This is a genomic window from Nocardia transvalensis NBRC 15921 (genome assembly GCF_000308875.1).
Taxonomy (GTDB): Bacteria; Actinomycetota; Actinomycetes; order Mycobacteriales; family Mycobacteriaceae; genus Nocardia; species Nocardia transvalensis.
In genome coordinates this window covers 1-57671 of sequence record NZ_BAGL01000121.1, presented here as the reverse complement: position 1 = coordinate 57671, position 57671 = coordinate 1, and the positions used below count along the sequence as shown (strand labels likewise).

The 57671-nt window shown below is 67.4% G+C and carries 53 protein-coding genes, 1 tRNA gene and 2 pseudogenes (1 of these 56 running past the window's edge); 24 read left to right on the top strand and 32 right to left on the bottom strand.

Translation table 11 applies throughout. The features are described 5' to 3' along the window. Both ON41_RS32220 and ON41_RS32215 read right to left on the bottom strand, forming a co-directional pair. Positions 1-591, bottom strand: the 5' portion of a protein-coding gene (locus tag ON41_RS32220) for a response regulator (protein ID WP_040751938.1). 93 nt of this gene lie to the left of the window's left edge; 591 of the gene's 684 nt are visible here — the first part of the coding sequence; it begins with the start codon at positions 589-591; the stop codon falls past the left edge of the window. Next, positions 588-1538, bottom strand: a complete 951-nt coding sequence (locus tag ON41_RS32215; RefSeq protein ID WP_246460867.1) for a sensor histidine kinase — start codon at positions 1536-1538, stop codon at positions 588-590. Before ON41_RS32215 ends, ON41_RS32220 begins: the two co-directional genes overlap by 4 nt. 185 nt (positions 1539-1723) lie before the next feature. On the opposite strand from ON41_RS32215, the gene ON41_RS43685 reads away from it, so the two are divergent. The 3 genes from ON41_RS43685 (at position 1724) to ON41_RS32205 (ending at position 3903) form a co-directional block, all read left to right on the top strand. Further along, on the top strand, positions 1724-2413 hold the full coding sequence (locus tag ON41_RS43685; protein WP_083905791.1) for a BTAD domain-containing putative transcriptional regulator: 690 nt from the start codon (positions 1724-1726) through the stop codon (positions 2411-2413). 208 nt (positions 2414-2621) lie between these two features. Then, on the top strand, positions 2622-2966 hold the full coding sequence (locus ON41_RS32210) for a hypothetical protein (RefSeq protein ID WP_040751936.1): 345 nt from the start codon (positions 2622-2624) through the stop codon (positions 2964-2966). Between the two features lie 154 nt (positions 2967-3120). Continuing rightward, on the top strand, positions 3121-3903 hold the full coding sequence (locus tag ON41_RS32205) for an AfsR/SARP family transcriptional regulator (RefSeq protein ID WP_051162977.1): 783 nt from the start codon (positions 3121-3123) through the stop codon (positions 3901-3903). Between the two features lie 8 nt (positions 3904-3911). Here ON41_RS32205 and ON41_RS32200 read toward each other — a convergent pair whose 3' ends face one another. Both ON41_RS32200 and ON41_RS32195 read right to left on the bottom strand, forming a co-directional pair. Beyond that, a complete protein-coding gene (locus ON41_RS32200; RefSeq protein WP_040751935.1) occupies positions 3912-4103 on the bottom strand; it encodes a hypothetical protein in 192 nt (63 codons plus the stop codon). After that, positions 4100-4753, bottom strand: a complete 654-nt coding sequence (locus ON41_RS32195; protein WP_051162975.1) for a hypothetical protein — start codon at positions 4751-4753, stop codon at positions 4100-4102. Before ON41_RS32195 ends, ON41_RS32200 begins: the two co-directional genes overlap by 4 nt. Positions 4754-5093: 340 nt before the next feature. Here ON41_RS32195 and ON41_RS32190 point away from each other — a divergent pair, with 340 nt between their 5' ends. Next, positions 5094-5573 carry a hypothetical protein gene (locus tag ON41_RS32190; protein WP_157185702.1) on the top strand — a complete coding sequence of 160 codons (480 nt, stop codon included), beginning with the start codon at positions 5094-5096 and terminating at the stop codon, positions 5571-5573. A gap of 433 nt (positions 5574-6006) precedes the next feature. Here the strand turns inward: ON41_RS32190 and ON41_RS32185 are convergent, their stop codons facing one another. Beyond that, entirely contained in the window at positions 6007-6537 is a 531-nt protein-coding gene (locus ON41_RS32185; RefSeq protein WP_040751933.1) for a restriction endonuclease, read from the bottom strand. Further along, positions 6534-7490: a hypothetical protein gene (locus tag ON41_RS41970; protein ID WP_157185701.1), complete on the bottom strand. Its 957-nt coding sequence runs from the start codon at positions 7488-7490 to the stop codon at positions 6534-6536. The genes ON41_RS32185 and ON41_RS41970 overlap by 4 nt, the downstream gene beginning before the upstream one ends. A gap of 137 nt (positions 7491-7627) precedes the next feature. Here ON41_RS41970 and ON41_RS43535 point away from each other — a divergent pair, with 137 nt between their 5' ends. The 6 genes from ON41_RS43535 to ON41_RS40775 all read left to right on the top strand — a co-directional run bounded on the left by ON41_RS43535 (position 7628) and on the right by ON41_RS40775 (position 14739). Then, entirely contained in the window at positions 7628-7753 is a 126-nt protein-coding gene (locus ON41_RS43535; protein ID WP_276325765.1) for a hypothetical protein, read from the top strand. 167 nt (positions 7754-7920) lie between these two features. Next, a complete protein-coding gene (locus ON41_RS41965; protein ID WP_157185700.1) occupies positions 7921-9189 on the top strand; it encodes a hypothetical protein in 1269 nt (422 codons plus the stop codon). Then, positions 9182-9757: a hypothetical protein gene (locus ON41_RS32170; RefSeq protein ID WP_157185699.1), complete on the top strand. Its 576-nt coding sequence runs from the start codon at positions 9182-9184 to the stop codon at positions 9755-9757. Before ON41_RS41965 ends, ON41_RS32170 begins: the two co-directional genes overlap by 8 nt. Then, positions 9754-10389, top strand: a complete 636-nt coding sequence (locus ON41_RS39830; RefSeq protein WP_063709989.1) for a hypothetical protein — start codon at positions 9754-9756, stop codon at positions 10387-10389. Before ON41_RS32170 ends, ON41_RS39830 begins: the two co-directional genes overlap by 4 nt. After that, entirely contained in the window at positions 10386-13475 is a 3090-nt protein-coding gene (locus ON41_RS32160; RefSeq protein ID WP_051162968.1) for a coiled-coil domain-containing protein, read from the top strand. The genes ON41_RS39830 and ON41_RS32160 overlap by 4 nt, the downstream gene beginning before the upstream one ends. A 166-nt stretch (positions 13476-13641) precedes the next feature. Then, entirely contained in the window at positions 13642-14739 is a 1098-nt protein-coding gene (locus ON41_RS40775) for a DUF2399 domain-containing protein (protein ID WP_083905790.1), read from the top strand. A gap of 105 nt (positions 14740-14844) precedes the next feature. Here ON41_RS40775 and ON41_RS43240 read toward each other — a convergent pair. The 3 genes and pseudogenes from ON41_RS43240 to ON41_RS32130 form a co-directional block, all read right to left on the bottom strand. Then, positions 14845-15627 (bottom strand): annotated as a pseudogene (locus ON41_RS43240) (site-specific integrase). Positions 15628-16222: 595 nt separating this feature from the next. Continuing rightward, positions 16223-16861, bottom strand: a complete 639-nt coding sequence (locus tag ON41_RS40770) for a TRM11 family SAM-dependent methyltransferase (protein ID WP_218003590.1) — start codon at positions 16859-16861, stop codon at positions 16223-16225. Between the two features lie 51 nt (positions 16862-16912). Further along, positions 16913-17245, bottom strand: coding sequence for a hypothetical protein (locus ON41_RS32130; protein ID WP_157185698.1), 333 nt, complete (start codon positions 17243-17245; stop codon positions 16913-16915). Between the two features lie 372 nt (positions 17246-17617). Between ON41_RS32130 and ON41_RS32125 the strand changes: the two genes are divergently transcribed. Continuing rightward, entirely contained in the window at positions 17618-17827 is a 210-nt protein-coding gene (locus ON41_RS32125; RefSeq protein ID WP_157185697.1) for a hypothetical protein, read from the top strand. A 122-nt stretch (positions 17828-17949) separates the two neighbouring features. Then, complete coding sequence (locus ON41_RS32120) at positions 17950-20316, top strand: P-loop domain-containing protein (protein WP_157185696.1); 2367 nt, start codon at positions 17950-17952, stop codon at positions 20314-20316. Positions 20317-20918: 602 nt separating this feature from the next. Here ON41_RS32120 and ON41_RS32115 read toward each other — a convergent pair. Continuing rightward, positions 20919-20992 (bottom strand) — tRNA-Met (locus tag ON41_RS32115). 126 nt (positions 20993-21118) lie between these two features. On the opposite strand from ON41_RS32115, the gene ON41_RS32110 reads away from it, so the two are divergent. From ON41_RS32110 to purU, 3 genes are all read left to right on the top strand, one after another. Further along, complete coding sequence (locus tag ON41_RS32110) at positions 21119-22000, top strand: LLM class flavin-dependent oxidoreductase (protein WP_040751923.1); 882 nt, start codon at positions 21119-21121, stop codon at positions 21998-22000. 169 nt (positions 22001-22169) lie between these two features. Then, the gene (locus tag ON41_RS32105) at positions 22170-24635 is read left to right on the top strand and encodes a GcvT family protein (RefSeq protein WP_040751921.1); all 2466 of its coding nucleotides are present in this window, start codon (positions 22170-22172) and stop codon (positions 24633-24635) included. A 15-nt stretch (positions 24636-24650) separates the two neighbouring features. Continuing rightward, the gene (gene purU, locus ON41_RS32100; RefSeq protein WP_040751920.1) at positions 24651-25499 is read left to right on the top strand and encodes a formyltetrahydrofolate deformylase; all 849 of its coding nucleotides are present in this window, start codon (positions 24651-24653) and stop codon (positions 25497-25499) included. 6 nt (positions 25500-25505) lie between these two features. Here purU and ON41_RS32095 read toward each other — a convergent pair whose 3' ends face one another. Next, on the bottom strand, positions 25506-26177 hold the full coding sequence (locus ON41_RS32095) for a GntR family transcriptional regulator (protein WP_040751919.1): 672 nt from the start codon (positions 26175-26177) through the stop codon (positions 25506-25508). Positions 26178-26291: 114 nt separating this feature from the next. Between ON41_RS32095 and ON41_RS32090 the strand changes: the two genes are divergently transcribed. From ON41_RS32090 to ON41_RS32060, 7 genes are all read left to right on the top strand, one after another. Continuing rightward, positions 26292-27521, top strand: coding sequence for a sarcosine oxidase subunit beta family protein (locus tag ON41_RS32090; RefSeq protein WP_040751918.1), 1230 nt, complete (start codon positions 26292-26294; stop codon positions 27519-27521). A 12-nt stretch (positions 27522-27533) separates the two neighbouring features. Beyond that, positions 27534-27812, top strand: a complete 279-nt coding sequence (locus tag ON41_RS32085) for a sarcosine oxidase subunit delta (RefSeq protein ID WP_040751917.1) — start codon at positions 27534-27536, stop codon at positions 27810-27812. Beyond that, on the top strand, positions 27809-30667 hold the full coding sequence (locus ON41_RS32080; protein WP_040751916.1) for a 2Fe-2S iron-sulfur cluster-binding protein: 2859 nt from the start codon (positions 27809-27811) through the stop codon (positions 30665-30667). The genes ON41_RS32085 and ON41_RS32080 overlap by 4 nt, the downstream gene beginning before the upstream one ends. After that, positions 30660-31250, top strand: coding sequence for a sarcosine oxidase subunit gamma (locus ON41_RS32075; protein ID WP_040751915.1), 591 nt, complete (start codon positions 30660-30662; stop codon positions 31248-31250). The genes ON41_RS32080 and ON41_RS32075 overlap by 8 nt, the downstream gene beginning before the upstream one ends. 25 nt (positions 31251-31275) lie before the next feature. After that, entirely contained in the window at positions 31276-31662 is a 387-nt protein-coding gene (locus ON41_RS32070) for a glycine cleavage system protein H (protein ID WP_040751914.1), read from the top strand. Continuing rightward, the gene (locus tag ON41_RS32065) at positions 31659-33041 is read left to right on the top strand and encodes an L-serine ammonia-lyase (RefSeq protein ID WP_040751913.1); all 1383 of its coding nucleotides are present in this window, start codon (positions 31659-31661) and stop codon (positions 33039-33041) included. Before ON41_RS32070 ends, ON41_RS32065 begins: the two co-directional genes overlap by 4 nt. 91 nt (positions 33042-33132) lie before the next feature. Further along, complete coding sequence (locus ON41_RS32060) at positions 33133-33930, top strand: IclR family transcriptional regulator (RefSeq protein ID WP_040751912.1); 798 nt, start codon at positions 33133-33135, stop codon at positions 33928-33930. Between the two features lie 10 nt (positions 33931-33940). On the opposite strand, the gene ON41_RS32055 is transcribed toward ON41_RS32060, so the two are convergent. From ON41_RS32055 to ON41_RS32045, 3 genes are read right to left on the bottom strand one after another with little or no spacing between them, the layout of a single operon-like run. Next, a complete protein-coding gene (locus ON41_RS32055) occupies positions 33941-35065 on the bottom strand; it encodes an aromatic ring-hydroxylating oxygenase subunit alpha (protein WP_040751911.1) in 1125 nt (374 codons plus the stop codon). Positions 35066-35115: 50 nt separating this feature from the next. Further along, positions 35116-36285, bottom strand: a complete 1170-nt coding sequence (locus ON41_RS32050) for an NAD(P)/FAD-dependent oxidoreductase (RefSeq protein ID WP_040751910.1) — start codon at positions 36283-36285, stop codon at positions 35116-35118. Further along, positions 36282-36644: a bifunctional 3-phenylpropionate/cinnamic acid dioxygenase ferredoxin subunit gene (locus ON41_RS32045; RefSeq protein WP_040751909.1), complete on the bottom strand. Its 363-nt coding sequence runs from the start codon at positions 36642-36644 to the stop codon at positions 36282-36284. Before ON41_RS32045 ends, ON41_RS32050 begins: the two co-directional genes overlap by 4 nt. A 331-nt stretch (positions 36645-36975) precedes the next feature. Here ON41_RS32045 and ON41_RS32040 point away from each other — a divergent pair, with 331 nt between their 5' ends. After that, positions 36976-38394: an MFS transporter gene (locus ON41_RS32040; protein ID WP_040751908.1), complete on the top strand. Its 1419-nt coding sequence runs from the start codon at positions 36976-36978 to the stop codon at positions 38392-38394. Positions 38395-38461: 67 nt separating this feature from the next. Here the strand turns inward: ON41_RS32040 and ON41_RS32035 are convergent, their stop codons facing one another. The 10 genes from ON41_RS32035 to ON41_RS31990 are packed head-to-tail and all read right to left on the bottom strand — an operon-like array spanning position 38462 to position 49011. Next, positions 38462-39076, bottom strand: coding sequence for a TetR/AcrR family transcriptional regulator (locus tag ON41_RS32035; protein ID WP_040751907.1), 615 nt, complete (start codon positions 39074-39076; stop codon positions 38462-38464). A gap of 10 nt (positions 39077-39086) precedes the next feature. Then, positions 39087-40415: a cation:proton antiporter gene (locus ON41_RS32030; RefSeq protein WP_040751960.1), complete on the bottom strand. Its 1329-nt coding sequence runs from the start codon at positions 40413-40415 to the stop codon at positions 39087-39089. 10 nt (positions 40416-40425) lie between these two features. After that, entirely contained in the window at positions 40426-42174 is a 1749-nt protein-coding gene (locus tag ON41_RS32025; RefSeq protein ID WP_040751906.1) for an NAD(P)/FAD-dependent oxidoreductase, read from the bottom strand. After that, positions 42171-43499 carry an NAD(P)/FAD-dependent oxidoreductase gene (locus tag ON41_RS32020; RefSeq protein WP_051162957.1) on the bottom strand — a complete coding sequence of 443 codons (1329 nt, stop codon included), beginning with the start codon at positions 43497-43499 and terminating at the stop codon, positions 42171-42173. The genes ON41_RS32025 and ON41_RS32020 overlap by 4 nt, the downstream gene beginning before the upstream one ends. Further along, positions 43496-43987: a flavin reductase family protein gene (locus ON41_RS32015; protein ID WP_040751905.1), complete on the bottom strand. Its 492-nt coding sequence runs from the start codon at positions 43985-43987 to the stop codon at positions 43496-43498. The genes ON41_RS32020 and ON41_RS32015 overlap by 4 nt, the downstream gene beginning before the upstream one ends. Continuing rightward, complete coding sequence (locus ON41_RS32010) at positions 43984-44448, bottom strand: hypothetical protein (protein WP_040751904.1); 465 nt, start codon at positions 44446-44448, stop codon at positions 43984-43986. The genes ON41_RS32015 and ON41_RS32010 overlap by 4 nt, the downstream gene beginning before the upstream one ends. A 1-nt stretch (position 44449) precedes the next feature. Further along, on the bottom strand, positions 44450-44974 hold the full coding sequence (locus tag ON41_RS32005) for a type II toxin-antitoxin system RatA family toxin (protein ID WP_040751903.1): 525 nt from the start codon (positions 44972-44974) through the stop codon (positions 44450-44452). Between the two features lie 10 nt (positions 44975-44984). Continuing rightward, positions 44985-46247 carry an aspartate aminotransferase family protein gene (locus tag ON41_RS32000; RefSeq protein WP_040751902.1) on the bottom strand — a complete coding sequence of 421 codons (1263 nt, stop codon included), beginning with the start codon at positions 46245-46247 and terminating at the stop codon, positions 44985-44987. A gap of 4 nt (positions 46248-46251) precedes the next feature. Next, complete coding sequence (locus tag ON41_RS31995; protein ID WP_040751901.1) at positions 46252-47385, bottom strand: acyl-CoA dehydrogenase family protein; 1134 nt, start codon at positions 47383-47385, stop codon at positions 46252-46254. A 9-nt stretch (positions 47386-47394) separates the two neighbouring features. Beyond that, positions 47395-49011, bottom strand: a complete 1617-nt coding sequence (locus tag ON41_RS31990) for an aldehyde dehydrogenase family protein (RefSeq protein WP_373281376.1) — start codon at positions 49009-49011, stop codon at positions 47395-47397. Between the two features lie 329 nt (positions 49012-49340). Between ON41_RS31990 and ON41_RS31985 the strand changes: the two genes are divergently transcribed. Then, complete coding sequence (locus ON41_RS31985) at positions 49341-49997, top strand: AfsR/SARP family transcriptional regulator (RefSeq protein WP_169336529.1); 657 nt, start codon at positions 49341-49343, stop codon at positions 49995-49997. Between the two features lie 4 nt (positions 49998-50001). Here the strand turns inward: ON41_RS31985 and ON41_RS31980 are convergent, their stop codons facing one another. The 8 genes and pseudogenes from ON41_RS31980 to ON41_RS31945 all read right to left on the bottom strand — a co-directional run. Then, complete coding sequence (locus ON41_RS31980; RefSeq protein ID WP_246829641.1) at positions 50002-52305, bottom strand: MMPL family transporter; 2304 nt, start codon at positions 52303-52305, stop codon at positions 50002-50004. 60 nt (positions 52306-52365) lie between these two features. Beyond that, the gene (locus tag ON41_RS31975; protein WP_040751898.1) at positions 52366-53121 is read right to left on the bottom strand and encodes an HD domain-containing protein; all 756 of its coding nucleotides are present in this window, start codon (positions 53119-53121) and stop codon (positions 52366-52368) included. Positions 53122-53136: 15 nt separating this feature from the next. Beyond that, complete coding sequence (locus tag ON41_RS31970; RefSeq protein ID WP_051162953.1) at positions 53137-54144, bottom strand: DUF2156 domain-containing protein; 1008 nt, start codon at positions 54142-54144, stop codon at positions 53137-53139. Then, positions 54119-54667, bottom strand: a complete 549-nt coding sequence (locus ON41_RS31965; RefSeq protein WP_157185695.1) for a hypothetical protein — start codon at positions 54665-54667, stop codon at positions 54119-54121. Before ON41_RS31965 ends, ON41_RS31970 begins: the two co-directional genes overlap by 26 nt. Further along, positions 54664-56052 carry a DUF58 domain-containing protein gene (locus ON41_RS39450; RefSeq protein WP_051162951.1) on the bottom strand — a complete coding sequence of 463 codons (1389 nt, stop codon included), beginning with the start codon at positions 56050-56052 and terminating at the stop codon, positions 54664-54666. The genes ON41_RS31965 and ON41_RS39450 overlap by 4 nt, the downstream gene beginning before the upstream one ends. Next, positions 56049-56540 carry a hypothetical protein gene (locus tag ON41_RS41960; protein ID WP_051162949.1) on the bottom strand — a complete coding sequence of 164 codons (492 nt, stop codon included), beginning with the start codon at positions 56538-56540 and terminating at the stop codon, positions 56049-56051. Before ON41_RS41960 ends, ON41_RS39450 begins: the two co-directional genes overlap by 4 nt. Beyond that, positions 56537-57451: a DUF4129 domain-containing protein gene (locus ON41_RS31950; RefSeq protein ID WP_040751896.1), complete on the bottom strand. Its 915-nt coding sequence runs from the start codon at positions 57449-57451 to the stop codon at positions 56537-56539. The genes ON41_RS41960 and ON41_RS31950 overlap by 4 nt, the downstream gene beginning before the upstream one ends. Further along, a pseudogene (locus ON41_RS31945) lies at positions 57441-57671 on the bottom strand (hypothetical protein); the annotation flags it as partial. The pseudogene ON41_RS31945 and the gene ON41_RS31950, both read right to left, overlap by 11 nt.

The window sequence follows — 57671 nt, the reverse complement described above, 5'->3', positions numbered from 1 at the left end:
GACGGCCTCCAGTTTCGTGAAGATGTTGCGCAGGTGGCGTTTCACGGTGGCCTCGGTGACGCCGAGCCGGGTCGCGATCTGACGATTGCTGAGCGCCTCGGCGACCAGGACCAGCACCTCGCGCTCGCGCGACGACAGCGTGCTGGGGTCCTCCTGCTCCTCGGCGCGGGCGCGCAGGCTTTCCGGCGAGACCGACAGCGTGACCGTCTGCGGCCCGTCGCCGACCGACTGCCGGATCGCCGAGACCAGGGTCTGCCGCCCGGCGCCCTTGTGCAGGTAGCCGCGGACGCCGAGCGACAGCAACTGCTGTACGAGCTGCTGGGCGTCGTGCATGCTCAGCACGATGATCCGCAGCGCCGGGTCGTGCGCCAGCAGCAGGCGCACCGTCTCCGGCGGATTGCTCTCGGGCATCTCGAGATCCAGCAGCAGCACGTCGGGGTTGTGCTCGACCGCCAGCCGCAGCGCCGCGGTTCCCGTCCCGGCCTGGCCCACGATCTCGAAATCGGGTTCCGCGCGCAGCAGATCGCAGAGCGCCTCGCGCAGCAGCGTGTGATCGTCGGCCACGAGAATGCGAATCGGGTTCTGACTCATGCGGTGGGGCGCTCCTGAGCGATCGGGATCCAGAGGGTGACCCGGGTGCCGCGGCCGGGGGCGGAGTCGATGTTCACCGTGCCGCCGACGAGGTCGGAGCGCTCCTGCAGGATGAGCAGGCCGTTGCCGTGCCCGGTGGCACGCAGGGCCCGCACGTCGAAACCCTTTCCGTTGTCGATGATCTCGGCGTGGACCTCGTGCGGCGCGATATCGATGTGGACGACCACATTGGCCGCGCCCGCGTGGGTGTAGGCGTTGCGCAGGCACTCCCGCACCATGATGAACAGTTCCTCGGTCACCGAACCGGGGATCCACTGGTCGCTGCCGCGCACCCACATCTGCAGGGGGACGCCCGTCCGGCCCAGCGAGGCGGCGAATCCGCGCAGCGCCGTCTCCAGCGATCCGGTGACGCCGGGGCGGCGCAGCTCGCTGACCAGTTCGCGGCTGCGGGCGATGGTCTCGAGGATCGCCTCCTTCGCCGCGTCGACATGCTTGGACTGCGGGGCCGAATCGCCCGCCGCCTGTTCGCATTCCAGCTCGTAGAGTTCGATCTGGCGCAGCGCCAGGCTGACCGAGTTGCCGATGTGGTCGTGGATCTCACGGGCCAGCCGGCGGCGGCCCTCCTCGTGCGCCTCCCGCACCCGCTGCAGCAGGTAGGCGTCGTAGCCGATGGATCCGGACTCGAGCCGCAGCCCGATGCCCTGCTGCAACGCGCGCAACGCCGCGAAGAGATCCGCCTGCGGCGCGCCGAGCTGATCCGCGCAGTCGGCGAGGGCGGTCATCGCCAGATCGGACAGAATGCTGCCGGCGCGCACGGAATGGGTGAGATGGGCGCCCTGGCGGACCCGTTCGCTGCCCAGATCGAAAACATCGGTGATGTGGACGACCGTGGCGGCGCCGGCCGAGAGGCTGCGGACACAATCATCGAAGATTCGACGGGCCTGCAACTCGCATTGTTCCCACGCCGCGGCATTCGAGACGAGTGGACTACTGATCTCTTCGAGACGAGTGCGATACTGTGCGATCAGTTCCGGTATCCGGGCGGTGAACAGATCCGCAAAATCGGTCGACGAGCCGGTCTCGTTTCTGGAGTTCTGCTCCGATCTGCCTGTCGCACCCCTGCCGACCATAAGTGTCCACCCTCTCTCGCGCTATACGCCCGGAACCCGGCATCCCAGACATCAGCGTCGAGCCCGACCGAATACTACCCCGGCGTAGAGGGGCCTTGCAGAGCTCGAGAGCCTGGAAGGTCCGCCGCCCCAATGCGATCGGTCCCCGCAGGTTACTCGACAGTATCGCCCCACGCGGTCGTCAAGACCGAAAGATTCTTTCCGAAAGGTCGCAAGACGGTTCTTTCGGGGGCGGCCCACCACCGGAATCCTTGGACGCAGTCTCTATTCCATTGGACGCAGAGGCGTTGCCGGGGCCGCGGCGCCGTGTTGCCATCGAGCGGCAAGGTTCTCTCGACCTCCCGGGACTGTCGCATACTCGAAGGTGTTCAGGTGATGGAAGTATCGGAAGCGTTCCCGCGCAACGAATTACGGTTCCACGTACTCGGCCCGCTGTGGGGCGGGCGACCGCCCGGCCATCCGGAGACCACCGTCCGCGTGCACATCTACCACCTGCGCCGCTCGCTCGGCAGGCAGCTGGGCATCCCCGGCGAGGAGATCGTGCGTACCGCTCCGGGCGGCGGCCCGACGCGCTGCTGGCCTGCCACGAGCTGCGCCGCATGCTGGATCGCGAACTCGGGCTGGGGCCCTCCGTGCAGCTACTACAGCTGCAGCGGCAGATTCTGCGCGTGCCCGAGACCGCCGCCGCCTGAACGCATTCCGGGCCGGAGTTCCAGATCCGCTGGGGCTCCGGCCTTTTGCGCCGCGACCCTTCCGGGCGGAACTTACGCGAATGTAACGGCGCTTTTATCGCGCTCGCCGACCATTGATCGCAATGCCCCTTGACCGCCCGCTCCGGACACCGCCGGTGGGTCGAGAAGGCGGTGGGGCACAGGACTATTCGACGATGGGACGACAACGATGCCCGACGACACTCCGGTGTGCGAGGACCTGCCGGACGACGAGGACCGCACCGTCCTGGTCGATCAGGACGGGGTGATCTGCCGGCTGGAGCGGGTCCTGCCCGACTGTCGCGGCTTCCTCCATCTGGAACCGTGCCGATCGATCACCGTGGTCCTCTCCGGCGGGCCGGTCGAGGTGGTGGACGAGCGCGATCACGTACTCGGCCGGACCACGCTGATGACCGGGCAGGTGATCCGCGACGACGGCGGGCTGCCCCCGCCGTTCCGGCTGTGCAATCTCGCCGACCGGGCCCTGGTGCTGGTGGTCATCGAACTACCCGAACCGGTCCCGGCGTCGACGTAATACGCTGCGACATTTGTCGAGCGGGACTACCACTTTCGACGCAGTGCCCTTTCACAAGGTGGGATTGGCCGGTCGCTCGCCGTGGGCTTTGATATTCAGGGGTGGAAGCAACAACGGGCCGTCCGCCTGGCCCGGTTGAGATGGGGTACACAGAATGGTTGAGATCAGAATTCTCGGTCCGCTGGAAATCGACGGCGATGCGGACATGCCGAGACTCGACTCCTACCGGCAGCGGGCGGTGCTGGGGATGCTCGCGCTGAACGCCAACCGCACCACATCGATCGAGAGCCTGACCGACGCGGTGTGGGACGGCGAGCCACCGGCGACCGCGCGATCGCAGATCCAGATCTGCGTCTCGGGCCTGCGCCGGGTCATCACCGACAGTCACTGCCAGGCCGCGATCGAGACCCGGGCGCCCGGCTACCGCTTGGTGATCGACGGCGCCGATCTGGACAGCGCGCGGTTCGACGAGTTGACCGCCCAGGCCCGCGTCCAGGAGAACGACGGCAACCTCACCGGGGCGCTGGTGGCGCTGCGCATGGCGCTGGGCCTGTGGCGCGGGCCGGTGCTCGCCAACGTGCCCGGCGACCGCATCCAGCGCATCGCCTACCCGCTCACCGAACGCCGCGTGGCCGCCGAATTGTCGCGCTTCCGCATCGAACTCGCGCTCGGCCGCGCCTGGGAGATCGTCCCCGACCTGCAAGCACACGTCGACGCCCACCCCCTGTGGGAGGAGGCATACGGCTACCTGATGCTCGCGCTGCACCGCTGCGGGCGCCCGGCGGAGGCCCTGGAGGTCTACCAGCGCGCCCGCGACACCCTGATCCAGCAGGTGGGCCTCGAACCGTCCGAGGACCTGCGCCAACTGGAGCGCGCGATCCTCGACGGCGGGCTGGCGCGGCCCTCGTTGTTCGAGCCCACCCGGCGGGCGGGGTGAGGCATTCACTACTCGCCGATCCCGGAATCTCCTACCAGCGTGAGGATTTCGCACAGGTCGTATTCGGCTCGGCCGGGTTTGCCGTAGCGGGTCAATTTGCCTCGGCTGGCCCATTTCCGGATGGTCTCCTGTTTGACGCCCGCGGCCAGGGCCGCGAGTTCGGTCGGCACCAGGCGCCGATCGGCGGTCCGCGAGCTCATGCCACCGCCTCCCCGCGCCGCGGTGCCTGCCCGGCCCGCCGGTGCAGCGCCAGCCACTGATGCGGCGGCCAGGTGTGGCCCGCCGGGCAGCTCACCATCCGGGGTCCGGCTCCGGGTGACATCTGGGCGTAGACCATGTGATCGCATCCCGGCCTATCGCACCGGCCTAACTCGATCCGCTCGGGTAACGGGTCGATGGCACGCTCGGCCAGCGCGTGCACCTCGGTGAACTCGTCGACGGCATCGGCGATCGCCGGATGCGCGACCAGCCAGTCGCGGTACTCCAGCAGGAACGCGACCAGCGTCCGCACGTCCCGGCGCGGCCGCCGCGGCGGACGGGCCTCGTCGACCACCATCGCCGCCCACGACGTCGCCAGCGACAACATCTCGGTGCGCGCCTCGACCAGCGTGTCCTGCAGAACGATGCCCTGCCGCCGCCCGCCCCGCGCCGGAGACGTCCGCCGCCCGCGCTCCCCCTGCAACAACTCCCCGCATCGCGCATGCAATACCGGTAGTCGCTCCAGGATCTCGAAGAAGCGCGACAGACAGTCGGAGCACACCCGTCCCGCGCCGGCCGTCGACGCGGACCGCGACGAGTCGTTCGCGGCGGCACCGCGGCAGTTCGGATTCTCGCACCATGCCTCTGACATCTGTCTGCTCCTTCGGACGCCGTAGTCTTGGCCCTCCCACTGTCGCAGCACCCCGTATTACGCCGATATCCTCAGCCTTTCGCCCCGCGATAGCGCGACGAAGTCCCATCGTTCCCGAGATCATCTGCGGCTCAACGCTCTACTGTGTTCGCGAGAACAATCGGAGATCGGCGCCGCGGAGGGGGACATAGTCATGGCGGGTAGTGGCACACGCGACTGGCAGAAGATCGGAGGGATCGCCGCGGTCGTCGCGATTCCCGTCTCCATCGTGCTCGGAGTCGCGCAATGCGCAGCAGGCTCGAACGACCCGCCGCCGCCACCGACGACCTCGACTACCGGTGTGGCAGCCGAACCCTCAGTACACGCAGCCCCGCCGGATGCGTCCGCGGCGCCGCCGGAGCAGCCGTGGCCCGGGGAACCGGACGGTAGTGGTTACAAGACAGGCACTATCGCGATCACCGCGTATTCCAACCTCGGTGGCGACTCGTTCGACCTCGACAAGAACAAGGTCGAGAACGGCACCCCCGACGGTTCGGACCTCGTGGCGCAGGACGCCGGCCTCGGCGCGAACAACGGCACCCAGGTCGCCCTGTGGTCCGGACCCGAGCCACCGACGTTGCACGACTGCCGCCGGCTCGCGGATGTGGCGTACGCCAAGACCGAACTCATCGAGGCCGCCCGCTTCGAAACCACGACCCGATACTGCGTGAAGTCGAGCGAGGGGCGCTTCGGTCGCATCCAAACCATTTCCGCGAGCGGCGGAAACTTCCCCAGATTCAACTTCAGCTACGTGCTGTGGCAGAAGCCCGGCGACAAGTAGCGGACAACCCGACTCGACTTCTTCCCCACCTGGCCAGGACGCCACGAAAACGGCCCCGGAACCAGTGGTTCCGGGGCCGCTTCCCTAGTAGCGGGGACAGGATTTGAACCTGCGACCTCTGGGTTATGAGCCAACCAGGAGCGGTCCCGCGCGTGTCTCCACCTATCACCGCGTCCCGTCTGTGCAGATCAACAGGATTCCGGTCTTCTGCAGCACCCATGCGGTCCCACCTGCCTCGAACATTGACGTTCTGTCGTCATGCTAAATTTGATGCCAAATCCCCTGCGATGACCGCCAGTTTCGTCGGTCGCGGCGCTGACCGACCATCCTGTGGTCGGCGGCATGTCGCCTTCAGCGACAGTGACATCGCGGGTTTCGCCGCGTCCACGCAGCATCTGCCCCGTAGTCACAGCAGTCGTGCCGTTGACACCTGTTAAATCGTGACGTAGGTCTTGTTCGACCTAAGCTCGAAGAACCGATCGTTGAGAAGAGTGACGAGGTCGCTCGGTTCAGTGAGTTTAGCGATGTCGCTACAGGTGATGACGGTGATGCGAATGCCGCTAGCCAGTTCGAGATGAATGACGTCATGAGCGCGATCCGCCGACGAACCGGTCAAGCCGCCGCGCGTGACAAGGATGCCATCTACTCCCGAACTGGTTCGGATCTTCGCGGCGAAGTCGCGTACTTCGCTGGCCGAGGTCGCCCGCTGTTCGTTCTTGCATTCGACGGGCAAGTACAAGTCGGAGAACGGGAGGCCGCACATACCCGAATGACGGACCCACAGATCCTTCTCGTCACTGCGAGCATGGTCCAGTACGTTGTTGGCCCGGATGACAACCCCTGGGATTTCGCTCAGCACATAGCTGACAAGGTGTTGAAGGTTATTTCCTTTGGCCGTGGAGTTGGGTGCGACGGCGAGGTTCTCCAACTCTAGGCGGATCCTGCCGATGTCGTATGCCGTCATCGGTATCCGTGCACCCACCGATTGCGGCCGTCGCTGAGCAAGCGCACGAGGTCCTGCTCTGCCAAGACATCCAAGCCCATCACGGCAATAGCTGACTTGTCATCGACGTACCAGCTCACGGGCCTTTCATCACGTGTGACAACAAGCCCGAGTACACAACCGAAGATAGCCATCTGGTCACGAAAAACCGCGATGCGCTCGCTGAACGCGTTTACGAGATCTCTTCCGTCCCAGTAGGTTCCTGCGACTTCGACAAAGACTGGGTTGAAACCAGGATGTGGCAGGCGATCCACCCAAATCGCCAGATCCGGTATGAAGGCACGCCCCTCGCTGACCTGAAATTTTGGAGTAGCTACAATTCGCGCACCTTTGTTCAGGAGAAGACCTGCAACCACTTCTTCGACCTGGCCAGCGAATGCCGACTCAACGAGTTCCATCGATGCCGATCGAGCCTGATCGGGCACCGATAGGGCCTGCGAGGAACTTGGAGACGACTGAAGCTCCAGCAGCGCCCGCAAAGTCTCGGCTAGACGGACGCCCGACGCCGACCGATTACCTTGAGCAACTACCACTGCCAGCTCCCGAAGAACCGGCGGAAGAGACTCTGCCGCTTCAGCCTTCATGGCCAACACAACGACTGGCAGACCACGACCCAACGCAGCACCGATTTCTAGCAGGACCGCTGGGGCCACACTTGTTCTGTCGATGATGGCAACGAGCCCAGCGCAATCGCCAAGTATTTCAGGCAAACCTTTGGCCAGTCCCTCGGCCGGAAGCTGCGTCCACTGGATGGAGTCGAACCCATTCTCAGCCAACATCGTCTTCGCGGGCTCAATATCCGTATCGAGGGCCGCAGACAGAAAGACAACCAACGCATCCACTTCGGGTGTACTCGGCGGACTAGTCACAGACCAATCATGCCGCAGCTGTTGACAAGAGGGCAGATCGGTCATCCACGACCTCAAAGCTCGGCTCCAAACCATGGCAATGGCCGAGCTGCACTCCCGCAGCGGACCTCGCCTCGGTTCGTTGCTCCTCGACGAGGTTTCGCGGCTCTGGACACCGCGCGCTGAAGTCAGCCTTGACCGCCGTGCGCACCCAGACAGGCGGCGGCCACCTCATCATGGTGATCAGCTACCTGCACACCATCGCCGAAGCCGTCGACGACGTCCTGTGGCTGGAGCTCCGCCCGCCGGATCCACAGCCTGATGGTTGACGCCGGACGAACACGACAAGTTGACGAACACGACAAGTTGGTGCAAGCCGACCTGGCCAGCGGCTTACAGACACCCACGTAGCGCCAGTGACCGAGGCGGCGATCTCCATTGTTGTCGGTGGCTTCTTGTAATCTTCTGCAGCGTCAGCACTTTGGGGGTGCACGAAATGAATACGCTGTTCGATAACAATGCCCCAGAGCCCGACGGGCTTCTCGAGCGAGTCGGGGCTCTGGTAGCGCCGGTTGCCGCGAACGCGGGCGCGGTCATCGACCAACCGGGGATGCTGGAAGTAGCCCGGGCTGTCTACGAGGCATTCGGCGAGTTGGATGCCACCGGAGGTCTCACCCGAGCGCAGCTCGCACACGCATGCCATGGCGTCACTGATGAGGCGACTTTCCAGAGCAGGTTCGACCTGTTCTGTCGGCTCGGCATGTTGATGCCGCACTTCGACAAGCTGAATCAACAGCGCTACGTGTTCAACCCCACCAGTGCCGCCGGGATTCTGGTGTTCGACCGTCTGGCCGAGCGCGGTGGTGTGGACGAACTCATCACGTTGCTGGACCGGACACGCGCCGACCTCGCCTCGGGAGTGGCTACTAGGGATCAGGTGCGGGCCAGCTTGAGGCAGGCGCGGCGAATGATGACTATCTCTGCCGACCACCTGCTCCGGTTGGTGTCGTCGAGCCCCTTGTCGGAACTGATAGCCCAGCGTGGCCATCATCGGCATGCATCACTCATGAACGACGTCTTCGAACTCAATGATCAAGTGCGAGTTGCTTTTCCCGAGTTGGATCCGGACGCCTACCGATTGGTGGTCGAGACCCAGCGATACGTCGGAGCCCGTGAGCAGTTCATCGGCCGGTTGCTGGACGAAGGCGCCGCCGCACGCGACTTCTCCCTCTTGGACCCGGAGGAATATCTGGAAGCTGCGCGCACCGCCCCGCTGGACGCCCTTGCAGAGGTTTTCGCCGCCACCGTCTTCGATCCGCCGAGTCCATGGCTGGAACCGGCTGTTGTCGCCGAAGGCGTACAGCAGTTTCGCCCGCGTGTGGCAGTGCGCCGACGTCCTCCACGTCCGGCGGACCCTCCGCCGGGGCCCGACCCGATGGAACGAGTCGAACGACGAGCCGAAGCCGCACGCCGAAGACGTGACCGTGGAGCTGAACTCCACCTGCAGGGCAGCAATCACACGGACCTGACCAGCCGCTTACGCGCAGCGGGCTGGCCAGGCGCGGCGAATATGCTCGTCGAGTTGCTCGGTGCCCACGCCGATCCCGAGTCGCCGTTCGAGATCGAGATGAGCGACGAACTGCTCGCGGATGCAGACGCACCGGTGTCGTATCTGACGCCGGTGTCGTTGCGCCGCACCGAGAGTCCGCCCGTTACCTCGATCGCAATCACGAACATCGCCGATGAGGCGGTGGAGCATGAGTGAATTGTCACCAACCGCACTTGCGCTGGCCACAATGCGGGCCGGGGGCTACGTGCCCGCACCGGACTCCGCGACGACGGTGGCATTGTGGCGAGAGGCAGCCGAACGCGCCGGCAGGAGGTTGTGCCAGGCGACGCTGCCCGGTCAGCGGTCGGTGCTCACCTTGGGCTGGATCGAGGGATCCGAACCGGCGGCGGACACCGGGATGGTTCGTGCGAAGCCGCCTACCGTGTTGCTCCTGATTTTCGCTGCGGCACTCCGGGCCTGCTGGCCGGATCGGTCCGCCCACCCCTTCCCTGGCATAGCAGTCGACGAGGACATCGTCCTCAACTCCGTGGCTGCGCTGGGTCCGTTGACGAAGGGAGTTGTCGACGGAGGCGAGGGAGGGCAGCGACATCGTAAGGGCGCGCTTCGCCGACTGCACGAAGCGGGTTTTCTCATTCTCGATGGAACCGAGGTTCGTTTGGGACTGGCAGTGGCCACCTGGTCAGAAGCCCAGGTGATCGCGGTGCGAGCTGTGTATGACCGGCTGCCGCTGACACCCGCCACCCGACCGGAGGACGACAGATGACCGGGCTGCCACTGGCGGATCTCCCGCCCGCGCGACAGGTAGACGTGCTCGACGCTCTAGCAGCGGTGGAGACTGCGGACAACCCCGTAACCGTTGAAGGATTCCGAGCCTTGCTCGATCCGTCTCTGCGCGCGACGCTTGAGCGTTGCCTCGGTGAACACGGCCGTGTCCTGCTTCGCATCGGCAGCGGCTACCTGTCGGGCTACGACGATCGCATCGGCCAACGTCTCGCCGCGGCCGGTATCGGCGTGTTGCGACCGGATGACCGTGCGGTGCTCGCACTCGTACTTCTGCATAGCGTCGCGATACCGCGTTCCGCCGGCCGGATTCGAGGGCACGACTGGACAGACGGAGAACCAGTACATACGAAGCAGCTCCTGAAGTCCAAGGTGCCGGATGTCAAGGTACGCGCCGCCCTCCAGCGGCTACGCGAGGCCGGAATTCTGGGGTACGGAGTGCACCACAGCTACCTGCCCGGACCTCAGCTGGCCCGATTGACAGCGCAGGTCTCCGAAACACTTTGGGAAAACATGATTCTGCTCGCACAACCTCACGGCGTCATGGCCGACGTCATCCGCCGACGCCGCCTCGCCCGCCGCCAACAAACCACACAGAACGGGGAGATCTTGTGATCGACCTGGATACCGACACCGAGCACTCGAGCCGGAACGGGGTCGTCGGCAATCGTCACCTCGTCGCAGTCCAGACATTCGACATCGCACGATTAACCACGCACGCGGTCGCGCTTGTCCCCGGGACATTCGTCGCCGTGTCCGGCCAGGGACCCAAGAGCGATTCCAACGGGTCGGGCAAGACGTCCTTTCTAGCCGCGGTGTCGCTGCTGCTGGGCGAAGCCCAATGGCGACTGGAAGCCAACGGCTCCCAGTACGCTGCCAGCCTGCTCTTCAAACCAGAGTCGGCCGGCCTCGATCCACAACATCGGTACGCGCGGGCTGACCGCGGCTACATCGTCGGTGTCTTCGCGGAGCCAGACAGTCCACAGACCACGGCGCTGACCGTATGGTTACGCGTTGCCTCTGGCCCACCGTATGTCAAAGTTCGCTGGACGTATGGCCTGCATATTGCTATCGCCGACACCGATCTCGAACGGGACGCCATCGCCGACAGCCTGTGGGAGGCGTTGCCCCGAACCCAGGAGCTCGGGCCGCGGCGCTTCGCCGGCGAGCTGTACGGACAAGCGCCGCGATGCATGGCCTACCTCGACACTCCGATGCGTCCGTCCGCGCCCTCCCTGCTATCCCAGCAAATGACCGAAATGACACCGGCCCGGATCGGAGATGCCCTAATCGAGCTAACCGGCAGGCAGGGCCTACTCGAGACCGAAAAGGAGCAGCGCAGCAAACTGGCCGAACAGCAAGATCGGCTTGCCACCACGATCGCGGAAGATTCGCAGGCACGCACGAACGAGCAGACCGACCTCGACGCGGTTCACCACCGCAACCAGGCACGGCAGCATTTGGCAGACGGCGAACACATGTGGCGTTTACATTTCGCCAGCGGATATTTGGATGTCTCTGCCACCGATCGCTCACTCGCGGAGATAATCGGTGAACTCGAACAGCAGGTCAGCGACCTCAAGCTCGAGCTCGAGGGCAAGCGGACCGCTGTTCAGGAGCTCCGAGCACAGACCAACCTGCACGAGGAGGAGGATGTCGCGAAGACGCACCACCGCGAGGCCAAGGAGAAATACGAGACCGCGAACGTGCAACGCGGAATTACCAACAGCAAGCTCGGTGAACTCAAGCAAAAACGAGTTGAGCTGCTGCCGCTACGGGATGCCTGGACCGGGATCACTGCTGTGGATGCAGAGGCCGAAGTCCATGCCGCGAAAGAACTATTCGAAGAAGCGCGCCAGTATCGTCTCGACGCAGAGCGATCGCATACCAAGGCCGATCGAGCACTGACCGATGCACGGTCAGGTAGCGGCGGCCCTGCCGGCCCCGCATTGGAATTGCTGCGGGCGAACAACATACCGGCCGCATTGCTACTCGATGAGATCACCCTGGAGACAGCGGTACGTCCGCACTGGGAACCCCGCTTGTGGCCGTACCGCAACACGATCGTCGTATCACCGGGGAAGGACGAGGACGATGCGCTTATACTGCTCGCGGGCTCGCCCGGGGCAGAAGTCCTGACTGCCGACGGACCGCTCAATAGACAGCCAGCCGAACTCCCGGACGGCGTCTCGGCCACAGTCCCGGTTGCAGGATTTATTCGGACCCTTGAGCGCCGCACGGAATTCCGGCCTGATCCAGACCGCGCCGTCGATGCAGAACTCGGTGTCTCGGTCCAGGGCGGATTCACCGACGAGATCGCCGGTCGTGCAGCCCGCATCGCTTCTGCCGAAATCGAATTATTTAGTGCGACACAACAATTAACCACAAGGAAGGACGCCGAGGAGTACGCACGGCTGTCGCTCGAAGCAGCGCAGGACACCCTCGCTGCGGCCCAAGCCGTCCAGGAATTGGAGCAACTTGAGACGCAGGAGGCCGAACTGACCGAACAGATCTCAGACCTGGATACACAACTGGCCACGCTGAACACCGCCGTCGAGGACACCCAAAACGTCTGGGTTAATGCACGAGCCGCGAGCCAGGGGCACGAACAGCAGATCGAGCTGGCCGTCGGGGCAGTGAGATTGTGTGACGGCGAGGTCTCCTCCCGGCAAGGCAAGCTCCAACAACGGAAACAAGACCGCGACAAGCTGAACCTCGATTACTGGTTGGCCGGATGGGCAGACACTTCCGAAGCCGCACAGAACCTGCTGGACGCCCAGTCCGAGCAGATCCGGACACTGCGACCACGCTCCCTGCGACATCGCGCCGCAGAAAAACTCAAGGACGCGCTTGACGCCTACACCAATGCGGCGACCGAGGTGCCGCCGGAGCTTGCCGAAGCGCGCCAACGTCGCCAGCGTCTGGCCGACGGCGACGCGGGCGTCGCAGGTAAAGACTCGGACTTCACCAGTATCGCCCGGCCGTTGCGGGACCTACTCGACACACGGGCCGACAGCGATCAGATCCTGGAGTCAAGAATCAGTCGATCCCAACAGCAACGAGCCACTCGAATAGAAGCGATGCAGACCGAAATCGGCGATCTCGACGCCGAGATGGGCCGGCTTCAGGACGTCATCAGTAGCAGAGTGGAGACGTCGCTCAACAAGATCAGTATCGCGCTGAACCGGCTCAATCGAGCCCGCGGCGGATTCGGGGCCGAACTGCACATCACCGAAACCCGGCCGGCAACCCCGACCATGCCGTGGACCTGGGAGGTCTCACCTCGCTGGCGCCGCTCACCCTCGGGAAGCATGGTCTCCTACCGAGAGGTGGCAAACGGTGCACAGGTTAAAGTCTTCGCCATCCAACTGGTCCTCGCAGCCCTGCTTGCGGCCGACGGCGCCGAGGGGCGCATGCTAGTCCTCGATGAACTCGGCAACAGCCTCGGCGACGTCAACCGCAAGGATGTCCTACGCGACCTGAACGAAGTGGCCGCACAACAACGAGTCACCATCCTGGGCACCTGCCAGGATTCCGTCATCGGCGACGCCGCAGGCGTGTGCGGCGAAATCCTCTGGTTCTGCCACCAATCGCCCACCGAGGCATATAACCGGCCAACGCGCGCGTGGGGCTACGACGCCAACGGGCAGCGCATCGAGTTGGTCCGCGAATGGCTCACCGCAGGGCGCAGCCTTGTCTGATGCACCTTCCTCCACACCAGTCCCCGTTTCTGGCGTCCCCGACGGCCTGACCTCTCTGGCGATTCCCCGCCCGAACGGCACCCTGCCGCGCGACCGAAAGGGACGACTCAAGCTCACAAACGTGAGACTGAGTGCCCGCCACCCAAATGACTCCCCCCATCCTGAAATGACTGTCGAAGGTGTCGCTGTCGAGGATCTTCGCTGGGCAATCAAGGCACAACGGCGCTACTGGGCGTCCATCGAGCAGCGGTTCGGCCACGACGCCCGGGAGCATGCCGTGCGCCTCGCCGTGGCCGGCGTCGTTGACCTGATCTGTACGGTCGATGAATTCGCCCATATCACCGACATCCTGCGCTGGCAGCGGACTTCGATATGGGACGAACACCAACGACGCAACGACATATGTCAGAGCGACGACGCACAGCTGTGGCAGACGAGAGCCCAAGACGCCGCACGCCAAATAGCCGCCACAGACCCGGGGCTGGCCAAAGCTCTAATCGCCACCGGACCGAACAACCCCCGCCTGCCGGTGCTGGTCTACGCCGCCGAAGACCTAGTGGACGGTGTAACCCACGATGGCCCTCGCGCGTTCAGCCAGACACATTTCCGTGAAACGAAGACCCGAGAAGATTCCCCAAAAGTGCTGGCAGAAGCAGGAGCCGCACCAGAAACATTGATCGCCTTGGGCCTCCGCCGTAGTCCATACATCGGTCTGGGCGGACCGATCACGATCCATACCGCTGCCGGAAACATTGACCTCGCTGCCGTCGATGGGCCAGTACAATTCCGAGTAGACCAACGTTCGACGTTCGATGTCCGCCTCGGCCCAAGCACTCGGCTACTCGTTATCGTGGAAAATCTCCAAGCCGCCGAGGCTGTCTGCGACACAGCACCCGACGTCGCCACAGTGTGGAGTGCAGGGCAACCTTCCAAACACGCTCTGCGCCTGATCCGTCGGCTGTCGACCGGCGTGGCAGCCACCGCCATAGCCACCGATGCCGACCTCGGCGGTGTCAGGATCGCTCGCCGGATACTCGGTGCACTGGCTTCCACCGACGACGTCACCGTCCTCGATGCCGGTATCGCCGAACACCCGAAGCGGAAAGCCTTCGGCCAGGCGAGTCGAGACGGGCTCCACGATGCGACAAATAGCGCCGACCCAATCGCCGACTTCGCCCGCGCCTGCCTCGCTCGTGGGTACCCAGTAGAACAAGAAGCGACAATCAGAAGCACGCTGGCCACTTTTATTGCATCGCAGGAGTAAGCCGAGCAATTCGGGTGGCCAGTCCCGGCGTCCTCTAACAGAAACCTGAATTCACTAGGCACGACACCGCATCTATCGGCTCATGGCGATTCCTCCACCCGACTCTCATATTTGGCCCGTGAATACGGAACCAGCGCTCTCTGGAATGTTCTGAGGATCAGTAGTTTCGGAAGCTGCCGAGGGAGTAGCGCCCAGCAGGTGCGTTGCGGCTCGGGCGGCTGCGTCTTCGTCCATGCCGGGCAGGACGTGCTGGTAGGTCTTGAGGGTGAAGGTGACGTCGGCGTGGCCTGCGCGTTGGCTGACCACTTTGGGGTTGATTCCGGCGGCGAGGGCTCCCGTGATGTAAGTGTGGCGCAGGTCGTAGAAGCGGATCTCGGGTAGCCCGGCCCGCGCGGCCAAACGCTTGAACCGTTCCCGAGCCGAGTCCGGGCGCACCGGGCGGCCGTCTTCGTAGGTGAACACGAGATCGGTGTCGCGGAAGTCGTCACCGTAGAGTGCGCGTTCGGCGTCTTAGATGGCCTTCCAATCACGCAGTGCCTGGACGGTCTCGGGGTTGAGTGCTATCGAGCGGGCAGAATCCTCTGTCTTGACCTGTGTGCCCTGGGCGTAGCCAGCGACGAACACCCGACCCTGGTGCACCGACAGCACTGCGTTGTCGAGACCTAATGAGGGCCAGCGGATCCCGCAGATTTCGGCCCGCCGCAGCCCGGTGGTCAGCTCTAGCCGGAACAGAGCGTAGAACCGGTCGAAGCGGATGCTGTCCATGAACCGGGTCGCCTGATCGGGTGTCCATACCGGCCGGCGGGCTCCGGGGTTTGCGGGGCGGTTTCGCGTTCGCGGCGGGATTGTCGACGAGGTACTTCCAGGCGACGGCGTCGACCAGGGCACGGTCCAGTGCGAGGTGAATGTTGCGGACGGTTTTGGGTTCCAGCCCAGCGGGTTTCGGGGTCGGTATCCGTCCGGCCCTATAGCGGCGCACGGCGGTACGCGCGGCGTGGATGCTGACTCCGCAGGCGACGCTGACCTCCCGCGGTGTGGGCTGACCGCTTCGGCTGGCCATCTTTGCCCAATACTCGTACATGCGAATGTTGTTGTCGGGCTTAATGGGTGCGTCGATCAGCAGCCGGGTGTAGAACTTCACCAGCATCGGTGCCGTCAGCTGTTGCAGGTCGCCGCTGTGCACGGTCCCAGTGTTCGGTCCACGCCCAAGATCTGTGTCGATGGTGGCTGAGTTCGGTATATCCGCGCACTTCAGCGGCTTGCGGAAGATCAGCACGTCCTCGTGAGTGATGAGGTGGGCGGTTAGTCCGGCGCGGCGCTGTCGGTTGATGAAGTCGCGCCGGAAGAAGCTGCTGTGGGCGAGGAGGGCGCCGTCTGCGAGGCGGCCGAGGAGAGCGGCGCAGCGTTCGGTGGGTTCGAGTCCGGCTTAGGTGCCGCAGGTGATGATGTGGGAGGGCAGGTCGACCAGTTCGGTGTGCTGCCATCAGGGACGGGCCGTGATCACGACGTGGCCGCCGGGGCGCAAGTAGGCGGTGCCAGCGGCGAGGATGCGTGTGAATCCGGACAGTAGACGTCCGAGGCCGATGTTGGCGAGTTGACCGCGGTCGAGTGTCGACCCGTAGCGATTGTTGCGCTTGCGGACGCCTTCGCCGGGTTTGGTGCTGACGTGTCCGTGGGTGGAGTCGCCGCAGGGCGGTGAGGTGATGATCAGATCGACAGCGCCGAGGTGTCTGGCAGGCAGCAAGGTGTCGAGTCGGCGGGCATCGCCGGTGAACACGGCCGCCTCCTGGTCGTAGCCGGCTGCGCGGGCGAGGTCGATGTCGGTATGGGCGATGGCGGCCCAACGGGATTCGTATTCGACGCCGAGTGCGCGGCGGCCGAGGTGAAGGGCTTCGACGATGGTGGTGCCGGATCCGCACATGGGGTCCAAGACGAGGTCGCCGGGCAGTGTAGTGAGTGATGGCGTGAGCGGCGACTGCGGGCAGCATTTTCGCTGGGTGGGCGGTGCCGTCGGGGTGGTAGCGGCCCCGTCATTGCGTGGCAGGGGCGTCTGGGCGGTGGCCCACACAGACACCGGCACGACGGTGTCGGTGGCGGGTTCGGTGGGTGGGAGTTCGCTCATGGCGGGTCCTGTCTAAGCGCTGGTGCGGGCGGTTACTGGACGGGACGACTGTTATGCGGCTTGGCCCAGGGCTGCGGCAGAGTGCTGGTCGGCGGGGCTGACGAAGACCGAGACGTCGAGGTGCGCGATGTGGTGCCGGTGCTCGCCGCTGGTCGTGGTGGGTGGGGCGACGACATTGCCGGCGTCGTCGACGAACGTGATATCCGCGCCCGCACCGCCGGGCCCGGCAACCTGGGGTGTGGTTCCTGCCGGGCCTGTTCGCAGGGCGGCTTCAGCGTTGGAGTCGGTGAGCGGGAATTTCTTGTTCGAGTCGTCGATCACCTCGGTGGTCGCCTTCAACCGATCCTCGGCCGTCATGCGGTCGAACAGGTATCGACGCGGCACCGACGACCCACGTCCATACACACCATCAGAGCGCGAAATCGGCTTCAAAACCAATCGACCACCGAGAAACCCCAGGTCACCACAGTTCTCATCTACATGTGATCCTGCCAAGGGCACCCGAGTGGCGCGCAACGGTTCCGACAACTACTCAGACGCCTGATGGAGTAGGGGCGTGTCCGAGGGAGACACGGCACAAACTCTTGAGGGGGCCGGAAGTTCTCGGACAGTGAGTATTTGGTTTTCTCGGGCGTATTCTGCTTGTGGTCCGGCACAATTGACTGCTTCGCTGGATTCCGGAGAGTGGGGCTGAGAGGATCGGGCGTATATGTCGGGCGGGAGGTTGGTGTGGCTTCAGGACAGACTCTGTCGCGCGTGGTAGCGCCTACGGCGGCGACCGCGATGGTGTCGACGGGCCTGGCGGTGACGGTCAATTATGCCACGGGCAGCGGTAATTCGGCATGGACCTGGGTGGCTGTCGGGGTGCTGACGGTGGCCGTGTTCGCGGCGTCGCTGTGGATGCAGAACGGGCAATCGACTGCCGCCCGGGAGCCGGTGGCGAGTCTCGCGCTGAGCAACGTGTAGGCGGGAAGAGCGCTGCGGGTCAAGAAGGTTCGTGGAGGCGGTGTCCGCGCAAGCCGGGTACATTCCGGCGGGGACATGGTGTTTGAAGATATCGACGCCAGCCGTGACAGCACCTCGCAGCCGTGAGACGTAAAGATCGCCCGTCGGCGAGCCCGGTTTACGATTTCGACCGAGTGAAAGCCGGGCGAGACGTGTCAATCTCTCACACCGAGCACCACCATTACGACGTCCACGCGGCGTCGGGTGGTGCATTGCCGTCGGGTGAGTCGTCTTATGTGGCGCATATACGCGGGCTAAAGGCGCCGATCGGCGGATTGCGGGAGAGGGGCGAGGAACTCAACGACTTGACAGAGTTCTGCCATGGTGACCACCCGTACATGTGGATACGAGCCGAACCGTGGGCGGGTAAGTCGGCGTTGCTGGTGTCGTTCTTGCTGGAGCACGAATCTGATCTGACGGTGATCGGGTTCTTCGTCAGTGATCCTGTCGCCGATCAGAACGACCACCGCGCGTTCACCGAGGCGGTGCTGGATCAACTCGCCGTGTTGTTTCCCGATCAGCGCGCGCGGATCGCAGATGCGAGGATTTATCGTGACGGGTTGCGCAACGAATTACTCACCCTTGCTGCGCGGCGCGAAGCCGAGGCTGGCCGGCGATTGGTGCTCGTGGTCGACGGCCTGGACGAAGACGCTGGTGAGTCACCGATCGTGACCCACCTGCCTTCGCGCCCGGACCCGAACCTGCGAGTTATTGTCTCCAGTCGGCACTGTCCCACTTTGCCCATCCCACATGGACACCCCCTGGGGGGTATCAGGCACTACCCACTCTCGCCATCACCGTTCGCCGCCGATATCAAACGAGCGGCGACTGCCGAACTCAACGCGCTGCTCAACGGACCTGATGAGCATCGATATCTGCTCGCGCTGATCACCGCCGCCAACGGCCTGACCGCCACTGAACTGGCCGAACTCAGTGGGATGGCACCGTACGAGATCGACGGGTTGCTCCAAGCAGCCACAGGACGCAGTTTTCGCACATATGAAACCGCTATGTCGTCGCGGCCCGGCGAAGCCGCGGACCCGGTGTATGTGCTGGCGCACGAGACCTTGCAGCACACCGCCGAGAAACAACTCGGCACTCGATATTTGACTCCGGGCCTGAGCCGGTTGCACTCATGGGCCGACCACTATCGGAATCTGTGCTGGCCGCCCGAGACCCCCGACTTCCTCCTCCGCGGTTACTTCTCCGTTCTGGATCGGCATCGCAATCTCGACCGGATGATCGAAGCGGGTCTCGACCGCGCCCGCCACGACCGGCTGCGCACACACACCGGTAGTGATGCGACCGTGCTGTGCGAGATCCGCACCGTGCAACAACACATTCGCGATCAGCCCGACCCGGACCTGATCAGTACCGCGCGCCTGGCTCGCCACCGCGACTACCTAGACAACCGAAATGACACACTTCCCCCCGATTTGCTAACCGTGATTCCACTCCGGTTGCTCACCGTGCTGGTACGCCTTGGCCAACAGGGCCACGCCGAATCCCTCTTCTACTTCTTCCGCGGACCCGACCGACAGGCCGACGTGCTCGCCAGGATCGCGGCGGCGGTAAGTAGGTCAGACGCTGAGCGTGCCGCTCTACTCGTCGACCGTGCCGAGGCCCGAGCACACACCATCACCGACCCGTACTTGCAGGCCGTCACGCTCGCCGGGATCGCGGAGGCGGTAGCCGGCCACGACCCCGGCCACGCCGAGGCCCTCGTACATAGCATCACCGACCCGAATTTGCAGGCACACACGCTCGCCGGGGCCATGAGGGCGGTAGCCGGCAGCGACCCCGATCGGGCCGCGCCGCTCGCCGATCAGGTCGAGGCCCTGGCACACACCATCACCGACCCGTACTTGCAGGCCGTCACGCTCGCCGGGATCGCGGAGGCGGTAGCCGGCCACGACCCCGACCGTGCCGAGGCCCTCGTACACGGCATCGCCGACCCGGATTTGCAGGCCCACGCGCTCGCCCGGATCGCGGAGGCGGTGGTCAGCAGCGACCCCGATCGGGCCGCACGGCTCGCCGATCAGGTCGAGACCCTGGCACACACCATCACCGACCCGTTCGCGCTGGCCATCACGCTCGCCCGGATCATGAAGGCGGTAGCCTGCTACGACCCCGACCGCGCCGAAACCCTTGCTCACACCCTCCCGGACCCGGAACTGCAGGCTGAAGTCCTAACTACGATCGCCGGGGTAGTAAGCCGGAGAAAGTCACCTGCCCCTAACCCCGTGGGCAGTCCTCGGGGTCTGGTCAGTAGGCGAGCCAGCCCGACTGACCCACCCGAGCTGAGCAAGTCATCCAAGCACCTGCTGGCACATGCATGGTCGATTTCCAGGTGGGAGATACCGATACCCGCTCTACCCACAGTCGACCTATTCGCCCTGCATACGCTTGCCTCCGATCTGATCAATGATCAGGGGCACCTCATGCCATGACAGTGACCCTGAACCCTGGACACACGCAGGGGGCGTGGGCCATAGCGGGTGGGCATCTCCTTTGCTGTCTAAACCGGCCGCCAGCTGCTTCTGGAGATTCGTGCCACCAGCTGCTCAATCGCGGCCCCTCTCCGCTCAACCAAGGACGAAATCTGCTTCAGCCATCAAGCAGCCAGAGCAACTTCCCGGGTCATCCACGTTCCCATGTTCACAGTGCCCCGCCGCAGACACTGTGAACATGGGAACGGTTGGCCGGTCAGTACAGACTGGCCCCCTTGATAGACCGGACACACACCCACGATGACCAGCCGCTTTCCCGTTGCCATGTTTGCGTGTCCTGCCGAGGGCACAAACCTGCGACAACCACAGTTGGCGCCGCCGATGAGTGCCGGAGCCGGTTCGGTAACCGATGCTGCGCCACGACCGTTGAAGCTCTGCCCCGACGGAGGTTCCCCCGTCCGCGCTGTCACGCGCACAACCGGGCCGGGATGCCAAGGACACCACAGCACAGGTGATACTTAGTTCGGCTAATGATGCCAACCGTGATGCCAAACCAACGCGAAAACGGCCCGGAACCAGTGGGTGCCGGGCCGCTTCCCTAGTAGCGGGGACAGGATTTGAACCTGCGACCTCTGGGTTATGAGCCCAGCGAGCTACCGAGCTGCTCCACCCCGCGTCGGTGATTTCAGCTTACACACCGAGTGCGCTCAACGGCTAATCGCCTGGTCAGCGCGGTTGCTGGAAGGGTCGGGCGGGGTGGCAGGCCGTTGACGGTCGTGGCTCGGTATCTGATGCTGTGGCGATGGATATCGGAATCGCGTTGCCCACCATGTGCCGAGGTTACGACCGGAGGGCCACGGTCGACTGGAGTCGGCTCGCAGACGGGGGGCCGGTGTCGAGTATTTCGTGCGGCGAGCGGATGACCTTCCACAATCCGGAGATGTGGACGACGCTGGCCGCCGCGGCGGCGGTGACCGAGCGGGTGCGGATCATCGCGAATCTGTCTGTGCTGCCGGCTCATCCGGTAGCGCTGGTGGCCAAGCAGGCCGCGACGATCGATGTCCTCTCGGAGGGCCGGTTCACCCTCGGTGTGGGCGTCGGTGGGCGGGGCGACGACTATCGCAGTCTCGCAGCGGGTTTCGGCAACCGCCACGAGCGGCTGGATCGCGCCGTGGCCGAGCTGCGGTCGCTGTGGGCGGGTACGCCGCCGTCGGACGGCGCCGACCCGGTCGGGCCGCCCTGTGTCCAGCCCGGTGGTCCGCCCGTTCTCGCCGGGGCGCTCGGGCCGAAATCGCTTGCCCGCGCGGCACAGTGGGCGGACGGGGTGGTGTCGTTCAGCGTCGGCGGGAGCCCCCAGGAGATCGCCTGGTCGGCGGATGCGGCGCGGCGGGCATGGGCGGACGCGGGCCGCGACGAGCCCCGGTTGGTGAGTGGGTGCTTCTACGTCCTCGGCGTGCCGGAGCCCGAGCGCGTACTGCGCGACTTCACATCCGAGTACCTGGCATTCCTCGGCCCCGAGAGCGCCTCGGGCGCGGCCGCCGCGATGCAGACCTACGACGCCGATGCGCTGCGCCGGACCCTCGACGCCGCCGAGGCCGCCGGACTCGACGAGTTCATCCTCGTCCCCGGATCCGCCGACCTGGCGGTCCTGGAGTCGACGCTGGAACTGATCCGGTCGCGGTAGAGGTCCCTGTCCGGCGTCGCCGGTTTTTCTTATTGACCGGGGCGCGGGGCGGTCATACTCTGGTTGATATATCAGTATCCAACACAGTTGTGGTTCAGATGCCGCCCAGGTGTGGTCAGGGTGCCGATACCCGGCCTGCGCGTCGGCAACCACCACAGGAGGGACCGTTATGGGTACGTCGCCCCGTGTCGTGATCATCGGAGCCGGCATCGTCGGCATGAACCTCGCCGACGAGCTCTCCGGTCGCGGGTGGGATCGGATCAGCGTTCTCGATCGAGGCCCGCTGCCCTTGACCGGCGGCTCGACATCGCATGCGCCCGGGCTGGTCTTCCAGACCAACGCCTCGAAGACGATGACCGAATTCGCCCGGTACACCGTGGAGAAGTTCCTCGGCCTGGAGGTCGACGGCGGATGGTGCTTCAACCAGCTGGGCGGCCTGGAGGTCGCGACCACCCCGGAGCGGTTGGCCGACCTGCATCGCAAGCAGGGGTGGGCGACGTCGTGGGGCGTCGAGGGCTCGGTACTCGATCCGAAGGACTGCGTGCGCCTGCATCCCCTGGTGGACGAGAGCCGGATCCTCGGCGGTCTGTACGTGCCGACGGACGGGCTCGCGAAAGCCTCGCGGGTCGTGGTCGCCCTCGCGAGGCGGGTCGCGGCGCGCGGCGTCGTGCTACGGGGTCTGACCGAGGTCACCGGGATCGAGCAGCACGGCGGCCGCGTCACCGGAGTCACCACCACCGCCGGCGTGATCCCCGCCGATATCGTGGTGTCCTGTGCGGGTTTCTGGGGCGTCGAGATCGGCGCGATGGCCGGGATGGACGTCCCCCTGCTGCCGCTGGCGCACCAGTACGCCAAGACCGGACGGATTCCCGAACTCGCCGGCCGCAGTTCGGATCTCACCGAGGCCACCCTCCCGATCCTCCGCCACCAGGATCAAGATCTGTACTTCCGTGAACACGTCGACCGTCTCGGAATAGGCACCTACGCCCACCGCCCGATGCCGGTAGATCTGCGCGAATTGTCCAGCAGCACAGATATTTCCGAGTCGGATATGCCGTCGATGCAGCCCTTCACCGCCGCTGACTTCGCCCCCTCCTGGAAGCAGAGTCAGCTACTACTGCCGTGCCTCGACACGGCCGAGGTCGAGGAGGGTTTCAACGGCATCTTCTCGTTCACTCCCGACGGCGGACCGCTGATCGGCGAATCCGCCGACCTCGAGGGGTTCTGGATCGCCGAGGCGGTCTGGGTGACCCATTCCGCCGGTGTCGCCCGTGCGGTGGCGCAGCTGCTGATCGAGGGCCGGAGCGAGATCGAACTACACGGTTGCGACGTTCACCGGTTCGAGCAGGTCCAGCTGTCGCCCGAGTATGTCAGCGAGACCTCCCAGCAGAATTTCGTGGAGATCTACGACGTCCTGCACCCGCTGCAGCCGCGACGTTCCCCCCGGAACCTCCGCGTCAGCCCGTTCCACGTCCGGCAGCGCGAACTCGGCGCGGTATTCCTGGAGAGCGCCGGCTGGGAGCGCCCGCACTGGTTCGACGCCAACGCGGAACTCCTGGGCGAGCTACCGCCCGAATGGATTCCGCCGGAGCGCGACGCCTGGTCCGCCAAGTTCCACTCCCCGATCGCCGCGGTGGAGGCCTGGCGCACCCGCACCGCCGTCGCCATGTACGACATGACCCCGCTGAAGCGGCTCGAGATCTCCGGTCCGGGTGCGCTGGCCCTGCTGGACCGTCTCACCACCGGAAAGATGGACAAGTCCGTCGGATCGGTCACCTACACACTGGCACTCGACGAGGCGGGCGGGGTGCGCAGCGATCTCACCGTCACCCGCCTGTCGGCGGATACCTTCCAGGTCGGCGCGAACGGCAATCTGGACCTCGACCACTTCCGTCGCCACGCGCCCGCCGACGGCAGCGTGCACATCCGCGACATCACCGGCGGCACCTGCTGTATCGGCCTGTGGGGCCCCCGAGCGCGAGACGTGGTCGCACCGCTCAGCAGGGACGATTTCTCGAACGAGAACTTCAAGTACTTCCGCGCAGAAAAGGTTCGCATCGGCGGCATCCCGGTGACCGCGATGCGACTGTCCTACGTCGGCGAGCTGGGCTGGGAGCTGTACGCCTCGGCAGACAACGGCCTGCGACTGTGGGACGTGCTCTGGGCGGAGGGGCAGAGGTACGGGGTCATCGCCGCCGGCCGCGCCGCGTTCAACAGCCTGCGGCTGGAGAAGGGCTACCGCTCCTGGGGCACCGATATGACCACCGAGCACAACCCGTACGAGGCCGGGCTCGGCTTCGCGGTGCGCAAGCAGAAGGACGGCTTCGCCGGACATGCCGCGCTGCAAGGCATTTCGGAGGCGACGGTCCAGCGCCGCCTGACCTGCCTGACGATCGACGACCGCCGATCGGTGGTGCTCGGCCAGGAGCCCGTCTTCCTCGACGGCGAACCGTGCGGCTACGTCACCAGTGCCGCGTTCGGCCACACCGTGGGCGCCCCCATCGCCTACGCGTGGTTGCCAGCGTCGGCCGAGATCGGCGCCCGGGTCGAGATCGAATACTTCGGCGCCCGGATCTCCGCGACCGTCACCGCCGAGCCCCTGTTCGACCCCGCCATGACGAAGATCAAGTCCTGAGCAGCGGAGACGCCGATGCCGAACACCTTCACCCTGACCCTGTCCTGTGCTCAGCGCCTGGGCATCGTCCACGCGGTGAGCGCCTTCCTGTTCCAGCACGACTGCGATATCGCCCAGCACCAGCAGTTCGACGATACGAGGAACGGTGCCTTCTTCCTCCGCACCTCGTTCATCCCCCAGGGCGATACCGACGCGGCACACCTCACCGAGCAATTCGAGTCCGTCGCCGCGGAATTCGGTATGAACTACCGGATCAACGGCTGCGCACCGCCCCGCGTCGTGGTCATGGTCTCGCGGATGGGCCACTGCCTCAACGATCTCCTCTTCCGCTGGCGCGCGGGCATTCTCGGCGCCGACCTGGTGGCGGTCGTGTCCAACCATCCCGACCTGCGGCCCATGGCCGAGGCGGCGGGCCTCCCCTTCGTGCACATCCCGGTGACCCCGGGCACCAGGACCCGGGCGGAGGCGGAGCTACTGGATGTCGTCGAGCGACACCGCGCCGACCTCGTGGTGCTGGCCCGCTATATGCAGATCCTGTCCGACGACACCTGCCGCGCCCTGCACGGCCGGGCCATCAACATCCACCATTCGTTTCTGCCCGGCTTCAAAGGCGCGAAGCCCTACCACCAGGCCTTCGATCGCGGCGTCAAACTGGTCGGCGCGACAGCGCATTACGTGACCCCGGACCTGGATGAGGGCCCGATCATCGAACAGGAGGTCATCCGCATCGACCACTCCTTCGATCCGATGCGATTGGCCACCGTCGGCCAGGATGTCGAAGCCCTGGCCCTGTCGCGCGCCGTCCGGTGGCACTGCGAACATCGGGTACTCCTGCACGGCCATCGCACGGTCGTCTTCAGCTGAGCCGCGCTACAGCAGGTTGCGGATGGCCTGCTCGAAACCCGTCACGTGCGCCAGCGCCAGCGAGGACGCGGTGTCGGCGTCGCCGCTCACGATGGCGCGCAGCAATCCCGCGTGCTCCCGGACGTGCCCCGCGACATCGGGCAGACGATCGAGGAACAGGCACCAGATCCTGGTCGCGTGCGAATCCAGGCCCACCAGGATGTCCTCCAGGTGCGGATTGCCCGCGGCCCGGTAGATCTCGCGATGCACCCGGATATCCTTCCGCAGCAGATCCTGCGGGTCCTCCGTATCGGCCAGCTCCGCGATCTGGTCGGCCAACGCGGCCAAACGATCTCGCGTGTCCTGGGAGGCCGTCCGGGCCGCGCGGGCGGCCGCCACGGGCTCGAGTTGCCGGCGAATCTCGGAGATGTCCGACAGGTCGGTCATGTCGACGCCCGTCGCGAACGTGCCGCGCCGGGGGTAGGCGATCACCAATCGGTCGCGCTCGAGCCGCTTGAGCGCCTCGCGCACCGGCGTCCGGCCGACTCCCAGCTCCAGGGCCAGGCGGTCGTCGTTGATGGGGTCTCCCGGACGGATGTCGAGCATGACCAGGCGGTCACGGATCTCCTGATACGCGCTGTCCGCGGAGGTACCGCCGACCGGAACCGTGTCGACGACCAGTGGATCGATCACACTCATCCGCCTCTCTCCTGATGTACCGCGAGCCCTTGACGTCCCGTCTTCGTTGACCTTAGTCTACATGCAGAGTGATATATTAGTTATACCGCACTGACCTTCCAGTCGGAGGTACCGATGACGAGCCCCCCGGGCGCCCACCTGCCCGACCATCCCGAATTCCTCTGGCGCAATCCCGAACCGAAGCAGACATACGACGTCGTCATCGTCGGCGGCGGCGGTCACGGCCTCGCCACCGCGCACTATCTGGCCCGCAACCACGGCATCAGCAATGTCGCGGTCCTCGAAAAGGGCTGGCTCGCAGGCGGAAACATGGCCCGCAACACGACACTGATCCGGTCGAACTACCTGTGGGACGAGAGCGCGCGGATCTACGAGCACTCCCTGAAACTGTGGGAGGGTCTCGAGGACGAGCTCGACTACCCGATTCTGTTCAGCCGGCGCGGCGTACTCAATCTGGCGCACAGCTTGCAGGACGTCCGCGACAGCGTCCGCCGCGTCGAGGCCAACAAGCTCAACGGCATCGACGCGCAGTGGGTCGATCCGGACGAGGTGAAGAAGCTGTGCCCGATCGTCAACACCTCCACCGAGATTCGCTATCCGGTGCTCGGCGCGACCTACCAGCCCCGCGCCGGGATCGCCAAACACGACTACGTGGCATGGGGATTCGCCCGCAGCGCCGACCGGGCCGGCATCGACATCCTCCAGAACTGCGAAGTCACCGGTTTCGTCACCAGCGGCGACCGGGTCACCGGGGTGCGCACCACGCGCGGTGACATCGGGGCCGGGCAGGTCGCGTTGTGCGCGGCCGGGCACACCTCCACGCTCACCGACATGCTCGGCATCCGCACACCGCTACAGAGCCATCCGCTCCAGGCGCTGGTCTCCGAATTGCTCGAGCCCGTCCATCCGACCATCGTGATGTCCAATGCCATTCACGTGTACGTGTCGCAGGCGCACAAGGGCGAACTGGTGATGGGGGCCGGTATCGACTCCTACAACGGATACGGCCGGCGCGGCGCCTTCCACATCATCGAGCGTCAGATGGCGGCCGCGGTCGAACTGTTCCCGGTCTTCGCCCGAGCCCACCTACTGCGCACCTGGGGCGGCATCGTCGACGTCTGCCCCGACGCCTCCCCCATCGTCGGCCGCACCCCGTACGACAACCTCTACCTCAACTGTGGTTGGGGCACAGGCGGATTCAAGGCGACGCCGGGTATCGGGTGGTGTCTGGCCGACACCCTCGCCCACGACGAACCGCACGAGTACATCGCGCCGTTCGGCCTGGACCGGTTCGTCACCGGCGCCCTGGTCGACGAGCACGGCGCCGCCGCCGTCGCGCATTGAGCAGGAGCCGCCATGCAATTGATCGCATGCCCGTGGTGCGGGCCGCGCGAGGAGACCGAATTCCATTACGGCGGTGAGGCACACGTCGCCTACCCCGAGGATCCGCAGTCGCTGACCGACGAGGAGTGGGCGCGGTACGTGTTCTACCGCTCGAATCCCCAGGGCCTCTTCGCCGAGCGCTGGTGCCACACCGCCGGATGCCGGCGCTGGTTCAACGCCCTCCGCGACACCACCACCTACCGATTCCACAGCGTCTACCGCTCGGACGAGCAGAAGCCGGCGATACCGTGAACGCACCATTTCGCACCCCCCGGGGCGGCCGGATCGACCGCGGCACGGTCCGCGCCTTCACCTTCGACGGCCGCCGGCTGACCGGTCACGCGGGCGACACCCTGGCGTCGGCGCTGCTGGCACACGGCATCCACGAGATCGCCACCAGCGTCAAACTCGGCCGCCCGCGCGGCATTACGGCGGCGTGGGCCGAGGACACCGGCGGGCTGGTCCAGATCGAGGAGCCCTTCCCCGAACCGATGCTGCTCGCCGGCACCGTCGAGCTGTTCGACGGGCTCGTGGCGCGCGGCCTCGCTGGACAGGGGCGACTGGGCGCGCTCCCTGACTCGGCGACGTACGACGCTCAGCATGTGCACGCGGATCTGCTGGTCGCCGGCGCCGGACCGACCGGCCTCGCCGCCGCGCTGACCGCGGCACGGTCCGGCGCGCGCGTCGTGCTCGTCGACGAGCAGAACGAGGCAGGCGGCGCGCTGCTCGGCGGCGCCGAAACCATCGACGGCGCACCGGCTCTCGACTGGGTCGCGGCCGCGGTCGCGGAGCTGGCCGCCTGTCCCGAGGTGGTACATCTGCAGCGCACCACGGCATTCGGCCACTACGACGACGGTTTCGTCCTGGCCCTCGAGCGGCGCACGGACCACCTCGGCTTCGAGGCGCCCGCCGCGCTCAGCCGTCAGCGGGTGTGGCGCATCCGTGCCCGGCACGTCCTCGTCACCACCGGTGCGCACGAGCGTCCCGTCGTCTTCACGGACAACGACCGGCCCGGCATCATGCTCGCGCACAGCGCCCGCACCTTCCTGCACCGCTACGGCGTGCGAGTCGGCACGCGGGCAGTCGTTTTCACCACCAACGACAGCGCCTACGCCGCGGCGATCGACCTGCACGACGGCGGTGTCCGGATCGCCGCCGTCGTCGAGGCCCGCGACCGGGCGCCGGAGCGATGGCGGCGGGAATGCGAACGCCGCGGCATCCCGGTCCGCACCGGCTCGGTCGTCTCCGGCACGCACGGCCCCGGCCGCATCACCCACGCCCTCGTGTCCGAGCGCTCGGACACCGACGGACGCCGGACGCCGCTGGCCTGCGACGCGCTGCTGGTCAGCGGCGGCTGGAGCCCCGCCGTGCACCTGTTCAGCCAGGCCCGCGGCGCGCTGCGCTACGACGACGCACTCGGCGCGTTCCTGCCCGGCGCACCGCTGCCGGGAGTCTCGGTCGCCGGTGCGGCCGACGGAGTGTTCGACCTGGCCGGTTGCCTGCGCAGTGGCCGGACGGCCGGTGCGGCCGCGGCGCTCGAACTCGGGTTCACCCCTCCGCCGTCGGACGATCCACGCACCGAGGAGGAGGGCGAATTCGTTCGGCCCCTTGTACTCTGGCGTGTTCCCGACCCGGCCGGAGCGGACCGCCAGTTCGTCGACCTGCAGCGGGACGCGACCGTCGCCGACCTGTCCCGCGCGGTCGGCGCGGGCATGCGGTCGATGGAACATGTCAAGCGCTACACCACCATCGGCACGGCACACGACCAGGGCAAGACCTCCGGCGTCCTCGCCTCCGGCATCACCGCCGAACTCCTCGGCACATCGATCGAGGATCTCGGCACCACCACGTTCCGGCCGCCGTACACGCCGGTGGCGTTCGCGGCGCTCGCCGGTCGCAGCCGCGGCAGCCTGTTCGATCCGGAACGCGTGACCGCCGTTCATGATTGGCATATCGCCCGCGGCGCGATCTTCGAGGATGTCGGCCAGTGGAAGCGGCCACGGTACTACCCGCAACCCGGTGAGGATATGGCCGCGGCGGTGCTGCGCGAGTGCGCGGCGGTGCGCGGCGGGGTCGGCATCCTCGACGGCTCCACCCTCGGCAAGATCGACGTGCAGGGCGCCGACGCCGGAGTACTGCTCGACATGGTCTACACGAACATGATGAGCACCCTGCGGGTGGGGCGGGTCCGCTACGGCGTGATGTGCGGCGTCGACGGCATGATCATCGACGACGGCACCGTCATGCGCCTGGCGGAGGACCGGTTCCAGATCTTCACCACCACCGGCAACGCGGCGAAAATCCTGGACTGGATGGAAGAGTGGCTCCAGACCGAATGGCCGCACCTGCGCGTCCGGCTCGCGTCGGTCACCGAGCACTGGGCGACGTTCCCCGTCGTCGGGCCCAGATCACGCGATCTCGTCGGCCGGGTCTTCCCGGATCTGGATGTGCGCAACGACGCGTTCCCGTTCATGGCGTGGCGCGACACCCGCCTCGCCGACGTGCATATCCGGATCGCCCGGGTCAGCTTCTCCGGTGAACTCGCGTTCGAGGTCAATGTCGACAGCTGGCACGCCGCCGCCCTGTGGGAGCGGCTGATCGCCGCCGGCGAGGAGTTCGGCATCACGCCGTACGGCACGGAGACGATGCACGTGCTGCGCGCCGAGAAGGGGTACCCGATCATCGGCCAGGACACCGACGGCACGGTCACACCGCAGGACCTCGGAATGACCTGGGTGGTGTCCAAGAAGAAGGCCGACTTCATCGGCAAACGATCCTTCACCCGGGCCGAGAATCTGCAACCCCGCCGCAAGCAGTTCGTCGGGCTGCTGCCGCTGGACCGCGAGACGGTCCTGCCGGAGGGCTCGCAGATCATCGAGACCGTCGCCGACGGGTGCCTGCCACCGCCGCCGGTCCCGATGCTCGGTCACGTCACCTCGAGTTATCGCAGTGCCGAACTCGGCCGACCGTTCGCACTCGCCCTGGTCAAGGCGGGACGCTCCCGAATAGGCGACACCCTGCACGTCCCCGTGGACGGCACGCTGGTACCGGTCGAGGTGACCGGCTCCGTCCTCGTCGATCCCGAAGGAGCACGGCGCGATGGCTGACACTCTCACCCCGATCAGCCCGCTCGGGAGCTGGTCACACCGATTCGCGGTCCTCCCCGCCACGGTGACCGTCGCGGAGGAGCCGTTCACCGCGATGGTGAACCTGTGGGTCGACCGCGCCGGGCCCGGTACGGACGCGGCACGGCGGGTGCTCGGCTTCGACCTGCCCACGGCGCCGGGCACCTCCGCCGGAGACGACCGCACCACCGCCATCTGGCTCAGCCCCGAGGAATGGCTGGTGACCAGCCGATCCACATCGCCGAGCACGCTGGAGACGGATCTGCGGGCCGCGGTCGACGCACACGGCGGTGCGGCCACCGATGTCTCCGGTCAGCGAACCACGGTGCGGCTCACGGGTTCCCGGGCCCGGGACGTCCTCACGAAGGGCTGCTCGATCGACCTGCACCCGCGCGTATTCCACGCCGGTTCGGCGGTGCAGACCATGCTCGGCCGCGCCGGGGTGGTGCTGATCGCCGTGAACGACGACGGAAACGACTACCGGATCCTGGTTCGCGCCTCCTTCGCGCGCTACCTCGCCGAGTGGCTCGTCGACGCCGCCGAAGAATTCGGCCCCGGCCGGTAGCCGTTCCGAGAGGAGAAGGAACACCATGCAGGTTCAGCACTTCCCGATCGACCGTTCCTATACGGAGAAACACGGCTGGCTGGCGCTGGCGCCCGGCGACCGCTTCTCCGACTATCCGCTGCGCGTCGGACTGACCCCGGCCTTCGTGGCCGACCGCGATATCGTCGCGCTGGACCTCCCGCTCGTCCGCACCCTGGTCGAGGCCGGGGCGCCGTGCGGGGCGGTCCGCACGGCGGGACATGGGCCGTGCCCCATCTACGCACCGATCAGCGGCCTCGTCACCATCCACAACGCTGCCGCGATCGCACGTCCGGAACTGGTAGCCGAGGACCCCTTTCATGCCGGGTGGTTGTTCGCCGTCCTACCCACGCCCGGGTCGACGATGAACGGGCTACTGACGGCGGCCCCATGACGATCAGCGTCTTCGACCTGTTCTCGGTGGGCATCGGGCCCTCCAGCTCGCATACAGTCGGACCGATGCGCGCCGCCGGACGCTTCGCCGCCGACCTGGCCCGCGCGGATGCGCTCGATCGGGTCGCCACGATCCGTGTCGATCTCTTCGGGTCCCTCGCCGCGACCGGTCCGGGGCACGGCACCAGGACCGCGATTCTGCTGGGCCTGGAGGGATATTCACCGGAAACGATCGAGGACGACGAGCGGCGAAAGCGACTCGCGGAGATCCGGAGCAGCGGGCGCATCGAACTGGGTGGCGTTCGCGACATCGCCCTGACCGAAGACGATATGGCCCTCCATCCGTCGACGGTCTTGCCATTCCACCCGAACGGCATGACGATCACCGCCCGCACGGCCGGGCGGACCGTGCTCCGTGCCGAAACGTACTTCTCGATCGGCGGCGGCTTCGTCGTCACCGAATCGGAGGCCGGCCGCCCCGAGACTCCCCGCACCTGTGAGTGGTCCTTCTCCTCGGCCGCACGGCTCCTCGAACTGTCCGAGCGGCACGCCTGCTCCATCGGCGAGGTCATGCTGCGCTTCGAACGCGAATTCCGCTCGGCCGCCGAGGTTTCCGACCGCCTGCTGCATATCCGCGACGTCATGGCGGACTGCGCGCGACGCGGAATCTCGCACACCGGTGAACTACCCGGTGTCCTGCGGGTCCGCCGGCGAGCCTACGACTGGCACCTGCGGTTGAGCCGGGACGACCCACACCGCGACCCGGCCTTCGCCGAGGACTGGGTGAATCTCGTCGCGCTGGCGGTGAACGAGGAGAACGCCGCCGGCGGCCGCATCGTGACCGCCCCGACGAACGGCGCCGCGGGCATCATCCCGGCGGTCCTGCACTACGCGCTGCACTACACGCCGGCGGGCAGGGCCGACAGCGACGGCACCGCGATACGTTTCCTGCTCACCGCGGGCGCGATCGGTTCGCTGTACAAGGAACGCGCCTCGATCTCCGGGGCGGAGGTGGGCTGCCAGGGCGAGGTCGGTTCGGCCGCGTCCATGGCCGCCGCCGGCCTGGCCGAAGTCCTGGACGGCACACCCGCACAGGTCGAGAACGCCGCCGAGATCGCGATGGAACACAGCCTCGGCCTCACCTGCGACCCGATCGAGGGCCTGGTGCAGATCCCGTGCATCGAACGCAACGCCATCTCCGCCGGAAAGGCCATCAACGCGGCACGAATAGCGCTGCGTGGCAACGGAATTCACCGGGTCAGCCTGGATCAGGTGATCGAGACTATGCGGGCGACCGGACACGATATGAGCTCGAAATACAAGGAGACCTCGACCGGCGGACTGGCGGTCTACGTACCGGTCAACGTGGTCGAGTGCTGATCGGCGACGACGGCGACGTATTCGCACCGTACAAGCCGCAAAACGATACCGGCCGCACCGATAAGACCACGATGTTTCGTATAGTTACGATATGGCCAACGGCGAGAGGTCCTCCGACAACGGTGTGCAGTCCGTCGACCGTGCAATGACAGTACTGGAGATTCTGGCCCGCAAGGGTGAGGCCGGCGTCAGTGAGATCGCCAACGAGATCGGCGTGCACAGGTCGACCGCGTTCCGTCTGCTCGGATCGCTGGAGGACCATCAGATGGTGGCGCAGGTCTACGAGCGCGGCAAATATCGGCTGAGCCTGGGAATTCTGCGGCTGGCCACCGCGGTCCCGGAACGGCTGGAGATCACCGAGCACAGCCACGTCGTATGTGAACGACTCGCCCAGAAACTCGGAGAGACCGTCAATGTCGCCGTGCGACGGTCCCATTTCGCGGTGAATCTGGACCAGGCGCGCGGGCCCACCTCGGTCGGCACCTACAACTGGATCGGCGCCTCGACACCGATGCACGCGACATCCAGCGGCAAGGTCCTGCTGGCTCACCTCGACTCCGAACTGCGCGATCAACTGCTCCGCCAGGCCGGTCTGAACCGATTCACCGACCACACCGTCACCTCACGCCAGCGCCTCGAACAGCAGCTGGCGGACGTGCGGCACGACGGCTACGCGATGTGTGCGGAGGAATACGAGATCGGCCTGAACGCGATCGCGGCGCCGATCCGCGATTACGCGGGCCACACCGCGGCCGCGTTGAGCGTATCCGGCCCGATGTACCGATTCACCCCGGACACGATGCTGACCGCGGTGCCGGATATGGTCGCGGCCGCCGACGAGATCAGTGAGCGAATGGGATTCCGGGAAACCCACTCGCCCGTCGACTGATTCGAAGCGACTACCGGGAAATCTCGGCACGCAGCCAATCGTGGAACGCGCCGATGTGATGTTCGCTCGGCACGAGCAGCCCGCCGTCGCGGTACCGGCGCGAATTCATCGCCGGTTGGCACCGCTCGCAGGCGTCGAAATCCTGCTGATTGACCCGGTGGAAAAGTTCCACGGAACGGTCGATATCGGCTCCCTGCTCGACCACGTCCGGCAGGTAGAGCCAGTCGCATTCGACCACGGTACGGTCCACGGCCAGCGGGAACATGCGATGGATGATCACGTGGTCGGGAACCAGGTTGACGAAGACCTGCGGCCGCACGGTGATCGCGTAATAACGCCGGTCCTGATCCCGGGCGATACCGGGAATCAGCGCGTGCCCGGCGGTTCCGTCCACCGTGAATCCCTCGATGTTCTCCCCGAATTCGGCGCCGTGACCGACGTAGAACTGCGCGGCGTACCCGTCGGCGAATTCGGGGAGCACCTCGGTGAGTTCGGGGTGGATCGTCGCGCAGTGGTAGCACTCCATGAAATTCTCGATGATGAGCTTCCAGTTGGCGGCCACGTCGTAGCTGATCCGCCGGCCCAGACCGAGACCGGCGATACCGTATCGATCGATGGACTCGATGTCCCCCAGCCGATCTCGCACGTCGGCGATCACGGTGGCCTCGAAGGACGGCGGCTCGTCGGCGAGGCTCACCCAGACGTAGCCGAGCCACTCGTGGACCGCCACGGTCTGGAGCCCGTGGCGGACCCGGTCGATATCCGGCATCTTCGTCAGATTCGGCGCGGCGACGAGTTTGCCGTCGAGATCGTAGGTCCAGGCGTGGTACGGGCACTGGAACGCGCGCTTGACCTCGCCGGAATCCGCCGTGCACAACCGCGCGCCCCGATGGGCGCAGACATTGAGGAATGCGCGGATCTCCCCCGAGCGCGACCTGCTCACGATCACGTTCTCCCGCCCGATCTGGACGGTGCGGAACGCCCCCGGTTTCCCCAGATCCGCGGCGCGCACCGCGCAGAACCACATCTGCTCGAAAATGTTCTCCTGTTCGAGGGTGAAAATATCGGTGTCGGTATAGAAACTTCCCGGCAGCGTTGACCGCAGGCTTTCCGGCAGGCTCGTGGTGGTCGTCACCGTGGCTCCTTGTCGGCGTTCGTATCTGGGGGTGGGAAAGAGCGGAGCCGTCAGGCCGGCGTCGGCACCTTGGACAACTGCCGGCGCCAGCGGGTGAACAGGCGCACCTGGTCTACGCCCAGGACGGCGACCGGCTGACCGGCGCGCCGGTACACGGCGAGAAAGCTGTTCCCGGCGAGGTCGCCCGCCTCCACGGTCGGTTCGTCGCCGGGGTGCGCCAGACCGGCGAACTGGATGCGCGAGCCGTACTGATCGGACCAGAAATACGGCGGCTTGACCGGCGCGCCCTGATAGAAGCCGCCGGACAGCAGGGTCGAGACCGCGATCGCCGGACGTTCGAGGGCGCCGGACCAATGCTCGACACGGCGGTGGGCGCCGGACACCGGATCGAACCACGCCGAGCAGTCGCCGACGGCGACGACATGCGGAACGCACGTAGCGCCGCCCAGGTCGCACAGCACCCCGTTGCCCAGCTCGAGCCCGCTGTCCCGCAGCCATTCGATATTCGGGACGCCGCCGATGCCGACCACGACGACGTCGGCGGGGATGTGCCCGCCGGTGGACAGGTCGACCCCGGTGACGCGATCGGTGCCGGTCAGTCCGGCGACACCGACGCCGCAGTGCAGGACGGTACCGTTGCCGATGTGCAGATCGGCAACGGCGGCACCGAGTTCCGGGCCGAGCGGGCCGAGCAGCGGCGTCGGCGCGGCCTCCACGATCGTCACATCCAGTCCGAGTGCGCGTGCGGTCGAGGCCACTTCGCCGCCGATGAATCCGGCGCCGATCACGACCAGCCGCGCGCCCGGCCGCAGATCGGTACGCAGGCGCACGGCGTCCTCGATCGTCCGCAGCACGTGGACTCCGGCGAGATTCTCGGCGCCCGGCCACCGCCGCGCCCGGGCCCCCGTAGCGATCACGAATCCGTCGGCGTGCACGCGCGATCCGTCGCTCAGCCCGACGCTGCGACCGGCGGTGTCGAGATCGGTCGCGGCGACGCCGAGCAGCCAATTCGCTTGCAGGTCTTCGTCGTCGGACTCCAGCGCCAGTGCCTCCTCGTCGATGTCACCGGCCAGGAAGGCCTTCGACAGCGGCGGGCGGTCGTAGGGTCGCCGAGACTCGGCCCCCACGATCGTGAGATCCCCCGAAAACCCTTGGGCGCGTAGGGCGCGAGCGGCGGACAGGCCGGCCAGCGACGCTCCGATGACGGCGATGCTTCTCATGACGGCTCCTGAGCGACCAGGCGGCTACGGACTTCCGGAGGAAGATTGGGTTCCTCGGCGCTGAGATCGACGAGGACCATCCCGTCCCGGATCTCGACGCGGTGGGTGCGGACGGGGAGTTTCGCCGGTGGCGCGTCGACGGCACCGGTTCGCAGGTCGAACGTCGAGGCGTGCAGCGGGCACTCCACCGCGCACCCCTCGAGCCAGCCATCCGCCAGCGACGCGTCCTGATGCGTGCACGTGTCGTCGATGGCGAACACCTCACCGTCCTCGGTGTGGAAGACGGCGATCGGGGGGTTGGTGGCGACCCGGAGCGCCTCACCGCGGGGTAATGAGGCCAGGGGGCAAACCGTGAGCATGTCGAATCCCTAACTGTAGCGCCATACGAAACATGGACTGGGATACGCAACAGTGTGAAGCCCGGCAGAAGGCAGTGTCAAGGGGTTGATATGCCCCCGCGGCACGGGCTGAGACGGGCGCTCGACGAGCACGAATCGACAGGTCCGGAGCCGGAACTCGCTTATTTCGGCCAACTTTCGCGAACTGCCGTACGAGTTACTCCGGATTGATATATTAACGTCCCATGATCCATGGCACATTTTTCTATAGGCCATATTTTAGTGGCAAACCTCGGACGCTGCATCCGCCCAGCCCCGCGCGGGCGTTCGGCGAGCTGGAGGAGATCACCTCATGTCAGTACTGATTCCGGACGAACAACCTCGACAATGGTCGCGCGAGGACATCGTCGTCACCGACCCGCCCACCGTCCGAAGGGCCATCACCGCGGCGGCGGTCGGCAACATCACGGAGTGGTACGACTTCGGCGTCTACGCGTACTTCGAGCCCACCATCCGGGACGTGTTCTTCCACGACCTGGATCACACCACCGGCACGATCGCCACCTTCGGACTCTTCGCGGTGGCCTTCCTGATCCGCCCGATCGGCGGCATGTTCTTCGGCCCGCTCGCCGATCGGATCGGCCGCAAAACCGTCCTGGCCACCACGATGATCATGATGTGCCTGGCCACCTTCGCCATCGGCTGCGTCCCGGGTTCGGCCTCGATCGGGATCGCGGCGCCCCTGCTCCTGCTGCTCGCCCGGCTGGTGCAGGGCTTCTCCACCGGCGGTGAGTACGGCAACGCGATGACCTTCATCGCCGAGTACGCGCCGGACCGGCGGCGCGGCTTCCTGGGCAGCTGGCTGGAGTTCGGGACGTTCACCGGCTACCTCCTCGGCGCGACCGTCGTGACGATCGCGGACGCGACGCTCACCCACGAACAGTTGTTGTCCTGGGGCTGGCGAATTCCCTTCCTCGCGGCCCTCCCCCTCGGCCTCGTCGGCATCTATCTGCGGTCGCGCCTGGCCGATACGCCCGCCTTCACCGAGTTGGAGAAGGACGCCGAACGGCGGGAGCAGCAGCGCCGATCCGGCAACGAACTCGCCGAGATCGTCAAGCTGTGGCCGTTCCTGGTGGTCTGCATGGGGCTCGTCCTGGCCTGGAATGTCACCAACTACATGCTGACCTCCTACATGCCGACCTACGTGACCGATACGATGCCGAAACTGCAAGGGGGCGAGGGGATCTCCGCGACGGCCTCCGAAGTGGTCCAGATCGTGGTCATGGCGGTCGCCCTGCTGGCGATCCCGCTGCTCGGGCAGCTCTCCGACCGGATCGGCCGCAAACCGATCGCGCTGGTCGGCTCGATCGGCCTGATCGTGCTGGCGTTGCCGATGATGCTGCTGATCCGCGGCGGCAGCATCGTCTCGATGTTCGCCGGCCTGCTCATCATGGGACTGCTGCTGAGCTGCTTCAGCGCCGCATTGCCCTCCACCCTCCCCGCGCTGTTCCCGACCACGATTCGAGCGGGCGGACTGGCGATTTCGTTCAACGTCTCGGTGTCGCTGTTCGCGGGGACGACGTCACTGGTGGTCGGCGCGCTGGTGAGCCTGACCGGCGACCTGAACTGGCCGGGCTACTACTTGATCATCGCCGGAATCGTCGGCGTCGCCTCGCTCCGCTTCCTCCAGGAACCCAACGGCCGCCCCATGTGGGGCTCCCCGCCGGCGGTGGAATCCGCGGCCGAAGCCGAGACCTTGGCGCTGCGATAGCTGTCGTTGCTCCGCCCGGCGCCCGCCGAGGCGCCGGGCGGGCACATGCACCGGCCCTGGGCGCGTGTCACGCCGTGGCTCTGCGGCGCAGCCCGTCCAGCATCTCCAGCATGACCGTCTCCGCCTTCCTCGACGCGGCCTCCGGATCCGCGGCGTCGGCGACGATCAGGGACGCTTCGCAGAGAACACGGAAGGCCAGCTGCGCCGCGATATCGATGTCGAACGACTTGAGTTCGCCGATGCGGTCCATATCCAGCAGCAGCTGCCGGATCATCGGCCACGCGAACTCCAGCTCGAGTTCCTTCGTCTTCTCGTCGCCGAGAACGCGCGTCACCTGGCGGAGCAGTGAACGGACCTCGGCGTCGGCGGCGTACGCCCGGATCGCGGTGCGGGCCGCCACCTCCACCCGCTCCCAGGATTCGGCCGGCACCCGAAGCACGGCCTCGGTGACGACGACGGACACCTTGGCCGTCGCCTCGCGGTACACCTCGGCGAACACCTGCTGCTTGTCCCGGAAATGATGGTAGACAGCACCTTTGCTGACATTCGAGGCGGTGGCGATGTCGTCGACCGACGTATCGTCGTAGCCGCGCTCGACGAACAGCTGCCTGGCGGCCTCGACGATCGCGTTCCGTGTCAGCGCCGCGTACATCTCGCGCCGGCTCGTTTTGACGTCGTCCACAGACTGGAGTCTACTCGCCGACTCCGCGATCCAGGGCCGACTGCGCGTCGGTGGCAACGACTCGGCGTCCACGCTCCCGCTCCTCCCTCGTCTCGGTCGATCCGGACATCGCCCACCGCAGCAGTGGCGGCGCCATCAGCGACGTCACCACGGCCACGAGCACCAGAATCGTGTAGGCCTCGGAACCGAGGATGCCCAGCCGCAACCCCATCGTCGCGATGACGACCTCGACGATGCCGCGCGCGTTCATGCCGATACCCACCGCGATCCGCTCCCGGTGCGGGAGCCCGCTGAACCCGGCGCCCAGATAACCCCCGGCGAACTTGCCCGCGATCGCCGCCGCGAGGATCAGCGACGCCACCGCGAGCAGGGCGGGATTCGCCAGCGCCGAGAGGTTGATGCGCAGACCGGCACTCGCGAAGTAGATCGGCGCGAGCACCCCGAGGACCGTCGTGTGCAGCGGGCGCAGCGCGGCCGGCGGCGCTGTGCTGGAGCCGATCAGCAGTCCGAAGACGAAGGTGCCGAGAACCGCCTCCACGCCGATCGACTGGGTCGCCACCGCGCCGGTCAGCAGGATGATCGCGGCGGTCGCGGTCGGCGCCGTGGCGTCCTCGGTGGCGCTCGCCCGCCGCATCAGATGACGGATGAGCGGCCGGGCCACCACGATCGCGAGCGCGAGAAAGATCGCCAGCCCGCCCACGGCGACATACGCCGCCGCGGACGTCCCACCGTTGATCGCGAACGCCGACACCACGGCGAGCAGCAACCAGCCGACCGCGTCGTCGACCGCACCGGCCGCGAGCACCAGCTGACCGATGTCGCGGTGGATCAGCCCGAGTTCCAGCAATGTCTTCGCGATGACGGGAATCGCGGTGACCGACAGGGCGACGCCGAGGAACAGCGCGAACACCATCGTGTCGGCGCCCTCCGGCCGGACCGGCGCCGGGATCAGGAGTCCGATCCCGACGCCGAGTCCGAGCGGCAGAACCAGCGCCAGCACACCGATCTTCGCCACGCCGGCGACGCGCCCGCGCATCCCCTCCAGATCGACCTGCGTACCCGCCAGCCCGACCAGCAGCAAGACGCCGATCTGCGCCACCGCGTCCAGCAGATGCTGCTGTTCCGGGCGCGGCGGGAACAGCCAGTGCGAAACCTCCGGCGCGAGCTGACCGAGGACGGACGGCCCGAGCAGGATCCCGGCGGTCAGCTCACCGACGATCGCGGGCAGGCCGACGCGCCCGGCCAGCCCGCCCAGCAGCCGGGCCGCGCCGAGCAGCGTCGCCACCTGCACCAGCAGGGCCAGCAGGTCTTCCCCGGGCAGCGGCGGCACGAGTGTCACCGTCCCCACCTCACGGCGTCCGGCGCCAGTCTCTGTTGCCCGCCGACACCATGTCGCGCATGCCGCGGTAGGCCACCCCGGCGCCGGAGCCGAGCTCCGCCCCGTAGAACGCGAGGGCGTCCCGGGCGACCACGTCGAACCCGCCCGTGAAGTACCGCCCGCGTACGTGATCGGGGCTGCGACGCTTGCCCCACAACAGGATTCGGGTCATCGACGCCAGCGTGAACGGCCCCGACGGGCAGCGCTGGGACGGATCCTGGGTGCGCCAGAAGTCGGGCGACAACCCGCTGTCCGCCAGTGCGGAGTAGATGCGCCCGCACGTCTCGCCGACGCCGATCTCCTTGTCGCGGTAAGCCCGCATCGCCGCGCACGCCCGCTCGAACAGGACCGCGCACTCGGGATTGTCGACGGCCTGCACCCCGCGGTAGGGCGCCTGCTCCAGCCTGTCGAAGGCCAGCCTGTTGCGTGTGCGGTCGAAGTCGAAACCGGCCTGCATCTGACCGTTCACGCCGTACAGGGTGCCGATCGTCCAGACCCGGAACCAGGCGTTCCACAGCTCGAAATCATCGAACGCCACATAGGAGTACGCGACCAGATCGTCGTAGTAGGCGAAGGACCGCTTCACCCAGGTCTCGACGTATTCGAACCGTTCCGGCGAGAAGTCGTCGTCGCGGACGGCGTCGATCAGCCTGTGGCCCAGGGCGTTCAGGGCCATCACGGTGACGGCCAGGCCGCTGGAGAACAGCGGATCGATGAAGTCCGAGGCGTGCGGCAGCAGGCACCAGCGGTCCCCGACGAGCTGCCGGGAGGCGAACTGGTTGCGGTTGCTCGCCGTATACGGCCTGACCGGACGCGCGTCGCGGAGCTGCCGGTGCAGATCGGGGAATCGCCGGACGTGCGCCCAGAACTCGTCCTCGGCGGATTCGTCGGCGGGGCGCGGGTAGCGGTCGATATCGAGGTTGATCCCGACCGAGCACAGCCGGCTGGTGGTATCGAGATGGTTGTCGAACGGGATGACCCACATCCACCCGCCCTCGAACAGATGGTGCAGTGTGCCCTGCGAGAACGGGCTCGGCATGCCGTGCCGGCGACGCGGCCCGGCGATGCGGTCGAACGGTTCGACGCCGGTGAAATGCGTGAAGATCGTACGTGAGCGAGTGCGATAGGGCGGTTCGGTGCGCAGGTCGAGTGCCTCTCCGAGGACGCTGCGCATACCGCCCGCGTCGACCACGTACCGGACGCGGATCTCCGCGCCGTCGGCGGTCGAGACCGTGGCGCCCGCATCGTCGAAATCGACTCCGGTCACCGGGCGATAGGTCATCCCGGTCGCGCCGTAGCGCAGCGCCACCTGGTACACGTACGCGTCGACATCCTGGCGGAAGAAATGCGAATCGGGTCCGATCGGCGGCCCCCAGGTGGGGTACTGGGTGCATTCGGCCGGGCGGAACGGCTCGCCCTCGCGATGGTAGGCGAAGCTGAAGTTGCGCTTCACGCCCGATGCGGCACTGACGTACCGGCGCAGCAGCCCGTGCGACGACAGGTTCTCCAGCTCCGGGACGTCGTAGCGGCGAGCCAGATTCCGCAGGCCCATGATCGTCTCGGGCACGGTGGACTCCCCGATCGCGAACCGCGGATGCCCGCCGGCCTCGATGATGACCACCCGCACGCCGTGCCGTGCCAGCACGGCCGCGAGCGCCGCGCCGCCGATACCCCCGCCGACCACCGCCACGTCGAATTCCGGATCCGTCTTCGTCGTCATCGCTGGACTCCCTTCGTTCTGCGCTGCGCGCTGCGATCGAGCTGGTCGAGGTAGCGCAGATACCCTCGGACCCCCTGGGTGCGGGCGAATCGGGTCGGTACGTACTGGGCCGAGCTGCGGTACCACGGCAGGCGGGGCCGCGGGCCGCCCGCGAGCATGTCGGCGAAACGCCATCCGGCATCGACCGACATGGCGAAGCCGTGCCCGCACCACGCGCCGGCGTAGTAGACGCCGTCACGGCCGGGGACGGGCCCGACGACCGGGAGCCGATCGGTGCTGCTGGCGGTCAGACCGGACCAGCGCGCCTCGATCTCGACCCCGGCCAGCGCCGGGAACCGCGCGATCAGCTCGGTATCGATGCGGCCCTGGACCCGCGCGGACGCGGTCGCGTCACGGCCGGGGTCGCCGGTCGGAACGAGCGCCGGGCCGCCCCCGAACACCAGGCGCTTGTCGGCGGTCATCCGGTAGTAGTTGAAGAAGTTCCGCTGGTCGATGATGCCGCCGCGGCCGGTCCAGCCGAGGCCCGCCATCCGATCCCCGGTGAGCGGCGCGGTGGCCAGCAGATGGGTGCGCAGCGCGACCACCGAGGTCGCCATCGGTCCGAGATCGCCGGCGTATCCGTCGACGGTCAGCAGGACGCGGCCGGCCGTGACGCTGCCCTGATCGGTGACGACGCGGGGGCGGCTGCCGGAACTGTCGATCGAGCGCACCCGGCTGTTCTCGTAGATCGCGACCCCGCGCTCACGCAGCACGGCGGCCAGCCCGACCACCAGCTGATACGGATCGACGACCATGGCGTTGTCGTAGGCGAACCCCGCGATGTAGCCGGGTCCGGCGTGGTCGACGAGTTCCGCCGGGGTGAGCCAGTGCACGGTGCGGTCCAGGGCGCGCAGCGCGGCCAGGTGCGCGGCCATCCGCCGCCGTTCGCCCGTGGTCACGGCCACGAGCGTGTGCGGTTCGTCCCGGGCGTCACAATCGATCCGCTCGGCGCGGATCAGATCGCGCAGCAGGGTGACGCCGTGCTGGGAGGCGTCGAAGGCCTCGATCGCACGGCCGTCGCCGACCCTGCGACGCAGCCGCGGCAGCGGGATGCTCAGGCCCGGCGACACGATTCCGGTGCTGCGGCCGGTCGCCCCGGCGCCGATCGATTCGGCCTCCAGCACCACGACCGACAGGTCCGGCCGGGCCGCCGAGACGTAATAGGCGGTCACGAGACCGGCGAGCCCGCCGCCCACGATCACCAGATCGTCCCGGCGGCCGCCGATCAACGGCGGATCCGCGGATTCGATGCCCGATTCGGGCCACCACAACGGTTCGTTCTTCATGTTCGCAGCAGCGCGAATGTCTGGCTGTGCCACAACAGGGGCCTTCCTGAATCGGTTTCCAATGCGGTGACTTCGCCGACGACCACGACGTGATCGCCGTACCTGCGGGCGTCGACGAGCAGGCACGCCGCCCAGGCCAGCGACTCCGACAACACCGGCACACCGAGGACGTGCCGGAAGCCGGCGCCCGCGAATCGGGATCCCGACCGCGACGCGAAGTCCTCGGCGATCGCGCGCTGGTCCTCGGTCAGCAGCGTCACCGCGAACGAGCCGCTGCGTTCGATCGCGGCGAGCGTTCCAGATCCGACCGCCAGGCATGCCAGCAGCAGCGGCGGTCGCAGCGACAGCGAGGTCACCGACGAGGCCGTCATGCCCACCGGACCGTCCGCGCCCTGCACGGAGATGACGGCCACACTCGCCGCGAGTTTGCGGTACAGCTGCAGGCAGCGTTCCTCGGAGGGCGCCCGCTCGGTCGATACGCCGGTCATACGCGGCTGCTCGCCGCTGCTCGCCCGGCCAGGCTGCGCTCGAATTCCTCGAATTCCGGAATCACCTTCGGCTCGAAGGGAACGCTGAACGGCTTGACGAAACTGCCGAACAGGGCGCGGTCACCGAGCAGGTGGATCGGCACCACGAGCAACGCCCATTCGAAACCGTGTATCCAGATCCACAGACCGAGTACGACAGCCTGCGTGACGAAGCTGTGCATCGTGTTGTACAGGACGTAATAGAGCTTGGGCACGGCGCCGTCCTCGTGCCGCAGATGCACGATCAGACCGGGAATGTAGCCGATGACGTCGATATAGGCGAACAGGGCGATCGCCGCCCACCAGCGCACCTCGCCGACGTGGTAGAAGAACAGCAGCGTGCAGACCAGGGTGGCGACCCCGTATTCCGCGCGCAGTAGCGAATACGTCGTTTTCGTGGTGAATCTGTTCGCGTAGTCCATATCAGTGCCCCGTCCCCGCCGCGAGAGCCCCCGATCCGACCCCGGCCAGCTTCTTCGCGACCGCGGCGGCGACCGCCGGATCGCCGACGACCTCGGCGTTTCCCAGCAGCCGGATCAGGACGAGGGCGATGCCCTCCTTGAGCACCTTCTCGGCGATCGGCTCCAGCACACCGGCCAGACTGGGGATCCCGAAGTCGAAGGTGGCCTCGAAGGTCACCGCGCTGCCCGTGCCGGACGGCCGGACCTGCCAGGAGCCGCGGAACACGTGGAAATCGCCGGATTCCTGTTCGAAGACGATGTTCCGCTGTTCTTCCCGGAAATAGTCGATCTCGGTCCACCGCAGCGGCCCGTTGCGAAAATAGACCTCCCAATCACTGACCGACGAGGCGCCGTCCGCACCGGGGCGGACGAGAACCGAACTCACTTCGTCGACCAGATCCGGATAGGCCTCGAAATGTCGAATATCGCGGTAGGCCCGGTCCGGTTCGATGCTGTCCGAATAAACGGTGATACTTGCGGTACGCATGGAGTTCCCTTCAGGCTTCGGGATAACGGAGAGCGGTAGAAATAACTGCGCGTTCGAACCGCTCCAGCAGAAACACGATCTCGGCGTCGTCCAGAACGGCGGGAGGCGTGAGCCGAATGACTCTCTCGGAATTGAGAGAATGGTTTGCGATGACGTTGTTGGCGACCAGATCCACCAGCAGATCGGCCGCCATGGCCGGATCGGTGAATTCGACGGCGATCAGCAGTCCGCGGCCACGGACCACGCAGCCCCCGGCCAGGTGCCGCCGCACGACGGCCTCCAGTTCCGGCAGCAGGCGCGCGCCCAGCCGCGCCGACCGCTCGACGAGCCCGTCCTCGGTGATGGCCCGCAACGCGCCGCACACCGCCGCGGCGGCGATCGGCGCGCCGGCGAAGGTGGAGGTGTGCAGGAACGGATCGCGGTCGAGGACCGCGTAGACCTCCTCGGAGGCCACCGCGGCCGACACCGGAACGACGCCGCCGCCCAGCGCTTTTCCGGTCAGCAGAATGTCGGGGAGCACATCCTCGCGCTGGAACGCCCACCAGTGTCCCGTCCGGCCGAGGCCGGTCTGGATCTCGTCGAGGATCAGCAGCGCCCCGTACTCCCGGCACAGCCGGCCGACCTGCGACAGGTAGCCGTCGGGCGGGATCACCACGCCCGCCTCGCCCTGCACGGGTTCGACGATCACGCACGCCCGGCGCGTGTGCTGGGCGAGCGCGGCGGTCAGTGCGGGCAGGTTGCCGTAGGGCACGTGGGTGACATCCGGCAGCAACGGCCGGAACGGATCCTGGAAGATGTCCTTGGCGGTCACCGACAGGGCGCCCAGGGTCTTGCCGTGGTACCCGCCGCGCATGGATATCAGGTGACGGCGGCCGTTCAGCCGGGCCAGTTTCACCGCGGTCTCGGTGGCCTCGGCGCCGGAGCCGGAGAAGTGGACCCGGGTCAGCGAGGCCGGCAGCACCGCCGTCAGTGCCTCCGCCGCCCGGGCGGCCACCGGTTCGAGAAACATCCGCGAGCCGACGGGATGGGTGTGCAACTGCCGCTCGACCGCCTCGACCACCAGCGGGTGCCGGGCGCCCATGATGAACACGCCGTAGCCCCCGGCATTCAGGTAGCGTCGCCCGTCGGACGAAACGACCCATGCCCCTTGGGATTCCACCTCGACCTGACCGCCCAGCAGCTCCCCCACCCGCGCGCGCCCGGCGCTCAGGTGGGTGCGGTAGGCCAGCGAGACCCGCTGCGGGGCGAGTTCGTCCTCGATCTCGATCGTCATGATGTCACTCGATTCGCAGCACGTCGCCGGACAGATTCGCGGCCAGGGCGGCACTCGTCGCCGACCGCGACGGCGGATGGAAGGCGGCGCACTGGCAGGCCGCGGCCAGATAGGCGACGTCGGGGTCGGTGATGAAGGCCATCCCGCCCAGCGCCTCGGTGGCCCGCACGACCACGTCCCGGATGGCGTCCACGGCCCCGTAGCGCGCGACGAGCGCCCGCGCCAGATCGTCGTTGCCGGTCCGCCCGGTGGCGATCGCCTGCGCGATGCCCTCCAGCAGCAGCGCCGCGGTCTCGAGCCGGATGCCCAGCTCCGCACGCTGCTCCACACTCGACCTCGGCCCCGAGAACACCCGCTCCACCAGCGCGCTGGCCATGCCGAGATAGCAAGCGGTGATGAGCATTTCGAACCAGATGAAGCCCGTGGTCTGCAAGTCGTCGAGTTCGCCGCGATCGCCCGCTCCCGCGGGGACCACGAGCCGCTCGTCGATGACGACGTCGGTCAGCCGCACCTCGTCGCTCTCGGCCCCGGTCAGCACGATGCTCGCCCAGAAGGGGTGCACGGACAGTCCGGGCGTCGACGCCGGGACCAGCACGACGGAGGTGGCGTCGCCGTCCGGGGTGGCCACCGAGACGCTGGCCGACAGCAGATCCATCGAGGCCGACATGCTGCACGGCTTCTTGGCGCCGTTGACGACGATGCCGCCGTCGCGGACGACGCCGCGCAGCGTCGGGGTGAGGATCCCGGCCCCCGGATCCCCCTCCGCGAAGCCCGACGCGACCAGCAGATTCTGCTCCGAAATCCCTTCCAGCAGCGCCCATTCCACGCCACTGGCGCGCAGGCTGGTGGCGAGGGCGAAGATCGTCGCCACCGAGAAGTGGTGCATCGTGGTCGCGACCGACAGCGACGGCGCGCAGGCTCCGATGGCCCGGGTCACCTGAAGCGCCTCCACCGGCGATACGCCCCGGCCCGCGTACTCGGCCGGGATCACCAGCGCCGGTCCGCCGAACTTCCGGAAGAGCTCGAGGCCGGAGTTCCCGGGCGCCTCGAGGTCGGACAGGGGAATACTCGCCAAGGCGGGATAGAGGCCGGGCACATGCCGCTCGCAGACCTCCCGCGCCTGTTCCAGACTCCGCATCACACGCTCCTATCGGTATCTCGGCGGGTTGCCGGGCGCGACCACCGAAACCCCTTGAAGATGGGTGGTCCGCAGGATCGGATAGTTGGCCTCGCCGAAGGCGCCACCGGTCAGACCGGTGCCACCGTGCGAGGGCAGCGGCGCGGAGACCGCGATGTGCGAGTCGTTCACCTTCAGCAGCCCGCCGTTGACGACGCCGTCGAGGTAGCGCTCGATCACGGCCTCGTCGGACGCCCACAGCGAATTCCGCAGCCCGTACCGGTTGGTGTTCACGAATTCGACGAATCGCTCCAGCAACCGGCCGTCGGCCTCCGGGGCGGGGACGACGATGGGCAGCAGCGGGAAGAACGTCTCGTCGCGCACCGCGTCCAGCGACCGCGCCCCGTCGAGGCCGTTCACCCGGATCACGGTGGGCTGCAGGAAATATCCGCTGTCACCGGGGGTGCCGTCCAGATGCATCCCGCCGCCGCCCGTGATCAGCTCGGCGCCCTTGTCCAGGGCGTCGGTCATGAACCGGTGGAATCTGTCGTGCCGCAGCACCGGGGAGAGCAGGACGTCGTCGCTGTCGGGGTAGCCCGGCCGCAATCGCTGGGCCTTCTCGGCCACTACGGCGATCAGCTCGTCGGCGACGGCCGGATGCACCAGCACCAGATTCGGGATCATGCACAGCTGGCCGGACCCCAGGAAGCTCTCCAGCAACGCGTCCGACGCGTGGTCCAGGTTCGCGTCCGACCACACGATCGCGATGTCGTTGCCGGCCAGCTCCAGGATCGGCTTCTTTCCCGCTGCGACACACCGCAGTTCGAACTCGAGTCCGTTGTCGACCCCGCCGAAATACATCACGTCGTCGACGAGCGGGCTGTCGAGCCAGGCCTGCAGGATCGGCCCCGGATCACCACAGATCACACCCACGGTCCCGGCGGGCGCGCCGACCGCGTCCAGCGCCGGCCCGAGGATCTCGTGAACCGCCCACATCGCGCCCAGCGGCACCGACCGCGGCACGCGGATCACCACCGCGTTGCCCGCCGCCGCGCTCAGTGCGGCGGCGAAGATCGAACTGGTCATCGGCGCGTTGGCCGGCGGGTTCACGCAGACCACGCCGTCGGGACGGCGCCGGACGATCTGCCGGCGGCCGCCGTTGCGGAACTCCTTGTGCAGTTCGCCGCGGAAGAACTCCTTCGACAGCGGCGAACAGACCTCGAGCCAGCACGCGATCTCCCAGCGCGCCAACTCGAGCGGATGACCCTCGTACGTCATCATCCGCTCGATCGTCTCGACGTTGTCGAGGATGATGTCACGCATCCGGTCCAGTAACCCGTCCACCCGGACCGTGAGCGGCGCGGTGCGCCACTCCTTCGCCGCGGCCGCCGCCGCCTCGAGCGAGCGGGCCACGGTCTCCTCGTCGGCCAGTGCCACCCGCCCGACGAACACCGCCGGATCGGCCGCGGACACCGGTAGCTCCCCGGCATCCAATGCGCGTTTGGCGGCCAAGGTGCTGAACGAGTCGTCCAGCACCGCCCGTGTTACGGGAACGTATACCCATCGGTCACTGTCCATTTCCTTGCCCGCGACATAACTACCGAAGGAAGGAATCGGACTTCCGGATCCAGCACTCGCCATACCCAACCAACCTCAGAAAGGCAACCCAATGACTTTGGGGGAGCTTCTTCGATCCGCCCGGAGTAGGAGAGTAATGACGTGCCGTGAAACGGCTCTGACGCCGGAGTAGAGTGTGTGTCAGTATCGCATCAGAACGGTTTCATGGTGAGGGTTCACACTTGACTGACAGTATTGACAAAAATACGTTCTATGTTAAGGGACATTGACGTCTCCGGTTCCCGGGAAGTCCTTTTTGGGGGGTTGAGGTGCAGGTGCAGGTCCAACTTCTGGGGCCACTCAGAGTTTTGATAGGCGATGCGGCTTGCAGTGTCGAAGGTCACAAACTCCGTAGTATCGTGGCCATTCTTTCGGCGCGGCAGGGGGATACGGTGGGAAGGGATGAGCTCATCGAGGAGCTCGAATTGCCGGAAACAACCAAGAATTCAACCAATGCGCTGCACGCACATATCACGAGATTGCGGCGCTGGTTGAAGACGCGGCAGGCGCCGGCGGATCTGATCGAGACCGTCGGATCGGCCGGCTATCGGATAAATCTCGACCGCGGACGGATCGACGCGTTTCGTTTCATCCGCGCGGTGGACCATGCGGTCACACTCGCGCCGCGGACACCGTTGGTGGTGTCGACGATCCTGCAGGATTCGATGGCGCTGTGGCGCGGCGAAGCGCTGCGGGACGTGGTGGACAGCCCGACCGTTCACAAACTGTCGGAGGAACTCTCAGCGGCCCGATCGCTCGCGCAGGAAACTCTCCTGACGGCCTGGACCGACCTCGGCAGTTACGACCGGGTCATCTTCAACGGGCGGAAGTTCATTTCCGAGAACCCGCTCAACGAACGGCTGTGGGAGACCCTGATCGACGCGCTCCGCAAAACCGGGCGCGACGCCGAGGCGGTGGCCTCCTACCACCGGCTCGAACGGATTCTCCACGAGGAACTCGGCGTCCGGCCCAGCCGGCGCCTGGTCCAGACCCTCGGCGACTCGTACTGCGCCTGACCGGCTAGTCATTGGCCACCAGTTCGGCATCGGCCGGGTGTTCGCCGCCCGGCCGGGGCGACGGTTCGCGCAGCGTCTCCTGCTCGGACAGCCCCCACCGCTCGTGCCAGCGCGCCAGCGGTCCCGGCGCCCACCAGTTGAGGCGGCCCATCAACCGCATCGCCGCGGGCACCAGCAACGGGCGGACGAGGAAGGCGTCCATGGCCACGCCGACGGTCAGCCCGATACCGAGACCGCGCATGAACGACACCTGCCCCGCACTCATCGCCAGGAATACGAAGATCATCACGGTGGCGGCCGCCGTCACGATCCGCCCGGTGCGGGCCAGGCCCAGGCCCACCGCGCGCTCGTTGTCGGCCGCCGTCCTCCCCGATTTCAGCCATTCCTCCCGGATCCGGGACAGTACGAAGACCTCGTAATCCATGGCGAGGGCGTAGGCGACGCAGGCCAGCAGGGGCGGGATGAACGCCGTGAAATATCCGGTGGCGGTGGTGCCCGCGGCCGCCAGGTGGCCGTCCTGAAATATCCACACCAGTACGCCGAACGCGGCGCCGAGCGAGAATACGTTCATGATCAGCGCCTTGATGGGCAGTATCAGGCTTCCCGTCATGAGGAAGATCAGGACGAACGTCATGACCGCGATGATCGCCAGCACGTACGGAGTATTGTCCGTGATGCCCCGGACATTGTCGATATTCCGCTGGGCCAGACCGCCGAACAATGTCCGCGCCGGAGGATCCACGGCCTTCAGTGCCGCCAGCTGATCCCGGCCCGCGTCCGAATAGGGATCGCGCGTGGTCGTCACACTCAGATATGCGGCGTCACCGCGCGCCGCGCTGTCGTACACCATCGGAGCGACGCGGGTGCCGCCCGCGAACACTCCGCCGGGCGAATTGACACCGACGACATCGGCGACCCGCGACAATGCGGCCGCATAGCCGTTCAGGCGATCCGGATCCACACCGGACGGCAACGCGATGTAGACCGTACCGGCGAAATTCTGCGCGAAATCGGTGCGGAGAATGTCGCCCGCCCGCCGTGCGGAGGCCGAGGTCGGCAGCACACGGTCGTCCGGATAACCGAGTTTCATCCCGGCGGCGGGCGCGCCCAGCGCGATCAGGAATGCGCCCAGCACCACGGTGACGGGGACCGCGCGGCGCATGGCGAATATCGCGACGCGATACCACCGATTGTCGGTGGACGTGTGTTCCGCCGGAGCCCGCCGGCCGAGCAGGCGAGCCAGGGGACGGCGAATATCCAGAGCATCGATACGGCTGCCCAGCACAACCAGCAGGGCCGGCGCGACCAGCAGTGACCCCGCCAGCGAGAATGCGACACTGACCACTCCGGCGTACGCCAGCGATCGCACCAGATATTGCGGAAAGACGGCCATCGCGGCGATCGTCAATGCCACGGTGAGCGCGGAATAGGTCACCGTGCGGCCCGCCGTGTTCATCGTGCGGATCAATGCCTCACGCGGTGGGCGTCCACCGGCGAGTTCCTCCCGGTAGCGATTCACGATGAACAGCGTGTAGTCGATGGCCAGGGCGAGACACAGGGCCGTGGCGAGATTGACCGCGAACACCGACACGCTGGCCACGTGGTTGATCAGGCTCAGCGCGGCCGCCGACGCCGCGATCGCCACCGCCGCCACCACGAGCGGCAGCGCGGCGGCCAGCGCGCTGCCGAAGATCCACACCAGCGCGACGAAGGTGAGCGGAAAGGCGATGGCCTCCATGAGGAACAGATCGTTCTTCGACTGATGGCCGCCCTCGCTGTAGGTGAGCGCCTGGCCGCCCGCCTCCACCGCGACCCCGTCGTGGTCGCCGATCAGCGGGGCCGCCACCTGCTCGGCCCGCTCGGTCGCCTCCCGATCGTTGCCCGCGATCCGCGCCGCGACCAGGGCGACATCACCGTCGGTGCCCCGGAACGACCCGTTCAGCGGCGCGGGCGCCGTCCAGTAGGACATCACGTTGCGGATGTGCGGGGAGGAACCGAGCGCGGCGGCGATGGCGTCGCCACGCTGCCGGGCGGCCGGGCTGTCGACCCCGGCGGGCGTGCGGACCGTGAACACGATCGTGTACCCGCCGGCGCCGAATTCCCGCTCGAGGGCCTGGTCGGCGCGGTCGGACTGCGAATCGGGGACGTCGTATCCCGCGGCCGGAAGCTGCAGGCTCGCCGGCAGGCCGTAGACGCCGGTCACCACCAGCACCGCGAACGCGCAGGCGAGCACGGCACGGGGCGCCCGCGACGCCAGCTCGGCGAATCTGGTCAGCAGTCTGATCCGGACCACGGCAACCCCCAACACGTCGAGTACCTAACACGATGCACTCACCGACTATCAGTCGGTAACTTTACTGAGCGTATGTCAGGAGGTCAACATCCGGTTCAGCGGGTTCGTCTGAACCGGAAAGCGCATCCCCTGCTTCCACATCACGGCCGCCCGCGAATCCGGCCGCTCCCGCGCCTCGCGACGCATGGCGGACAGGAACACCCCCGGGAATTCGGTGCGCGGATACCGCCGCAGGATCTGTTCGAGCGTCTCGCGCGGAAGATCGCCGCTGCGCACGCCGGCGACGTCCAGATGCGCACCGGCATGCAGCAGATACGCCTCGGCGCCGCGCTCGCGCGGTACCCGCACGTCCATGTGCAGCGCGATGGCCGCGGACACCGTCGCCGCGAAATCCGCGTCCGCGCCCCACTTTTCGAGCTGGGCGCGCGCGACGTCGCTCCCGTGCACCGCGAAACACGCGGCGTCGGCGGCCGGCGCGAACCTCTCGGTGAGGCCGATATCGTGCAGCAGGGCCGCGATGTACAGGAGTTCGGGGTCGTAGCGGCACCCGGCGAGTTGCGCGAAGACATCACCGAAATACCAGCAGCGCAAGGTATGTAGCAGCAGCGGCTCACCGTATGCCGCTTCGGCCAGCTCCACCGCCAGACGGCTCAGCCGGCTGTCCGGTGGCGCCTCGGCCAGGGTGACCGAGCGCCCGTGACCGCCTCTGCCCAGCCCCGCCCGCACCACACCGGGCAGGCCGGCGAGCTGTGCCGCGGCGGCCCGGCGAGCGAAGCCGAGCTTGTCCGCCCAGCCGAGCCGTCCCGCGGGGCGATTCCCGTTCTGCGACATGGTCCGTACTCCTCGTCAGATCGAATTGGTTATGCGCAACAGTTGCCAGATCGAACTCGGCCGGGGACCGCCGCCGAAGGCCAGGTACTCGGGCTCGATGACGTGCGGCGCCCATTTGAGTTTGAATGCCTGCTGGGTGCGGGCCGGGTAGAGGAACGCGCCCCGCTCCGACACCGTCCGCAGCACCCATCGCACCACGCCGCTGGCACCCTCGTGGTCGTCGGAACCCATGCCGGCGAAGGGAGTCAGACCGAGGTGCAGCCACTGCGCGCCCTCGTCCTTGAATTGGTTCAGCGCGGTGAAATTGATCAGCTCGACCGTTCCGACCGAGTCGCCGGGCGTGCGCCTGGTGAGGTCGTAGAGCCAGCCGGGGCGGGAGCCGTACGCCGGTGAGTAGGACACATACCCGGTGATACGGCCGTCGCGCTCGGCGACGAACAACCGGCGCGCGGCGGCGCCGCGGCCACCCCGCTGGCCCACCATGAAGTCGAGCTGCTTCACGTGCCATCCCTTGGCGCGCAACCACTGCCGGTCGATGGCGTCCAGTTCGTCCCGCCGCGAGTCGTCGGTGACCTCCGTGACGGTGGTGCCCTCGCGTTTCGCCCGCGAGATATTCTGCCGGACCTTGGCGAGCGGCTTGCCCTTGCTCGTGAACGCGCTCAGGTCGATCGAATACGAACAGCCGAACTGGTTCACCGAGAAGCCGCGGCGAACGAAGAGTTCGACGTCATCGGGCCGCACCTGCACGACGACGACGCGGCGACGCCGGACGACCTCACCCAGGAAGGCGTCCAGCAGGCGCTCGCGGTCACCGCGCGGCGCGAACGGCCCGCCGAGGACCAGGACCGACCGGCCGCGGGTGCGGTACGGCACCAAACCTGGAATACCTTCTGCCACATAGTGTTCGGTCTCGTCGTTGCACGCGATGAACCCGCTGGGGTGATCGGCGTTGGCCGCGACGGCGGCGACCACGCCGCCGCGCGGCTCCTGCCGTATCTCATCGGTTGTTCGATATGCCGACATGGCTGTCCTCCAGAACCGTTCGGTGTGCCGGGTCGTCATCAGCCTGATCGGAGCCCCTGACGTGGCGCTGACGTCCCGCTCGCCGACCCCCGTCGTACAGCGCGCGCAGCGACAGCACGATCCAGATCAGGCCCGCGACGGGCGCGAGGAGCGGCGCCCAGGGCACCGCGACCACCGCGGCGCACGCGCCCCAGGCCGCGAGTCCGTACCCGCCGGCGGTGGCGGCCCGGACGGACAGCTCGATCCGGTCGTCTCGGTGCGCGAGCCCCCGCGCACCCGCGAGATACGCGGTCGCCGCCAGCCCGGCGAGCGCCATCTCGCCCGCACTCGCGCCGAACCGTGCCATGGCCGCGGCCGCGAGGACGACGGCGACACCCGCGGGCCACAGAGAGCGCAGCCCCGCGAGAACGAGCACCGCCACCAGCAGCCGACCGGCGAGGGCGAGCGGTGCGCCGCCGTCCCAGGGGATCGCGGCGACGAGTATCGCCCCGGCGGCCACGGCGACCGTGCCCGGGCCGCTCATCGCCGAGACCCCGTGGCCCGCAGCGCATCCGCGAGCGCCGTCTCCGGCGGCCACGCGACGACTTCGACGCCGACAGCGCCCAGATCGCGGTGCACCCCCGTTCTCTCCAGCGACCACAGGCGCCGGACCAGCGGTTCGGCCGGCGTCCGGAACGGGTGCTCGAGGACATCGACGGCCACGACCCGGTGCCCGCGCCGCCGCAGATCCAGCAGTGCGGAGACGACGCCGGAATCCAGCAGTGCGGTCAGGGCGACGACCGTCGCGCCCGGCGGCACCGACCAGCGCGGCGGCACCGTGCCGTCGAAGGGGACCGCGGCCCGCTCGCCCGGATCGAGCAGGGTCGCGACCAGTCCGGTGAATTGGCGGCGATCCGAACTTACGGCCAGCCATCGCGGAGCTCGGCCCAGGCAGACGATCCCGACGCGATCCCCCGACCGCAGCGCCGCCTGCGCGATCTCGACGGCGCCGCGCACGACGCGGTCACGGGCGGGGGGTCCCGGATCGCCGCCCTCGTCGACCAGAACGACCACGTCCCGGGCGAGTTCGCCGTAACGGTCGGTCACGAACACGCTCCCGCGCCGCGCGCTCACCCGCCAATTGACCGCGCGGATCCGATCACCGGGCACGAACGGCCGGATATCGGCGAATTCCATGCCGGCCCCCGGCCGCGTCGAGCACTGCGAACCGATCCGCGCGAGCGAAGGGTTGTCGATCATGTCCGGGCCCGGCCCGCCCGTAACCGGGAATACTTGCAGGACAACGGGATACCGCACGGCAACGCCTCGCGTCAGTCCCGCCTCACCGATGGCCACCACCTCGACCGGAAGCGGATAGCGCCCCCACCTGTCGGCCGTCACCGTCACCGCGATGGACGCGCCCGGCCCGGCACCGTCGCCCCGGACCTCGGGGGCACCCCCGGAATACATGGCCGCGCCCGGCCCGGCACCCTCACCCCGGATCTCCGGGGCACCCCCGGAATACACGGCATCGACATCCCGCTCCGTCCCGGGCACGCCCCCGGAATCGGCGGCGACGATCGTCAGGCCGGGGACGGGCAGCGGGCGGCAGCGGATGAAGGCCCGGCCCGCGGTGACGACGGCGGACAGGTGGATGACGACCGGTTCGCCCTCCGCGCAGCGCACGACGTCGGCCCGGCCCGGGGCTTCCCGCGCGGCGACCACAGTGATCTCGGTGCGCGCCGTGCGGAGGGGGGCGGCGACGAATCCGATCAGCGGCGCGGCGAAGGCCAACAGTTCGGGCCGCGAGGAGCCGACGGCGAGCGCGGCGACCAGGCCCGCACAGGCGATCATCGCGATCGCGCGGGAGGAGGGCCGCCGGTCCAGGGCCACCGGTCCCGTATCCACCTGTACCGCACCGTCGTTCACAGCCGCTCCAGCCGCTCGAGGATCTCGAGGAAGACGCCCCCGCCCGGTCCGGGTTCGGTGGTACCCGCCGGGGCGACGGCCCCCGGGTCGACCCACGGCCACAGCCTCGCGCCGAAGAAGTCGCGACCGATCTCCGGCGCCGCGCCGCCACCCGTCTCGCGATGCCCGACGGCCAGCTGGAATTCCCGAGCCAGGATGGGCCGGACATGCCTGTCCCATTCCGCGCGCGACCCGTCGGCGTACTCCAGCAGTACCGTGGCGCGCGCCCGCCAGCGCAGGAACCGGTCCGGCTCGGGAGGGTCCGCCGCCGGATCCGATCCGTTCGCGAGGGGGCCGGGCCGGAACCGGCCGAGGGCCACCACGGTCAGCGTAAGAATTCCGGCCCCGGCGGCGGGCAGCAGCCGGCGCTCGAACACCAGTGCCGCCCCGTGTGTTCCGGCCAGCACCACGAGCAGCAGGATCGCCCTGCGATCGAATCCGGTCGTCATCGGCCCCGCTCCGGCAGTACGGCGCGCAGCAACGACTTCGCCTCCGACCGGTGTGCCTCGGTCATCGGGTGCGCGCTGAATCGGGCCTCGGAGAACAATCGGACCAGCCGTGTCGCGGGCTCGCGGGCGACGATCCCGCCGGTGACGGCGCGGGCGAGGATCTCGGTCGGGGTATCCGACGCGGTCGGCGCGATGACCGGAACCGCCGCCAGTTCCCGTTCCATCGTGTCGTAACACGCGATGATCGCACTGCGCGGATCGAGGTGTGGCACAGCCAATTCCGACAGTCCCTCCGTCGCCGCGCGCAGCACCGATTCGCGCACCGCCGCATCCGTTCCCGGCGCCGCCGGATGCGGCCTGCGGCGCACGGCCCGCACGAAGACGACCACCAGCGCCGCACCCACCACCGACACCATCGCGGCGACGGCGACCACCACGGGCCGATCCCCCCGGACGTCGCGGGTGCGAACCGTCCGCTCCGGCTGGGCGGCTGGCTCCTCCTCCGCCGGCGCCTGCTGGGTCTCGGACTGCGCGGGTGTGCCGTGCGGGGACGGGAAGATCCGGCCGACGGCGACCGGCGCCACGGCGACGACCAGCACGAGCACCGCGACGATCGACGCATCACGCCACCGCCGACGCCCTCGCCACGGCCACTTCACGCGCGTCTCGGACGTACCCGGCCCCGAGGCGCGGACGGGCGGCCGGCGCAGGAACGACACCGCCGCGACACCGACGACGAACAGCGCCACGATCGCGAGGCTCACCAGGGGAACCGTGCTCTGCGGCGAATCCGCCCCGGCCCGCGCGCCGGAACTCCCGGGCAGGGATCCGGCGACGCCGACGACCGACGCCAGCACGGCGACCAGTACCGGCAGCGTGTGCCGCAGGGCTCGCGCGCGGTCAGCGGCCATGCGACCGCACCAGACCGTTGGACTCCGGCCGCGCCGGTATCCGCGGGACCGGAACGCGATCGAGAATGTCCTGCACGACGCTCTCCCCGCGCACCCGCCGCACCCAGGTCTCGGCGCGCAGGGCGAGGCGATGCGACAGCACGGGGACCGCCAGCAGCTTGACGTCCTCGGGCAGCACGAAATCGCGCCCGTCGAGCAGGGCGTGCGCCCGCGCGAGTTG

What these genes read in the sequence shown, in the direction of transcription:
- ON41_RS31970 (WP_051162953.1), bottom strand. Translation starts at nt 54,144, where the DNA reads ATGTCGGCATATCGAACAACCGATGAGATACGGCAGGAGCCGCGCGGC.
- ON41_RS32050 (WP_040751910.1), bottom strand. Translation starts at nt 36,285, where the DNA reads ATGAGAAGCATCGCCGTCATCGGAGCGTCGCTGGCCGGCCTGTCCGCC.
- ON41_RS32205 (WP_051162977.1), top strand. Translation starts at nt 3,121, where the DNA reads ATGGTTGAGATCAGAATTCTCGGTCCGCTGGAAATCGACGGCGATGCG.
- ON41_RS32085 (WP_040751917.1), top strand. Translation starts at nt 27,534, where the DNA reads ATGCAATTGATCGCATGCCCGTGGTGCGGGCCGCGCGAGGAGACCGAA.
- ON41_RS32185 (WP_040751933.1), bottom strand. Translation starts at nt 6,537, where the DNA reads ATGACGGCATACGACATCGGCAGGATCCGCCTAGAGTTGGAGAACCTC.
- ON41_RS32200 (WP_040751935.1), bottom strand. Translation starts at nt 4,103, where the DNA reads ATGAGCTCGCGGACCGCCGATCGGCGCCTGGTGCCGACCGAACTCGCG.
- ON41_RS31995 (WP_040751901.1), bottom strand. Translation starts at nt 47,385, where the DNA reads ATGCGGAGTCTGGAACAGGCGCGGGAGGTCTGCGAGCGGCATGTGCCC.
- ON41_RS32195 (WP_051162975.1), bottom strand. Translation starts at nt 4,753, where the DNA reads ATGTCAGAGGCATGGTGCGAGAATCCGAACTGCCGCGGTGCCGCCGCG.
- ON41_RS40770 (WP_218003590.1), bottom strand. Translation starts at nt 16,861, where the DNA reads ATGAGCGAACTCCCACCCACCGAACCCGCCACCGACACCGTCGTGCCG.
- ON41_RS32065 (WP_040751913.1), top strand. Translation starts at nt 31,659, where the DNA reads ATGACGATCAGCGTCTTCGACCTGTTCTCGGTGGGCATCGGGCCCTCC.
- ON41_RS31975 (WP_040751898.1), bottom strand. Translation starts at nt 53,121, where the DNA reads ATGTCGCAGAACGGGAATCGCCCCGCGGGACGGCTCGGCTGGGCGGAC.
- ON41_RS31965 (WP_157185695.1), bottom strand. Translation starts at nt 54,667, where the DNA reads ATGAGCGGCCCGGGCACGGTCGCCGTGGCCGCCGGGGCGATACTCGTC.
- ON41_RS40775 (WP_083905790.1), top strand. Translation starts at nt 13,642, where the DNA reads ATGACTGTCGAAGGTGTCGCTGTCGAGGATCTTCGCTGGGCAATCAAG.
- ON41_RS32005 (WP_040751903.1), bottom strand. Translation starts at nt 44,974, where the DNA reads ATGCGTACCGCAAGTATCACCGTTTATTCGGACAGCATCGAACCGGAC.
- ON41_RS39830 (WP_063709989.1), top strand. Translation starts at nt 9,754, where the DNA reads ATGACCGGGCTGCCACTGGCGGATCTCCCGCCCGCGCGACAGGTAGAC.
- ON41_RS32000 (WP_040751902.1), bottom strand. Translation starts at nt 46,247, where the DNA reads ATGACGATCGAGATCGAGGACGAACTCGCCCCGCAGCGGGTCTCGCTG.
- ON41_RS31950 (WP_040751896.1), bottom strand. Translation starts at nt 57,451, where the DNA reads ATGGCCGCTGACCGCGCGCGAGCCCTGCGGCACACGCTGCCGGTACTG.
- ON41_RS32210 (WP_040751936.1), top strand. Translation starts at nt 2,622, where the DNA reads ATGCCCGACGACACTCCGGTGTGCGAGGACCTGCCGGACGACGAGGAC.
- ON41_RS41965 (WP_157185700.1), top strand. Translation starts at nt 7,921, where the DNA reads ATGAATACGCTGTTCGATAACAATGCCCCAGAGCCCGACGGGCTTCTC.
- ON41_RS32015 (WP_040751905.1), bottom strand. Translation starts at nt 43,987, where the DNA reads ATGACCGGCGTATCGACCGAGCGGGCGCCCTCCGAGGAACGCTGCCTG.
- ON41_RS41970 (WP_157185701.1), bottom strand. Translation starts at nt 7,490, where the DNA reads ATGACCGATCTGCCCTCTTGTCAACAGCTGCGGCATGATTGGTCTGTG.
- ON41_RS32045 (WP_040751909.1), bottom strand. Translation starts at nt 36,644, where the DNA reads ATGCTCACGGTTTGCCCCCTGGCCTCATTACCCCGCGGTGAGGCGCTC.
- ON41_RS32020 (WP_051162957.1), bottom strand. Translation starts at nt 43,499, where the DNA reads ATGAAGAACGAACCGTTGTGGTGGCCCGAATCGGGCATCGAATCCGCG.
- ON41_RS41960 (WP_051162949.1), bottom strand. Translation starts at nt 56,540, where the DNA reads ATGACGACCGGATTCGATCGCAGGGCGATCCTGCTGCTCGTGGTGCTG.
- ON41_RS32110 (WP_040751923.1), top strand. Translation starts at nt 21,119, where the DNA reads ATGGATATCGGAATCGCGTTGCCCACCATGTGCCGAGGTTACGACCGG.
- ON41_RS32105 (WP_040751921.1), top strand. Translation starts at nt 22,170, where the DNA reads ATGGGTACGTCGCCCCGTGTCGTGATCATCGGAGCCGGCATCGTCGGC.
- ON41_RS32025 (WP_040751906.1), bottom strand. Translation starts at nt 42,174, where the DNA reads ATGACGACGAAGACGGATCCGGAATTCGACGTGGCGGTGGTCGGCGGG.
- ON41_RS32075 (WP_040751915.1), top strand. Translation starts at nt 30,660, where the DNA reads ATGGCTGACACTCTCACCCCGATCAGCCCGCTCGGGAGCTGGTCACAC.
- ON41_RS32070 (WP_040751914.1), top strand. Translation starts at nt 31,276, where the DNA reads ATGCAGGTTCAGCACTTCCCGATCGACCGTTCCTATACGGAGAAACAC.
- ON41_RS32060 (WP_040751912.1), top strand. Translation starts at nt 33,133, where the DNA reads ATGGCCAACGGCGAGAGGTCCTCCGACAACGGTGTGCAGTCCGTCGAC.
- ON41_RS32170 (WP_157185699.1), top strand. Translation starts at nt 9,182, where the DNA reads ATGAGTGAATTGTCACCAACCGCACTTGCGCTGGCCACAATGCGGGCC.
- ON41_RS32010 (WP_040751904.1), bottom strand. Translation starts at nt 44,448, where the DNA reads ATGGACTACGCGAACAGATTCACCACGAAAACGACGTATTCGCTACTG.
- ON41_RS32040 (WP_040751908.1), top strand. Translation starts at nt 36,976, where the DNA reads ATGTCAGTACTGATTCCGGACGAACAACCTCGACAATGGTCGCGCGAG.
- ON41_RS32090 (WP_040751918.1), top strand. Translation starts at nt 26,292, where the DNA reads ATGACGAGCCCCCCGGGCGCCCACCTGCCCGACCATCCCGAATTCCTC.
- purU (WP_040751920.1), top strand. Translation starts at nt 24,651, where the DNA reads ATGCCGAACACCTTCACCCTGACCCTGTCCTGTGCTCAGCGCCTGGGC.
- ON41_RS32095 (WP_040751919.1), bottom strand. Translation starts at nt 26,177, where the DNA reads ATGAGTGTGATCGATCCACTGGTCGTCGACACGGTTCCGGTCGGCGGT.